This is a genomic window from Desulfonema magnum (genome assembly GCF_017377395.1).
GTDB lineage: Bacteria > Desulfobacterota > Desulfobacteria > Desulfobacterales > 4be13 > Desulfonema_C > Desulfonema_C magnum.
In genome coordinates, this window is the sequence record NZ_CP061800.1 from 7,035,924 (window position 1) to 7,093,594 (window position 57,671).

Annotated in this window: 44 protein-coding genes (2 of these 44 cut by a window edge); 18 read left to right on the top strand and 26 right to left on the bottom strand. The window is 45.1% G+C overall.

The features are described 5' to 3' along the window. From yidC to dnm_RS26990, 8 genes are all read left to right on the top strand, one after another. Window positions 1–490, top strand: partial view of a membrane protein insertase YidC gene (gene yidC, locus dnm_RS26955; RefSeq protein WP_207679977.1) — the final stretch only. It extends 1,181 nt beyond the left edge of the window; only the last 490 of its 1,671 coding nucleotides appear in the window; its start codon lies off the left edge, out of view; the stop codon is at window positions 488–490. A 105-nt stretch (window positions 491–595) separates the two neighbouring features. Continuing rightward, the gene (gene jag, locus dnm_RS26960; protein ID WP_207679978.1) at window positions 596–1,444 is read left to right on the top strand and encodes an RNA-binding cell elongation regulator Jag/EloR; all 849 of its coding nucleotides are present in this window, start codon (window positions 596–598) and stop codon (window positions 1,442–1,444) included. Window positions 1,445–1,610: 166 nt separating this feature from the next. Next, on the top strand, window positions 1,611–3,038 hold the full coding sequence (mnmE, locus tag dnm_RS26965) for a tRNA uridine-5-carboxymethylaminomethyl(34) synthesis GTPase MnmE (RefSeq protein ID WP_207679979.1): 1,428 nt from the start codon (window positions 1,611–1,613) through the stop codon (window positions 3,036–3,038). 74 nt (window positions 3,039–3,112) lie between these two features. After that, window positions 3,113–3,790, top strand: a complete 678-nt coding sequence (locus dnm_RS26970) for a YkgJ family cysteine cluster protein (RefSeq protein WP_207679980.1) — start codon at window positions 3,113–3,115, stop codon at window positions 3,788–3,790. After that, window positions 3,783–4,133 (top strand): hypothetical protein, encoded by a 351-nt coding sequence (locus tag dnm_RS26975; RefSeq protein WP_207679981.1) that lies wholly within the window; start codon window positions 3,783–3,785, stop codon window positions 4,131–4,133. The genes dnm_RS26970 and dnm_RS26975 overlap by 8 nt, the downstream gene beginning before the upstream one ends. Beyond that, complete coding sequence (locus dnm_RS26980; RefSeq protein ID WP_207679982.1) at window positions 4,130–4,615, top strand: hypothetical protein; 486 nt, start codon at window positions 4,130–4,132, stop codon at window positions 4,613–4,615. Before dnm_RS26975 ends, dnm_RS26980 begins: the two co-directional genes overlap by 4 nt. A gap of 134 nt (window positions 4,616–4,749) precedes the next feature. Continuing rightward, complete coding sequence (locus dnm_RS26985) at window positions 4,750–6,057, top strand: efflux transporter outer membrane subunit (protein WP_207679983.1); 1,308 nt, start codon at window positions 4,750–4,752, stop codon at window positions 6,055–6,057. A gap of 164 nt (window positions 6,058–6,221) precedes the next feature. Continuing rightward, entirely contained in the window at window positions 6,222–7,424 is a 1,203-nt protein-coding gene (locus dnm_RS26990) for an efflux RND transporter periplasmic adaptor subunit (RefSeq protein WP_207679984.1), read from the top strand. A 115-nt stretch (window positions 7,425–7,539) separates the two neighbouring features. Here the strand turns inward: dnm_RS26990 and dnm_RS26995 are convergent, their stop codons facing one another. The 9 genes from dnm_RS26995 to dnm_RS27035 all read right to left on the bottom strand — a co-directional run bounded on the left by dnm_RS26995 (window position 7,540) and on the right by dnm_RS27035 (window position 21,476). Continuing rightward, window positions 7,540–9,126 carry a bifunctional aminoglycoside phosphotransferase/ATP-binding protein gene (locus dnm_RS26995; protein ID WP_207679985.1) on the bottom strand — a complete coding sequence of 529 codons (1,587 nt, stop codon included), beginning with the start codon at window positions 9,124–9,126 and terminating at the stop codon, window positions 7,540–7,542. A gap of 209 nt (window positions 9,127–9,335) precedes the next feature. Beyond that, window positions 9,336–10,106: a uridine phosphorylase gene (gene udp / locus dnm_RS27000; RefSeq protein ID WP_207679986.1), complete on the bottom strand. Its 771-nt coding sequence runs from the start codon at window positions 10,104–10,106 to the stop codon at window positions 9,336–9,338. A gap of 29 nt (window positions 10,107–10,135) precedes the next feature. Then, window positions 10,136–10,654: a hypothetical protein gene (locus dnm_RS27005; protein ID WP_207679987.1), complete on the bottom strand. Its 519-nt coding sequence runs from the start codon at window positions 10,652–10,654 to the stop codon at window positions 10,136–10,138. Window positions 10,655–10,687: 33 nt separating this feature from the next. Further along, window positions 10,688–12,421 carry an ATP-binding protein gene (locus dnm_RS27010; protein WP_207679988.1) on the bottom strand — a complete coding sequence of 578 codons (1,734 nt, stop codon included), beginning with the start codon at window positions 12,419–12,421 and terminating at the stop codon, window positions 10,688–10,690. Between the two features lie 54 nt (window positions 12,422–12,475). Beyond that, on the bottom strand, window positions 12,476–14,206 hold the full coding sequence (locus dnm_RS27015) for an ATP-binding protein (RefSeq protein ID WP_207679989.1): 1,731 nt from the start codon (window positions 14,204–14,206) through the stop codon (window positions 12,476–12,478). 187 nt (window positions 14,207–14,393) lie between these two features. Next, window positions 14,394–14,957, bottom strand: coding sequence for an AAA family ATPase (locus dnm_RS27020; protein WP_207679990.1), 564 nt, complete (start codon window positions 14,955–14,957; stop codon window positions 14,394–14,396). 770 nt (window positions 14,958–15,727) lie between these two features. Beyond that, window positions 15,728–19,402 (bottom strand): M4 family metallopeptidase, encoded by a 3,675-nt coding sequence (locus tag dnm_RS27025; RefSeq protein WP_207679991.1) that lies wholly within the window; start codon window positions 19,400–19,402, stop codon window positions 15,728–15,730. A gap of 135 nt (window positions 19,403–19,537) precedes the next feature. Further along, the gene (locus tag dnm_RS27030) at window positions 19,538–20,254 is read right to left on the bottom strand and encodes a PepSY domain-containing protein (protein WP_207679992.1); all 717 of its coding nucleotides are present in this window, start codon (window positions 20,252–20,254) and stop codon (window positions 19,538–19,540) included. Next, window positions 20,241–21,476 carry a vitamin K epoxide reductase family protein gene (locus tag dnm_RS27035; RefSeq protein WP_207679993.1) on the bottom strand — a complete coding sequence of 412 codons (1,236 nt, stop codon included), beginning with the start codon at window positions 21,474–21,476 and terminating at the stop codon, window positions 20,241–20,243. Before dnm_RS27035 ends, dnm_RS27030 begins: the two co-directional genes overlap by 14 nt. Before the next feature lie 337 nt (window positions 21,477–21,813). Here dnm_RS27035 and glnE point away from each other — a divergent pair, with 337 nt between their 5' ends. Beyond that, entirely contained in the window at window positions 21,814–24,663 is a 2,850-nt protein-coding gene (gene glnE, locus dnm_RS27040; protein ID WP_207679994.1) for a bifunctional [glutamate--ammonia ligase]-adenylyl-L-tyrosine phosphorylase/[glutamate--ammonia-ligase] adenylyltransferase, read from the top strand. A 35-nt stretch (window positions 24,664–24,698) separates the two neighbouring features. On the opposite strand, the gene dnm_RS27045 is transcribed toward glnE, so the two are convergent. Continuing rightward, a complete protein-coding gene (locus dnm_RS27045) occupies window positions 24,699–25,691 on the bottom strand; it encodes a DUF3187 family protein (protein ID WP_207679995.1) in 993 nt (330 codons plus the stop codon). Next, window positions 25,688–26,473: an exodeoxyribonuclease III gene (locus tag dnm_RS27050; RefSeq protein WP_207679996.1), complete on the bottom strand. Its 786-nt coding sequence runs from the start codon at window positions 26,471–26,473 to the stop codon at window positions 25,688–25,690. The genes dnm_RS27045 and dnm_RS27050 overlap by 4 nt, the downstream gene beginning before the upstream one ends. 253 nt (window positions 26,474–26,726) lie before the next feature. On the opposite strand from dnm_RS27050, the gene dnm_RS27055 reads away from it, so the two are divergent. Then, window positions 26,727–27,065, top strand: a complete 339-nt coding sequence (locus dnm_RS27055) for a hypothetical protein (protein WP_207679997.1) — start codon at window positions 26,727–26,729, stop codon at window positions 27,063–27,065. Between the two features lie 315 nt (window positions 27,066–27,380). Next, on the top strand, window positions 27,381–28,718 hold the full coding sequence (locus dnm_RS27060) for a DUF1015 domain-containing protein (protein WP_207679998.1): 1,338 nt from the start codon (window positions 27,381–27,383) through the stop codon (window positions 28,716–28,718). A 58-nt stretch (window positions 28,719–28,776) separates the two neighbouring features. Here dnm_RS27060 and dnm_RS27065 read toward each other — a convergent pair whose 3' ends face one another. Continuing rightward, the gene (locus dnm_RS27065) at window positions 28,777–29,508 is read right to left on the bottom strand and encodes a tRNA1(Val) (adenine(37)-N6)-methyltransferase (RefSeq protein ID WP_207679999.1); all 732 of its coding nucleotides are present in this window, start codon (window positions 29,506–29,508) and stop codon (window positions 28,777–28,779) included. A 28-nt stretch (window positions 29,509–29,536) separates the two neighbouring features. Beyond that, the gene (locus tag dnm_RS27070) at window positions 29,537–29,851 is read right to left on the bottom strand and encodes a DciA family protein (protein ID WP_207680000.1); all 315 of its coding nucleotides are present in this window, start codon (window positions 29,849–29,851) and stop codon (window positions 29,537–29,539) included. 373 nt (window positions 29,852–30,224) lie between these two features. On the opposite strand from dnm_RS27070, the gene hflK reads away from it, so the two are divergent. Together hflK and hflC are read left to right on the top strand one after the other, a co-directional pair. Beyond that, window positions 30,225–31,235 carry an FtsH protease activity modulator HflK gene (gene hflK, locus dnm_RS27075; protein WP_207680001.1) on the top strand — a complete coding sequence of 337 codons (1,011 nt, stop codon included), beginning with the start codon at window positions 30,225–30,227 and terminating at the stop codon, window positions 31,233–31,235. Between the two features lie 136 nt (window positions 31,236–31,371). Further along, window positions 31,372–32,343: a protease modulator HflC gene (hflC, locus tag dnm_RS27080; RefSeq protein ID WP_207680002.1), complete on the top strand. Its 972-nt coding sequence runs from the start codon at window positions 31,372–31,374 to the stop codon at window positions 32,341–32,343. 179 nt (window positions 32,344–32,522) lie between these two features. Here the strand turns inward: hflC and dnm_RS27085 are convergent, their stop codons facing one another. Continuing rightward, on the bottom strand, window positions 32,523–32,621 hold the full coding sequence (locus dnm_RS27085; RefSeq protein ID WP_207680003.1) for a 30S ribosomal protein bS22: 99 nt from the start codon (window positions 32,619–32,621) through the stop codon (window positions 32,523–32,525). 133 nt (window positions 32,622–32,754) lie between these two features. Between dnm_RS27085 and dnm_RS27090 the strand changes: the two genes are divergently transcribed. The 5 genes from dnm_RS27090 (at window position 32,755) to dnm_RS27110 (ending at window position 37,551) form a co-directional block, all read left to right on the top strand. Beyond that, window positions 32,755–33,282: a hypothetical protein gene (locus dnm_RS27090; RefSeq protein WP_207680004.1), complete on the top strand. Its 528-nt coding sequence runs from the start codon at window positions 32,755–32,757 to the stop codon at window positions 33,280–33,282. 492 nt (window positions 33,283–33,774) lie between these two features. Beyond that, window positions 33,775–34,053, top strand: coding sequence for an FmdB family zinc ribbon protein (locus dnm_RS27095; RefSeq protein ID WP_207680005.1), 279 nt, complete (start codon window positions 33,775–33,777; stop codon window positions 34,051–34,053). A gap of 98 nt (window positions 34,054–34,151) precedes the next feature. Beyond that, the gene (gene groES / locus dnm_RS27100; protein WP_207680006.1) at window positions 34,152–34,439 is read left to right on the top strand and encodes a co-chaperone GroES; all 288 of its coding nucleotides are present in this window, start codon (window positions 34,152–34,154) and stop codon (window positions 34,437–34,439) included. Between the two features lie 36 nt (window positions 34,440–34,475). Next, window positions 34,476–36,122, top strand: a complete 1,647-nt coding sequence (gene groL / locus dnm_RS27105) for a chaperonin GroEL (RefSeq protein ID WP_207680007.1) — start codon at window positions 34,476–34,478, stop codon at window positions 36,120–36,122. 565 nt (window positions 36,123–36,687) lie between these two features. Next, window positions 36,688–37,551, top strand: coding sequence for a hypothetical protein (locus tag dnm_RS27110; RefSeq protein WP_207680008.1), 864 nt, complete (start codon window positions 36,688–36,690; stop codon window positions 37,549–37,551). Between the two features lie 74 nt (window positions 37,552–37,625). On the opposite strand, the gene dnm_RS27115 is transcribed toward dnm_RS27110, so the two are convergent. From dnm_RS27115 to dnm_RS27170, 12 genes are all read right to left on the bottom strand, one after another. After that, the gene (locus dnm_RS27115) at window positions 37,626–38,186 is read right to left on the bottom strand and encodes a DUF4124 domain-containing protein (protein ID WP_207680009.1); all 561 of its coding nucleotides are present in this window, start codon (window positions 38,184–38,186) and stop codon (window positions 37,626–37,628) included. Further along, complete coding sequence (locus dnm_RS27120; RefSeq protein ID WP_207680010.1) at window positions 38,183–38,596, bottom strand: hypothetical protein; 414 nt, start codon at window positions 38,594–38,596, stop codon at window positions 38,183–38,185. The genes dnm_RS27115 and dnm_RS27120 overlap by 4 nt, the downstream gene beginning before the upstream one ends. Before the next feature lie 125 nt (window positions 38,597–38,721). Further along, window positions 38,722–46,602: a PilC/PilY family type IV pilus protein gene (locus dnm_RS27125; RefSeq protein WP_207680011.1), complete on the bottom strand. Its 7,881-nt coding sequence runs from the start codon at window positions 46,600–46,602 to the stop codon at window positions 38,722–38,724. A gap of 195 nt (window positions 46,603–46,797) precedes the next feature. Then, on the bottom strand, window positions 46,798–47,352 hold the full coding sequence (locus tag dnm_RS27130; RefSeq protein ID WP_207680012.1) for a pilus assembly PilX family protein: 555 nt from the start codon (window positions 47,350–47,352) through the stop codon (window positions 46,798–46,800). Continuing rightward, on the bottom strand, window positions 47,324–47,497 hold the full coding sequence (locus dnm_RS27135; RefSeq protein WP_207680013.1) for a hypothetical protein: 174 nt from the start codon (window positions 47,495–47,497) through the stop codon (window positions 47,324–47,326). The genes dnm_RS27130 and dnm_RS27135 overlap by 29 nt, the downstream gene beginning before the upstream one ends. Beyond that, window positions 47,497–47,916, bottom strand: a complete 420-nt coding sequence (pilV, locus tag dnm_RS27140) for a type IV pilus modification protein PilV (protein WP_207680014.1) — start codon at window positions 47,914–47,916, stop codon at window positions 47,497–47,499. The genes dnm_RS27135 and pilV overlap by 1 nt, the downstream gene beginning before the upstream one ends. Before the next feature lie 11 nt (window positions 47,917–47,927). Beyond that, on the bottom strand, window positions 47,928–48,653 hold the full coding sequence (locus dnm_RS27145) for a prepilin-type N-terminal cleavage/methylation domain-containing protein (protein WP_207680015.1): 726 nt from the start codon (window positions 48,651–48,653) through the stop codon (window positions 47,928–47,930). Between the two features lie 58 nt (window positions 48,654–48,711). Continuing rightward, window positions 48,712–49,227, bottom strand: a complete 516-nt coding sequence (locus dnm_RS27150; RefSeq protein ID WP_207680016.1) for a pilus assembly FimT family protein — start codon at window positions 49,225–49,227, stop codon at window positions 48,712–48,714. A gap of 1,086 nt (window positions 49,228–50,313) precedes the next feature. Beyond that, window positions 50,314–50,721: a helix-turn-helix domain-containing protein gene (locus dnm_RS27155; RefSeq protein WP_207680017.1), complete on the bottom strand. Its 408-nt coding sequence runs from the start codon at window positions 50,719–50,721 to the stop codon at window positions 50,314–50,316. A gap of 722 nt (window positions 50,722–51,443) precedes the next feature. Next, window positions 51,444–52,394 carry an MBL fold metallo-hydrolase gene (locus dnm_RS27160; protein ID WP_207680018.1) on the bottom strand — a complete coding sequence of 317 codons (951 nt, stop codon included), beginning with the start codon at window positions 52,392–52,394 and terminating at the stop codon, window positions 51,444–51,446. Window positions 52,395–52,440: 46 nt separating this feature from the next. Continuing rightward, complete coding sequence (locus dnm_RS27165; RefSeq protein ID WP_207680019.1) at window positions 52,441–53,859, bottom strand: transferase; 1,419 nt, start codon at window positions 53,857–53,859, stop codon at window positions 52,441–52,443. A gap of 41 nt (window positions 53,860–53,900) precedes the next feature. Further along, window positions 53,901–57,671, bottom strand: the 3' portion of a protein-coding gene (locus dnm_RS27170) for an acyl-CoA dehydratase activase (RefSeq protein ID WP_207680020.1). Its footprint extends 738 nt past the window's final position; only the last 3,771 of its 4,509 coding nucleotides appear in the window; its start codon lies off the right edge, out of view; its stop codon occupies window positions 53,901–53,903.

A 57,671-nucleotide genomic window follows, 5' to 3' on the forward strand; every position in this document is an offset into this window, starting at 1 on the left:
GGCTGACATCAGGGAAAAATATAAGGGCGATAAGAAAAGAATGAACCAGGAGCTGATGGGATTGTATCAGACATATAAGATCAATCCTATGAGCGGATGCCTTCCCATGGTTGCCCAGATACCTGTATTTTTTGCGCTTTACAGAATGCTGTATGAGGCCATAGAACTCAGGCATGCTCCGTTTATGGGGTGGATTAATGACCTGTCCGCGCCGGATCGTCTTTTTAATTTCAGTTTTTCCATCCCTTTTATGGATCCGCCATATGGCATTCCTGTACTCACGATTATTATGGGAGCCACCATGCTGCTGCAGCAGAAGATGTCGCCGCCCCCGGGTGACCCTGCACAGGCCAAGATGATGATGTTCATGCCGATTGTATTTACATTTATTTTTATAAATTTTTCATCCGGACTCGTTTTATACTGGCTTGTAAACAACATCCTGTCTATCTCACAACAGTACTATGTTTCGAAAAAAAAAGCGCAATAAGCGAAAAGTGAGAAATGAAAACCAGGAAGAGCCGAAGGGATTTTTCACTTTTCACTTTTCACTTTTCACTTTTCACTTCTCAATTCTCAATTGACGGAGGTTATAATGTCGCCTTATCCAGAATTTGAAGGCAAGACAATTGAAAAGGCACTCATAAACGCCTGTGAAACCCTGAACGTCTCCAGAGACAAACTTAAATATGATGTTCTTTCTTACGGTTCCAGCGGTATTTTCGGGCTGGTGGGTGTCAAAAAGGCACGAATTCGAATTACCTCACCCAAACCAAGAGCGACGGAGATTATTCCTGAAACGACGAATAGCGAAGAAAAATTTTCTCCCGTCGTCAACAAAAAGGGCGATGCCGGCAAATCGCCTGTAACACACCTGAAAAAAGAAGAATCAGAGGAGATGCAAAAAGCACCGGAGGACAGCCAGGAACCTCAGATTTTTCCTGAAAATCCTCTGGAACTTGGCCGGAGTGCATTGCAACGCATTATTGATTTTATCACAACAGACGCGAAAATATCGGTGAAAGAAACGCCGGAGCGAATTTTTTTCAATGTCGAGGGCGGCAACACTGCGGTTCTCATCGGCAAACGCGGACAGACCCTTGAAGCCATCCAATATTTAGTTGAAAAAATTATCAACAAACATAATGCTCACAGAATCCGCATACAGGTTGACATTGAAGGATATCTGGATAATCGGAAAGCCAAGCTGGAGGGGCTTGCCGCGCGTCTTTCGGAAAAAGCCAAGCGTATCGGCAAACCCGTGACAATCGGCCAGTTAAACGCACATGACAGAAGGATTGTCCACATTGCTTTGAAAGATGATAATGAAGTCAGAACCCAGAGCATGGGGGACGGGTTTTACAGAAAGCTTGTGATATTTCCCCAGAGAAGATTTCACCGAAGGAAGGAGAATCTGGGTAACAATACAGGACGTCAGAAGTAGGAACTCAGCATTGGTCATTGGTCATTGGTCATTGGTCACATCCGGCCTTTGCCAACAACCAATGACAAATGACAAATAACAAATAACAAATGACAAATGACAAATGACAAATGACAAATGACAAATAACAAATGACAAATGACAAATGACAAATGACAAATAACCAATGACAAATTCTGCTACTATCGCGGCCATCGCAACGCCGGCAGGTAGCGGAGGTATCGGTATCATTAAAATTTCCGGGAAAGATGCCCTGACCATTGCCGCATCTGTTTTCCGAAAATCATGCGGCCGAACCCCGAACTCCGAACCCCGAACCCCGAATGTTTTTGAATCTCATCGTCTTTATCACGGGTATGTTGTGAATCCTGAAAATGGCCGGGTTTTGGATGAAATCCTTCTTGCTGTTATGGTCGCGCCGTATTCTTATACCCGGGAAGATGTTGTGGAAATTCATGCGCACTCCGGGCCTGCCGTATTAACTGCTATTCTGAATTTGGTGTTAAAACATGGTGCCAGACTTGCTGATCCGGGCGAATTTACAAAACGAGCCTACCTCAGCGGCCGTATTGATCTCACACAGGCTGAGGCTGTTATTGATATCATTAACGCAAAAACAGAAAAATCGCTTGACATCGCTACTGCCCAGATCAGGGGCAATATAAAGGCACACATTGAATCTGTAAGAGATTCACTGTTTCACATTTTGGCTGAAACAGAGGCGGCCATAGATTTTCCAGAAGATGTTGAAGAAACAATTGACACAGATTCGGCAGTTGAAGTCATTCAAAATCAGGTTGTTGACAAATTAAACAAACTGATTAAACAATATGAAAATGCGCATTTTTTAAGAGACGGTTTGAAGGTGCTTATCGCGGGCAGACCCAATGTGGGGAAATCCAGCCTCATGAATTGTCTGCTTCGGAAGGACCGTGCCATTGTCACCCCCATCCCCGGAACCACAAGGGATTTCATTGAGGAAACATTGAATATCCGGGGCATCCCGGTGACAATCACCGACACCGCCGGGCTGCATGAGACAGATGATCCTGTTGAAATTCTGGGGATAAAAAAAGCTTATGAGTATATTGAAGATGCTGATCTGATTCTTTTTATGACTGACCTGAGCCAGCCGCTGACACCTGATGATCATGAGATATATGAAAAAATCAGTCATAAAAATTTTATACTTGTTGCAAATAAGGCCGACCTTGTTGAAGAGAAATTTGAGCCTGACATTCCTGATGCCTGGAAGCTTCCCATATCACCGGAACTTCGCAAGCCTGAGATAATCAAAACTTCGGTACGTTATGACCGAGGTGTTGATGCGCTCAGGGATCTGATTGCAGCAGTTTCCATGGGCGGATATGATGACAAAAATACCATCATCCCCAATCTGAGGCACAAACTCGCTCTTGAACGGGGGCTTCAGGCCGCATCTTCAGCAGCATCAGGAATTCAGAACGGAACACCTTTTGAACTGATCAGCATGGATATTCAGGAATCTCTTGATTCACTCGGTGAAATCCTGGGAATTACCATCAGGGAAGATATTCTGGATCAGATTTTCAGCAGGTTTTGTATTGGAAAATGAAATGGACCCCGGGGTCTGGAAGCAAATTGCAAATTATAAACCACTAATCACTAATTATAATAGGAACCAAGTTTATGAATATAGATTTTACACCTTTTTTCAAGAAATACGAGGAACTTTTAGGAACAGTCGAGGGAGTGTTCGAGCGCGTAAAATCAGAATATCCGGAATGTGTTAAATGCGAAGTCGGGTGTTCTGATTGCTGCCACGCGTTATTTGATCTCACCCTGATAGAGGTGCTGTATATCAATCATCATTTCAATAAAAAATTTGAAGGAAAGGAGAAAGCCGCGCTTATTGAAAAAGCGAACCGTGCAGATCGGAACACATATAAAATTAAAAGAAAAGCCTATAAAGATTTTGAATCCGGAAAATCTGAGGATGAAATATTGGTGGAAATGGCAGAGGAACGCGTAAGGTGTCCTTTGCTGAATGACCGGGATATGTGTGATCTTTACGAGTGGCGCCCGATCACATGCAGGTTTTACGGAATCCCCACATCCATAGGCGGAACCGGTCATACCTGCGGGAAGTCAGGTTTTGTCAAAGGCGAACAATATCCCACGGTTCATCTGGATATCATCCAGAATAAACTTTATGAAATATCTGACGAGCTTGTAAAAGCAATTGAATCCAAGTACACAAAAATGGCGGATATGCTCGTGCCGCTTTCCATGGCCATACTTACGGACTATGATGAGGAATATCTCGGAATAGGTTCTGATGAAGATAAGGAGAAAAAGAATGAGTGAATTCTCACCTGCCGAAGCCGAAGCAAGAAAAAAAGCAGTGTTTGACAGTATGTCTCCGAGGCGTCAGAAACATATCCTGAAAAAAGGGTATGAAGAATGGGATCCTTTTCAGGAGCCGCAGGATCCCATAGATATCAGAAAAGATAAGACAAAGCGGACAACCCAGACGCTCGTAAGAGAATTTTTGCAAACTCGGAAACTCGAAGAATACAGCAATGAATATGGAAGAGGCGCGTTTGAAATCTGTCTCGGGATAATCAACAATGATGAGCGATTCAAAGGTATGTATGAGTTTTCATGCTGGTATTATGATCTTTTAAAAAAGGAAGGACATGAATCATGAAACAAAAATACACCCTTGTGAAAGATGATGAGAAAAAAATACTGATTATCAAAGAATTTGCAGAACTGGACAAAGAAATATTATCATTTCTCTGTGAGGAAAAATTTGAAGAGGATACCATCAGAACTGCAATTTCAAAAGGTAAGCCATCTCTTATTGCTACATTAAGGACTCATAACATGTATCCGCCCGCTTTATACTCAAATAAAATAGCGGATTTGGTTATAGCGATGTATAATGGTTTTGATGACCGGTCCGCGGATAATCTGCCCACGGAACTTTTTTTTGATGATCTTGATTTTCTGACAAAAGAGCATGATGAACCGGATATTGCAGAAGAAATTGAAGAAGAACCAGATGATATAGATGAGCTGCTTGAAGATGAGATTGAAGATGATTTTGATGATAAAGATCCCATAAACAACATTAATGCTATTAAGATCGCAGATGATGAAAGTCTTGATGTTGATGAAGATGCTTAAAAAAAGGTATCAGGTGTCAGGTGCTAAATGTTAAGTGTCAGATATCCGAACTATTGAAGATTTTTTCCCAATGTATATGTATGACAGCCGCTGCATTTTTATTGTTTTCCTGTCAGATACATCAGCCGAGGAATGTGTCTCTGTCTGTTGTGCCTGAAAGATTTTCCAGAACAGGTACTGCCCAGAATAAATGCTGGTGGGAAAGTTTTCAGGACACTCAGTTAAACAGATTTGCTGAACGGGTTTTGTCTGATAATCCGAATCTGAAACAGGCGTGGGCCAGGCTGGAGCAGGCCAGGGCGATGGCAGATCAGGCTGGCGCATCCCGGTGGCCTCATCTGACTGTTGACGCCCGTTCAGGGCGGAGCCGGACAAATATTCCGGTAATGCCCCCGGCATCAGGAACCACAGCGTCCTACAATAATCAGTTTTCCGCGAGCGCCGCTGTCTCCTATGAAGTTGACCTGTGGGGCAGTATCGCGTCACTGAACAAGGCCGCGGAACTGGATGTGAAAGCCTCCCAACGTGATTTGGAAACCATGGCCATAAGCCTGACAGCCGAGATTGCGGAGACGTGGTTTTCCATCATCGAGAAAAGAGCGTTGCTTGATCTGGCTCATGAGCAGTTGAAAGTTAATGAGACCTATCTGAAACTGATTCAGTTTCGATTCGGACAGGGGCAGGCATCTGCTCTGGATGTTTACCAGCAGCGTCAGCAGGCGGCCGGAACCCGCGCAAAAATTCCTCCCATTGAATCAGGTCTCCGTGTATTTTTGCATCAACTGAGTGTTCTTTTGGGAGACCCTCCGCAAGCGGAGATCACGGAACCTCACGGAAATCTTCCGGATTTACCTGAGCTTCCGATGACGGGCCTTCCGTCAGCGCTTTTGAAATCACGCCCGGATATACAGGCGGTACATTTCAGAGTTGCCGCGGCCGACCACAGAGTCAGTGCGGCCATTGCTGATCGTTTTCCCTCCCTTGGCCTCACCGCGTCTGGCGGATTCCGTGCCACCGAACTTGCCGAACTTTTTGAAAACTTAATATGGGATATCCTCGGCAATCTGTCAGGGACGCTCTGGGACGGCGGACGCAAATCTGCCGAAGTGCGAAGAAAGCGGGCTATGCTGGAGGAACTCTCCGCCAAATATGTTCAGACAGTCCTCGGCGCGTTCCAAGAAGTGGAAGATGCTCTGGTTCGTGAGGAACAGCAGCAAATTTATCTTAGCAAACTGAACGAACAGATCCGTTACGCCAAAATGTCGCTGAAAGAATCCCGCCATCGTTATCTTAACGGACTGGATGATTATTTACGGGTTCTTACCGCACTGGAGTCGCTGCAAAATCTTGAACAAAGGCTGATATCCGCAAAAAAACAGCTCCTCTCCCATCGGATTCAGCTATACAGAGCAATTGGGGGAATTGATGTAATTGAGAATTGATGTAATTGAGAATTCTTTGTCTGATACTCGATGTTCAAGTTTTTTGACCCGGTTCGACTGAAAAGCCTGTCATTCCTGCTTTCGCAGGAATGACAGAAAAAAATTTGATTATCGAGTGATATCAATTTTCAATTCTCAATTTTCAATTCTCAATTTTTAAGGCTATGAGAACATTTTTTAAATTTATACTGATTTTGCTTATTCTGGCTGCCGGAGGCTTTATTGCCAAGACATTGATAGCAACTAAGCCGTCTGCCAAACGAAAACCCGTGTCCATTGGCGCTCCGCTTGCGGATGTTATTACTGTGCAGCCCGGGGCGGAACAGGTAAAAATCATTGCTATGGGTACGGTAGTTCCGGCGAAAGAGGTGGTGATTCAGCCACAGGTTTCGGGTCATATTGTTGAAATAAGCCCTGAACTCATGCCCGGAGGGCTGTTCAAAGCCGGGGATGTCCTGATGCGTATTGATGATCGGGATTATAAGATTGCGGCAGATCAGCGAAACGCGGAAGTTGCCCGGGCAATGATGGAACTTAAATTGGAACAGGGCAAACAGGCGACTGCCAAACGGGAATGGGAGCTTCTGGGCTCGGAAATTGCCACGACGAAATCAGGGCGTGATCTGGTCTTGCGAAAACCGCATCTGAAAAAAGCCGTGGCCTCGCTGGCATCTGCCCGGAGCAGTCTGAAAAAAGCCAAATTGGATGTGGAGCGCACAAAAATCAGAGCGTCTTTCAATGCGTTTGTAAAAGAGAAATTTGTGGATATAGGGCAGCCCGCGGGTCCCGGGACTAAGCTTGTCACCCTCGTGGGAACAGATGAATTTTGGCTTCAGATTTCGGTTCCGGTCCGTCGTCTGTCCTGGATTTCAGTCCCGGGAGTCAATGCCACAGAGGGATCTTTTGTTACTGTTATACAGGAAAATAACGCGGCCGGCTCTCAGATTGTGCGACAGGGGAAGGTGGTGCGTCTGTTAGGAGACCTTGATCCTGTAGGACGTATGGCCCGGATTCTTGTGGCTGTTGAGGATCCGTTTGATCTGAACACAGAAAAAGTAATAAAAAATATACCACTGTTACTCGGGGCCTATGTGAAAGTGGAAATTCAGGGACCGGAATTGGAAAATGTGTTTGTGATTCCCCGGAAAGCACTCAGAGAAGGAGAGCAGGTCTGGCTCATGACCCATGAGAAAAAACTAAGTATCAGAAAAGTGGATGTGGTATGGCGAAGAAAAGACGATCTTCTGGTGCGAGGACTGAATTCCGGCGAACACATCATCACCAGCCGAATCTCCGCACCAGTTGAAGGAATGGAACTGAGAGTTTCAGGGCCGGACTTGCAGGAAGCGGACACGAACGAAATATGACGCCTCTCAGCTATAGCATTCCCTAAACGATTCCGAAAAAAATGAGAAAAAAGTCGGAGGAGTGTTCGGATATATACGAGGGATATCATAGGCATACATAACAATGCGCCGGACCTCAATATTTCCAGTTTCCAGTTTTATAGGACGATAAAATTTGCTTCATACATTCTCCCAAAGGCTTTTCAGTATCAACCTGAATATGTATTTCATCCTGTAGTTCCTTCAGCGGCTCGTATCGCTTCCGGAACTGTTCAAAGTGGTGTATCCGTGCGTCAGAAACGGATGAGGTTGTCTCCCGCTTCCTGAGACGTTCTTTAAGTAAATCATCAGATGCCACACATTCTGCAAAAATAATATTTACATCATGATCTTTTGCCAGGCGCGAAGCTTCGGTGCGCCAACGCTCACTGCTGTATGTCGCGTCCAAAATAACGGAATTGCCCCTGTCAATCTCTTCCTGCGCCAGAAGAAGAAGCTTACCATAAGTGAAAGACGTGGCGAGTACTGAGTAAATACCTTCTCCGAAAGGAACAACGCCCGAATCATCAGGTGTTGCAGAGAATAATTCTTTGCGAACAATATCCGAATGAAACACTTTGATTTCAAATGCTTTTGCCAGTTCCTCAGAAACCGTGCTTTTGCCGGAAGCCGGCATACCGCAGACAATCCAAAGTGTGGGACGGGTGAACTGCAATGCATAGCGGGAGGCAAAATCCAGATATTTCTCAGTTTCCCTGATGAGATCGTTTCTTTCCTGCTCGTCAAGGCCGCCCTGCTCAATACGAAAACAATTCACCTTGCACCGTACAAAAGCCCGATAGCATTTATAAAAATCAAGCAGTACAAAAACATCATGATCATCTGTATGTTCAACATAAGCACTGAGAAGCTGCTGACTGAACTGAGGAAACCCTTCATAATCAAGCCCCATGGTCAGAAAGGCCAGATCACATGTGATATCCTGGTATCTGAAACGCTCATTAAATTCAATACAGTCAATGATCCTGATGCCGTCATCAGTGAAATAGATGTGATCTGTTCTCAGGTCCCCGTGACAGTCCCGAATTTTTCCATGTTCAATACGATGTTGAAAAAGTGCTTTCCGTCTCCGCAAAAAAGATCGGCTGGCAGCCCGTACAATTTGAAATATTCGCTCATCAAACAGCTTGCCTGCGAATCTTTCTGACAGGCTGAAGTTTTCCTCACAATTGGCCTGAATTGTTTCCCATGTTCCCACAGCATTGACGCGTTCACCTGTGGAAGCCTGGCTGTAAAACTCGGCAAGAACGCGGGCCAGTTCCTCAATGACTTTCTTGTCAATTTCTGATTTCCCCAGCAACCCTTTCATGGCCCGGTCATCAGGAAGCTGACGCATTTTGACAGCATATTCAACCGGAGGGCCGTTTCCCCCCAGAGAATAACGCCCCTGACTGAAAGTTATCGGGACAACATCAAGATAGACATCAGGGGCCAGACGGCGATTCAGCACCAGTTCCTGCTGGCAAAAATGCAGCCGTTTTTCCAGAGAGGTGAAATCAAGAAATTCCAGATTGACAGCTTTTTTGATTTTATAAACATAACTTCCTGTCAGAAAAACCTTGGAAATATGGGTTTCACGCTCCTCCAGGGACGTTACGGGGTGAGGGTAAAAATCAGGCGATTTCATGGCCTGAAAAATTTTTGTCTGATGTTGTGCTTTCATATCTGTATCCGTTAATTATTAAGGTGTTGGGTGTTAGGTGTTAGGTGTTAGGTGTTAAAGTGTTAAGTGTTAAGTGTTAAGTGTTAAGTGTTAAGTGTTAAAGTGTTAAAGTGTTAAAGTGTTAAGTGTCAGTCGCTCGGAACTTACAACTTTGTTCTTCTTAACACCTAACACCTAACACCTAACACCTAACACCTAACACCTAACACCTAAAACCTAACAACTTTTATCAGATTTTTAACCGCATTGACAGCAACACTTATCGCTTTCAATTCAACAGACGCTACAATATCGGAATCAATATTTTCCTGAATTGTCCGATTCACCAGAACGCCTGTGACACACCCCGCTTTAAGTCCCATTGAAGCACACATTGTCAGCAATGTGGCGGATTCCATTTCATAATTCAGAACATTTAATCGCTGCCATTCTTTCAGGGAACCTTTCAGCCTTGGGGGAACTGAACCGGAAAAAGAATCGTATCGCTCCTGTCCCTGATAAAACGTATCTGTTGAAGCAGTGATGCCCACATGAAAATTGCAATCTGATGCTTTGGCGCTTTGCACAAGGGCTGATGTTACGTCAAAGTCTGCTGCCGCAGGATATTCTATGGGAGCGAAATCCTTACTTGCGCCGTCTGACCTTACAGAAGCAGAGGTAATAATGACATCTCCCACTTTAATATGGGGCTGAATCGCGCCTGTTGTTCCGACCCGAATAAAAGTTCTGATGCCAATCTGAGCAAGCTCATCCGCACATATGGATGTGGCCGGGCCGCCGACCCCTGTTGACACAATCAATATCGGAATACCCTGTAACTCGCCAATATATGAATTCCATTCCCGATTGGATTCTAATGCGTTGGGATGATCAAGAAACTGAGCAATTTTCGGAACCCGGTCAGGATCACCCGGCAGAAGCACAATACTGGCATCGCGGATTATCTTTTTATTAAGTCTGAGGTGATAAAGTGTTTTCATTGTGTTACAGGATATCCTCTGTTTCAGTTTCACTCATTTTTAAAAAACTCACGGAATTTATGAAGTATTTCCCGGGACTTTTCCTTCTCTTCTTCTGATTTCTTCTTATACGGCGCATCGTTTTTTTCTTTCCTCGGTTTGTATGTTTTGCTTTCTGTTTCAGAAGCATCCCGGATTTGTCTCATCCTCTGAGATTCCAATTTCTGTATCTGAGGATTTAATCTTGACATCTCATTGATCTGCATCTGAGCCTCTCGCTGATATTCCATTTGCGTATGAAGAACAGCCCTTTTCTCGTTAATACGCTCTCTGAGCTTCCTGATTTTCTTTTTAGCTTTTTTTAGCTTTTTTTTATGTTCTTCCTGACGGGCTTCCCATTCCTGAATTTTAACTTTGTCCGCCTGAATATTCTGTTCGGCACTCCGGACGTTTTCTTCAGACTCACTAAATTTTTTTACCATATCATAATACTCTTGCAGTTCATCGGCAGTTGCAAGTCCGGTACAGACAAAACAAATGACAATCGTAATAAAAATAATAGGTTTCATTAAATTATCTCCTTCATGTCCCGATTTTCAATTTCAGAAATGTTCTATTTTCTCGGCCGTCCCGATCCCCTGTTCCCGGCAGAATTCCAGCGCGTCATCTGTGAATCCGCCCAGGGCAAGGAAAGCCGGCAGCACGATTTTGTCGGGATTCTGTTCCGAGAAGCGTTCTGCCTTTTCTGCGAAATCTTCGGCCGCGGTTCTGGTGACAGGTTTTTTCCATTTTTTGACCTCGGCCACGGCCACCCGGCCGCAGTCCGACCCGGCCACCACGTCAAGCTCCATATTTTTTCCGTCATCCCGCTGAAGCAGGACACGGCGTCTCACATCCGTGATGTTCAGCCGGGCCGTGTCCCTGACACCGTCAAAAAAATCGGACAGGGAAAAGCGTTTCCTGCTGCGGAATGCCGCGGCAAGCTGAATCTCGGCGACCTTGCCGGAGAGATTGTTCAGGGTCCCCCGGAGCCGGCGGTTCTCCTTTCTGAGTCCGGCAATCTCACGCTGAAATTCCTGTCTCAGATCCGGAACAAAAGTGGCAATCTCCTCCTCAAAACGGTTTCGCAGAATCAGATTCAGCGTGCCGTCCTGCAATCCCCTGAACTGAATGTCGGAGCTTCCCCATTCGATCACATCGGCCTCCACCAGAAGATTCAGCTTTTTCCGGATATTGTCCGCGCCAATCTCCAGTCCCAGGGCCTCCTTTATCTCCTTCGGGGTCCAGTACCTGTCCGAATGTCTGCTCAGATGCAGGAGGATGGCCTTGGCATGACGGTCGTTCACCTTGTCCAGCGTGAGCTGAATGTATTCCCCCCATGTCTTGGACATCTCCGAATGGCGGTCCGTGATCTCATAATTCACCGTGTCCGCCGCCCCCTCCGCGGTTGTCAGGTCCCTGTTTTCATAATTGCTCTGCATCACGCAGGAGATGAAGAACGGATCAGACATGCACAGCCTGCTGATCAGAACAGCCGTCTCATTGGTCACAGGTTCCTCATACGCCTCCGCGTATCTGTACACCGCCTCCAGTCCGTCCTCCTCGGTCAGATAAGGGGTCATGTAAATCTCGGACAGACGCCCCGCCTCCAGATATTTCGTGGCGATCTCAATGAGCCAGCCCACATAGGAGCCGGTCACCAGCATGGGGGCTATTTTGGACTCGGAAAGCGAATGAAAACTGCCCGGAATCGTATCAATGGGACGGGTTTCAAAATGAGGATCAGGATAGATATATTGTGAAAGATTCTGAAACTCATCCAGAATAACCAAAAAACGTTTTTCAAAAAGAGAAGCAAAACGGTGCGGTGCCTCGCAGGCAGCATCCCACATCAGACCATGCATTCCTCCCTCTCTGTTTTCTTTTATCATAAAATCAGCATCTCTCACCAAAGATTTTATAGATTTTGAGAGTCCGTATTCCCTGATATCCTCCAAAGAAAGATGTTCACTCACAAGACGTTTGTCTCTCTCCAGAAAGGAGATATACTGCGAAGCAAAAGCCCGATAGTACTTAATCGCAAAATGCGGATACCAGATTTTATTCTCCGCGATATCAAGATAGAACGGAATTACCTGGCCGTTTTCAGTCCAGAGCTGATTGAAAATACGTTGGACAAACGAAGTCTTCCCGCTTTTCCGGCGGGCAAGGATCACCCTGGATTTGGAAATTCTTTTGGGGATCCCGGCAATCCATTTGCCAAAATTGCGGAACTCTTTCTCCCTGCCCACAAGCAGTTCCGGGTCTCCGATTTTTTCCTCTAACGGATATTCCATACCCTTTCTCCGGTAAAATTTAACTTTTCAATTTCAAGTTTTGAATTTCAAATTTCAGAAATGTTCTATTTTCTCGGCCGTCCCGATTCCCTGTTTCCGGCAGAATTCCAGCGCGTCATCTGTGAATCCGCCCAGGGCAAGGAAAGCCGGCAGCACGATTTTGTCGGGATTCTGTTCCGAGAAGCGTTCTGCCTTTTCTGCGAAATCTTCGGCTGCGGTTCTGGTGACAGGTTTTTTCCATTTTTTGACCTCGGCCACGGCCACCCGGCCGCAGTCCGACCCGGCCACCACGTCAAGCTCCATATTTTTTCCGTCATCCCGCTGAAGCAGGACACGGCGTCTCACATCGGTGATGTTCAGCCGGGCCGTGTCCCTCACGCCGTCAAAAAAATCGGACAGGGAAAAGCGTTTCCTGCTGCGGAATGCCGCGGCAAGCTGGATCTCGGCGACCTTGCCGGAGAGATTGTTCAGGGTCCCCCGGAGCCGGCGGTTCTCCTTTCTGAGTCCGGCAATCTCACGCTGAAACTCCTGTCTCAGATCCGGAACAAAAGTGGCAATCTCCTTCTCAAAACGGTTTCGCAGAATCAGATTCAGCGTGCCGTCCTGCAACCCCCGGAAATCAATATCGGAGCTTCCCCATTCGATCACATCGGCCTCCACCAGAAGATTCAGCTTTTTCCGGATATTGTCAGCGTCAATCTCCAGTCCCAGGGCCTCCTTTATCTCCTTCGGGGTCCAGTACCTGTCCGAATGTCTGCTCAGATGCAGGAGGATGGCCTTGGCATGACGGTCGTTCACCTTGTCCAGCGTGAGCTGAATGTATTCCCCCCATGTCTTGGACATCTCCGAATGGCGGTCCGTGATCTCATAATTCACTGTGTCCGCCGCCCCCTCCGCGGTTGTCAGGTCCCTGTTTTCATAATTGCTCTGCATCACGCAGGAGATGAAGAACGGATCAGACATGCACAGCCTGCTGATCAGAACAGCCGTCTCATTGGTCACGGGTTCCTCATACACTTCAGCGTATCTGTACACCGCCTCCAGTCCGTCCTCCTCGGTCAGATAAGGGGTCATGTAAATCTCGGACAGACGCCCCGCCTCCAGATATTTCGCGGCGATCTCAATGAGCCAGCCCACATAGGAGCCGGTCACCAGCATGGGCGCTGTCTTGGACTCGGAAAGTGAATGAAATGCCCCCGGCACAGTTTCGTCCGGTTTTCCCTCGCACCTTTCATCCCGGTAAATATAACGGGAAAGGTTCTGAAACTCATCCAGAATAACCAGAAATCGCTTATCATACAACCCCGCGAAACGATGCGGGGCTGAACGGGCTGTCAGCCACATCAGATCATGGCGCCGCATTTTTTCATTCTCAACAAGTGAATCAATATCCTCCACCAGAGAAATAATGGATTTTGTTACTCCGTATTCCCTTATTTTTTCAAATGAAAGCGGTTTGTCAAGCAGTGATTTGTCCCTTTCCAGAAAAGAAATATACTGCGATGCAAAAGTCTGATAATACATGATTGCAAAATGCGGATACCAGATTTTATTCTCCGCGATATCAAGATAGAACGGAATTACCTGGCCGTTATCACTCCAGAGCTGATTGAAAATACGTTGGACAAACGAAGTCTTCCCGCTTTTCCGGCGGGCAAGGATCACCCTGGATTTGGAAATTCTTTTGGGGATCCCGGCAATCCATTTGCCAAAATTGCGGAACTCTTTCTCCCTGCCCACAAGCAGTTCCGGGTCTCCGATCTTTTCCTGCAACGGATACTCCATTTCCCATCTCCTGTAAAACTTAATTTTTCAATTTCGAATTTCAAGTTTCAAGTTTCAAGTTTCAAGTTTCAAGTTTCAAGTTTCGAGTTTCAAGTTTCAAGTTTCGAGTTTCAAGTTTCAAGTTTCAAGTTTCAAGTTTCAAGTTTCAAGTTTCAAGTTTCAAGTTTCAAGTTTCAAATTTCGAGTTTCAAGTTTCAAGCATTTCCAAAATTCGCTGGCGATACGTGACATCACGATTGGGCAATTCCGGCACAACCTTTGCCCCTTCCTTATAAAAGTGTTCCAGTCCTCTCCCTTTGGCCCGACCCTCTGCCGTGTGCATATCCAGGGCATAATCTGGTATATTCACCTCTGCTTCTCCTCTCGACACAGCGTGCTTTATCCAAGCGACCATTTCATCACTGGAGCGGTCCTTCCGGCATCCGCACAGATACCGAACCGCATGAACAGTAAAAAGTGCGCGCTCGTCATCCGCCCAGTCAAAAGTTTTAACCATCTGATACAAGGTACTGAGCATAACAGGCGCATTGGGTTCTCCAAAGCCGATATCCTCAACAGAAATGATCATCAGCCTTCGCCAGAGGTGTGCTTCCATGGCAGGGCTGGTAATCATCATTTCATAAGCCAGCAGAACAGCATTTTCTGTGTTGTTCCGGCGAATCTCCTTTTGCAGTGCTGAGAGAACCTGATCCGTTGGTAATCCGTGACAGGTTTTCTCACCTCCCCACAAGTTACGTTTCTCGGCTGACATATTTTTCTCCTGTCCATTAAATTCCGACATATCGCTACAGGGATTTTGTATAACTCGATAATCAAGTTTTTTTCCCTGTCATTCCTGCGGAAGCAGGAATCCATTTTTAGCCGATAAGTACCTCAGCAAAAGTTTTGGGTAGTCCTGCACAAGTAGTGATGAATGAGATTCAGTGGCCTGATAATCGGGGGACTGAACGGGATTCATCACTACCTTTGCAGGACTACCAAGTTTTGTACCTAATTTATAATCAGTAGATCGAAAAGTTTCCGGACTGTGTGCGGTGCGGCAGAGAAACCCGGCTTTTTTTTCCCGGACAGAAGGCTCCCCCCGCCGGAAAAAGCCGGGTTTCTCCCCATATGCATCAGGCTAAGAATGCGGGACGGCTGCCGGACGGGGTTTGCAACCCCGTCCGAAACGTTTGCGGGCGGCGATCCGGAAAATATTCCGGACGGGGTTGCAAACCCCGTCCGGCAAAATCAGAGTTAATAAAAACAGTAGGTTGTAATCTTAGCCTGATGCATATGGGGTTTCTCCCCCGTTCGCCGTGTCTGTCCCGCGACAGCCCGAAAACTTTTCGATCTACTGATATGTGAAATGTTGAATTAACAAATATCAGCTTCAATAAAAATGGCACAAAATATTTGATGAGGTACTTATTACGGTTCCCGGAACCGTGGCGAATGCTTTCGCAGGAATGACAGAAAAAACCGATACAGCGATTCCGGGAACGGTGGATTCCTGCTTTCGCAGGAATGACAAAAAACTTGTTACCAAACTGCGGTTCCGATAAAACAGCCTCCGCTGCCCCCGTTGCTGTCCGCACTTGTTCCGGTGAGCGAGATATTGGTCTGTGAAACACCCGCATCACTGGTGATAATCAGTGTGGCGGAAGAGGTTTTTCCTGCCTGTTCCGGAGAAAAGGTGACACGGATATTCATGCTTGCGTCCCGGGGCAGCAATATGTTCGTACCGTTATGGCTGAACTCGGAAGCCCCGGAAATGACAATATCCGATATGTCTATATCCCGGTCTCCGATATTGGTCAGCGTAACCTCCCGGGCTGAGACATTACCCGGTTCCACTGTGCCGAAATCCAGAGACGAGGCACTGGTCTGAATTGCGGCTGTGTATGCGCTTGTTCCGGTGAGCGAGATGTTGGTTTGCGGAACATCCGCATCACTGGTGATAATCAGCGTGGCGGAAGTGGTTCCTCCTGCCCGGGCCGGAGAAAAGGTGACACGGATATTCATGCTTGCGTCCCGGGGCAGCAATGTGTTCGTACCGTTATGGCTGAACTCGGACGCTCCGGAAATGACAATATCCGATATGTCTATATCCTGGTTCCCGGTATTGGTCAGCGTAACCTCCCGGGTTGAGACGTAGCCCGGTTCCACAGTTCCGAAATCCAGAGAAGAGGCACTGACCTGAATCTCAGCATTGAGATTTCTTACACCGGTTCGGTGCATGACAGGAAGTATCACCTCATAATCATTCAACAATTCAGCTGATGCCGGATCACCTTTCCAGGAAGCATCAATGGGAACCCGGTATGCCAGGGTCTCGTTGCCCAGAAGTGCCTGTACGGTGATGTAATCATCATCCCCCCAGAAGGTTGGCGCACCGGAGAACATCTCCCCATAAACATTAAAATTCGGATCAACCACAAATTGTTCGGTCTGATTTTGCCAGTTCAGGGTCCAGGTTCCGGTGGAGACAGATCCGGGGACGCTGCGGTCAATCACATCCAATGCAATGACAAAGTTGTTATTGTAAGCAAAACACGGATACTCAATATCAACGTCAGGACGCTGATTCGGAAAGGGGTAGTCAAAAGAACCGTCCGAGAGATTCAGGAACCCGACGGACCAATATCGGTGTCCGCTGTCCTCATCTTCCGTGCAGGGATTATCAGGTGTGGACAAACAATTGAGCGCGTCAAATACAATTGTTTTACCGGTATAGTCAAACATCAGAGAATCCACATACAATATGGTATTGATAACATCATCGTATCCTGGGGGGAGATCGCTGAACGGCACAGCCGGATATTCGGTCATTTCTTCGGTATCAAGGTCTCCCACATAGATGTTGTTATCATTCGGAGCCGTGGAGGTGTAAGCAAAATAGCGGCCGTCCGGCGACATGGCAAAACTCCAAATGTCTCCGCTGTCGGTGATCTTCTGTTTATAGTCCCTGTTGTCCGGGTCATCCAGCAACACTCCGTAAAGATTATAATCTATTCCCACATAAAAAAGACCAGTACTGCCGTCGGAGAATGTTACAGCCGAGGGACGAGTTTTTCTCACGAATTCATAATTCAAATCCCTTGAGTCCAGCCTCGGATCATATCCCGTAAAAGGAGAAGGGATGGTTTGCACATAGAGATCATACATACCTTCATAGGGGGCGGGAGAAAGATAAACCATCATGTCCTGACCGCCGACGATATCCGTTGAAGTCGGATTCTGATCAATGGGTGTGCCGATATTGCCGTCATAGACCTCCACCGCGTCCCAGGCCGCCTGAACCGCACCGACCTCGGGCGAACCTGCTCCGTGAAGGTCTTCTGCCGCCTGAATCGTGGCATATCTGGCATCCAGAAATTGTGAAGATGCCTGCAAATAGGTCGTCAACGCCCTGTAAAAAATCTGCTCTGTTTTGTCACGGCCAATACTGCTTCCCAGCCCTTCCGCGGAAAGTCCTTCTGCAACCAGATATGCGGCTCTTGCCGGAATCCCCATGTTGATGTGGACACCGCCATTATCTCCGTCTTCCGTATTTGGAAGATTTCGGTACTCACTCATTTTTGTGGGAAGAGAACTCACTCCGAGGGCCGGGTTGACAAGGCTGCGAAGATAATAGGGAGACTGTAAGGTCACATCTTCTCCCACTGTCCAGTCATCCCGGTCTATCATACATGCAAAAATATCAGAATAGGCTTCGTTCAGCGCGCCGCTCTGATTCTCATAAATAAGATTTGCAGTGAACTGAGTGACACCGTGCTGGATCTCATGGGCGATCACATCCAGACCCGTTGCAAGAGATGAAAATTTTCTCCGGTCTCCGTCGCCTAAACATACGAATTTACCGTTCCAGAAGGCTCCGGGATAGTCCCGCAGAAGATGGAGTACCACCATATAGTTCATATTTTCATCATCAATGCCGTTTCTGCCAAAGGTATTTCTGTAATAATCATGGACACGCCTCGTGTGATAAGCTGCGCTGATACCTGCCGGGTCCCATCCGCTGTCAGGAGAACTGCTGGTAATGGGATATAATTCGCTGTCACCCTGAGCAGCGTCCAGAATATAGGTATTCCCAAAGTTTTCCATAGGCACAGGCGAATAAGGCGGGCCTTCATCCAATGGCAGACTCGGATCGAGCAGATAATAGGTTCCGTTTTCATACCAGGTGTTAAATGTTCTGGGAGCATCATGCAGATCAAAACCGCTGCCCGTCACCAGTTCGTTTTGAATATTATTGATGCGGTGCAAAAGTGAACCGTTTTTTGCGTCAATAAAATAAAGCCATCGCTGGTTAAAACGGGGGGAAATATCTAATTGATAAGCCAGGGTCTTTTTACCGTCGGATGCGGTATAAATGACAAGGGCTGTTTCTGTGGCAGTCACGTCGGGGTGTGTCAGTCGGAGATGTTTTTTGGCGGCATCCAAAGCCTCATCCGCTGTAATCTCCGGTGTGATCTCTGTCCTCTCTTCCGGGGTTGGCTCATACCGGCCCTGAAAAAGAAAAACTGAATCATTTGCGTCCAGATGAACCATGACTTCCCTGCCCCACAGGGGAATTCCCTTATGGGTCTGCTGATAACGAAAATGTTTGCTTCCCAGATCGTCCTTCCATTCCTTTTTCATCACCATTTCGGCTGTCGGGTCGGACAGCCTGAGGAGATCACGGTTATCTGTCAGAAATTTTTCAGCCTGGGTTTTGGCTGAAGAAAGGCTTGTGCCGGTGTTTCGGGCAGATTTTCGGGAGTTATTTTTCCCTGTCTTAATGAAAATGGGAGTGCCATTGTTTCTGTTAAAATGAGTACGAACATCCGTGCCTCCTGAATTCGAGTCAATAAGAGAACGAAGATTTTTATACTGAGCGTGTGTGATTCCTCCTTTTTTTCCGGCTGCGCCGCTGCGGGATGCTTTTTCGGCAATGGTTTTCTGGAAATTTCTGATGATATCCGGTGATACGGTATGAGATGTTTTCTTATCAAATTTTTCTTTTAAGGGACGGGAACTCTCCTGAACAGCAGGCTTCTGAGCATCCAGGGCTTTTCTTCCGTCAGCGCCGCCAGTTAATGTAACCATGGCTCCCAGAGAATTTTTGTCTGATGGCCCGGGATCCGCATAAACAGCCAGGGATAATGCCAAGATGACCAGAAAAAGGACAACAGGCAAACAATAATATTTAATCTTTTTTGAACAAACACACATCACGTTTCTCCTTTCAGATATTCATGCTGGGCAGGTGAAGCAGAGCGCCTGACCTGCCGGGGGATTTATGAGATGAGTGTGATGGGAAGGACGCTGCGCTTCATCCACTCTGTGACTGACATGATTTTTACTGCTTTAATCCGGGGTCCCGGACACCTTATGCAAAATCTTCCCGCTCAGGGCGTCAACAAAATAGTGGTCTTTGTGCGCCAATCCTTTTACCAGTGTGACAATATAGACCAGACAGGGCGTTTTCAGATCCTTCATCCATATGGATAAAGTCTTTTCCTCTGCCTGCCATTTTTCCTTGTCATCTGATATTTCTGAAAGCGCAGCCTCTGTTGCAGCTTGCTCAGAGAGTTTCGGAGTGGTTACGATATGTTTCAACTCAGGTTCGATATTTCCCATAAAAAGGTAAACCTCATTGTCCGGATTCAGATGAACGCCTGCGGTCCTTCCCCACACAGGCACGCCGTCTGCCTTCTGTTGAAATTTTATATGCTTGTGCCGCATATCATCAATTTTCATGTCAGTGACTTCAAGCGTTTTCCGAGGATGATCAAGCTTAAACATCTCGCGCCAGTGATCAAAGAACTGATAAGCAATTTCTTCATAAAGCTCTCTTTTCTTCAGGGCTTGAAATTCAGCATCATGATCAGGCCCGGAGCAAAGGTTTTCCCCTTTGATATAAGTGGGCGTGCCGTTTTCACCGTAGCGAACAACAATATTTTCCGGTGTCGTCTGAATATCATGAGATGAACACGAAGTGATGAAAAACAAAAATACGCCAGGAATAAACAGGCAACTGATCTGAAAGTATCGAATAACATTTGCATGGCTAAAATTCATCATTTTTTTTATCCTTTTTAAGTTCTTTTTCTATGATTGCGTCAAATAACTCATAAGGAGGAACCCCTAACAGCGCTCTGCCGTTGATAAAAACCGTGGGGGTCACTTTCATATTCAGCTGATGCACAAGTTTCAAATCCCGTTCTAATAATTCAGCGGTCTCAGGTGAATTCATATTTTCCAAGAACACCTGATCGTCCATAATCTCCGAAATAATTCCAATGGCTTTTGATTCGTCATAGTCCTTATATAAATACTGATAACTGTGATAGTGGGCGGTCAGATACGGCGCAAATATATTATAATACCCTGCGGATAAAAATGCTTTTGCCGCAATACATGATCGGCGGAGTATCTTTTTACCGTCTTCCCCACTGCATGAACCGCCCCGGGGGTAATTATAATACACAACTTTGATTTTATTCTTATATTTTGAAAGAAGATACTTCTCCGCAAGATAAAACTGATAACAGGCATTACAAAAAAAGTCCGTAAACACAATGAGTTTCACCGGAGCATTCGGATTTCCTGTCATCATTGAACTTTCCGGAAATTCTATATCAACCGGCTCTGACGCATAAAAATCATTTAAAGACGCTTTGATTTTTCCTTCATGGGTCTCTTTTTTTAAATTAAGCTCCGGTGTAACCACATTCAACAACAACATTACTGAAAAAAGAAGAAACAAGCCAATGACCGCTCTTTTATCATGGTTTTGCGACTCTGTTTTGAATGTTAATAAAAAAACGCCCTTAAAACTTACGGAAAATGCCTTTTTAATATCTTGCAGATAAAATAAAAGACATATAAATATAAGAATATTGATGATATAGCTGGAGATACATAACAGGCAGAGCGTTCCCAGCTTAACGAGGATTCCGGCCAGGATTCCGTCAATTACCAGTGATGCCGCGGACAAAGGAAAAATAACCGCCCAGCCATAAACATAATATTGACCATCCGCGTAAGCCGCTATAAGAAGGATAAAAAAAAGAAAGATATAAAAAAGGAGACTGAATGATGAAAGTGGTATTCCCAAAACTGACGAGTATTCTGACTGGCTGACAAGGGAACAATTGTCTGTGACACCATCTCCGCAGGCTATGAATTTTCCAGTTATCTCAGGGTGATAGAAACTGATCGTCAGATAAACTGAAAGGGCCATGCCGATAATCGCCAACATAATAATTAAAAATAAAAAAACCTTATATTTACAGTATGCCATATTTAAATTATCTCCGATTTATTGGAATTTATATCACAAAAGCGCTGCTGAAACAACATGTTTTCAGCAGCCGATCAGACAATTTAATATTTTTAATATGCGCGCATTTCCAAATTGATAAAAATTGTTGAATTTTCTGCCAGTAACCTATAAACTAAAAAATAGGGTAAAAAATATCGCACGACCCGCCGGAGAGGCTGGGTTGCCAGTGTTGTGTGATCACAAATAACAAATAACAAATGACAAATAACAAATGACAAATGGCAAATGGCAAATGGCAAATGGCAAATGGCAAATGGCAAATGACAAATGACAAATGGCAAATGGCAAATGACAAATGACAAATGACAAATGGGATGAATTTTGTGTCGTAATCGGAGAAGCAGGCATTTCTTCGCCAGATGATCCTGAAATGACTGCCGAATTAGAACGGGTTTTCGCATTCAGTGATTTTGTCACAAGGAGCTGTATCCGAAACCCCGAACTACTGGAAGACCTTATCAAAAGCGGTGATCTTAAAAAGACATACACAGCAGAGGAATATGATAATAAGCTGAAGGCAATGCTTTCCGGGACAGAGGATGAGGCGAACCTGGGGCGTGTGCTTCGCTGTGTCCGACGCCGTGAAATGGTTCGGATTGCCTGCCGTGATCTTTCAGGCCGGGCAGACCTCTCGGAGACCATGGCCGATCTTTCCGCGTTTGCCGAGGCGTGTATCGAACACGCGCTTTCATTTCTTTATGAATGGGAATGCTCAAAATTTGGTGTTCCCACAGGAACAGACGGATCACAGCAATATCTTGTTGTTCTGGGGATGGGTAAGTTAGGCGCGTATGAATTAAATTTTTCCTCGGATATTGACCTGATCTTTGCCTATTCTGAGCCAGGAGAAACAATCGGAGGTCCCGCGTGTGTGACAAATGAGGAATTCTTTGTCCGACTTTGCCGTCGCCTGTTAAATGTCCTTGGCGCTACCAGCGCGGACGGCATTGTGTTCAGGACAGATATGGGGCTTCGTCCTTATGGCGAAAGCGGACCTCTTGTTATGAATTTTGATGCCATGGAGACCTACTATCAGATGCAGGGCCGGGAATGGGAGCGTTATGCCTGGATCAAAGCCAGAGTTGTGGCAGGTGACAAAATTGCCGGGGCCGGACTCCTGAAATCTCTGAACCCCTTTATTTATCGCAGATACCTGGATTTCGGGGTGTTTGAATCTTTAAGAGAAATGAAACAGAAGATATCTCTTGAAGTGAGACGCAAGGGAATGAAAGATAACATCAAACTCGGTCCCGGAGGCATACGCGAAATAGAATTTTTCGGACAGATATTTCAACTCATACGCGGGGGAGTGGTGCATTCTCTTCAGGAACGAGGCATTCAAAACATATTAAGAATACTTGTCCGGGAAAACCATATTGAACAGAATGTATGTGATGAGCTTGAAGCTGCTTATATTTTTCTGCGAAACACAGAACATCGCTTACAGGAATTTTCAGATCAGCAAACCCATCAGCTTCCTTCAGATGCTCCGGGACAGGAACGCCTTTCCGGTGCCATGGGATTTTCCGACCGGGAGGCTTTCGCATCACATCTTGAAACACATATGGAGAATGTTCACCGGCATTTTAACACGTTGCTGGAAACAAAAGCGTCCGAAAAAGGAGATGAAAAAACCGAGAATGACTTGGAAGCAGTATGGCTAAATCTCACAGAACAGGAGCATTCCAGGGAAGTGATAAAAGCCGCGGGATTTGAAAACCCTGACGAGGTGTTACAACTTCTGAATCATCTGCATGATGATCTGGACACGGTGACCATTACCCGGGAAGGCCGGGAACGCATTGACAAGCTTGTCCCGCTGATACTGAGACAGATCAGCATGTCCGAACCATCCGCGCCCGGATTAAATCGCATCATCGAACTCATTAAGACCGTAAAAAAACGTACCAGCTATATCTCACTTTTGTTAGAAAATCCCGCGGCTCTGAATCATCTGATCAGGCTTGCCAACAGCAGTTCCTGGATCATGTCTCTTTTGGCCCGCCATCCGGTTCTCTTAGATGAGCTTCTCGACTCCCGCACGCTTTATGTTCCGCCCGGAAGACCGGAGCTTGAAAATGAAATTCGTCATCGGCTTGAGCAGATTTCTCCTGATGATCTTGAGTGGCACATGGAAGAATTACGCATTTTCAAACAGACCAACACATTGCGTGTGGCAGCCGCGGACATCACCGAGGCCCTTCCTCTTATGAGAGTCAGTGACCATCTTTCTTCTATAGCGGAGACCGTTCTGAATAAAGTGGTTGAACTGGCGTGGAATCACCTTGTTGAGATTCACGGAGAACCAACCTGCTACCTGGGTCAGGACACATTTGAGAGAGGATTTGCTGTCATCGCATATGGAAAACTCGGGGGCCTTGAACTCGGATATGATTCTGATCTTGATCTGGTGTTTTTACATGCGGGAACCGATGACCAGACCATCGGCGGAAAACGTCCCACAGAAAACAGCCATTTCTTTGGCCGCCTGGGACAGAGGGTCATCCATATTCTCACGGCACCGACTTCGGCCGGTCTCCTTTATGAAGCAGATATGCGATTGCGGCCCAGCGGAAAATCCGGAGTGCTGGTCTGTCATATTGAAGGGTTCAGAGATTATCAGTTTAACGAAGCCTGGACATGGGAAAAACAGGCGATTATAAAGGCAAGAGCCATCATCGGATCGCCCCGTATGATCCGCCGTTTTGAAGAGATACGAACAGAAGTCCTGGCCCGACCCCGTGACAAAGCCAAACTCCGGGAAGAAGTTATGAGCATGCGGGACACTATGCGTAAGGAACTTTTAAAATATGATCCGGAAACCTTTGATCTTAAACAGGGACCCGGGGGGATGGTTGATATTGAGTTCCTGGTCCAATACCTCGTACTGTTGAAATCCCATGAACATCCGGAGCTTCTTGAGTGGACCGACAATGTGCGCCTTATCGGAACCTTGGCCAAAACAGGAATTATTGACGACATCACCGCCTATTTTCTCAGAAAAGCGTATCTGACTTACAGAACAGTGGGACACAGGCTGAGTCTCCGAAAAAGACCTGCCAAAGTTCCTGAAAGCCAGTTTCGCGAGTTGAGAGAAAAAGTGAAGGAGATATATGGGAAAATTTTACAACAGCAGAGTCTCTGAGCATATATCCTTTTTCCGGTGCGTTGCGCTTCCTCCTAGTTTCCTAACCTGTAAATGAGTCTGGTATGGACATTAAAATCGGGTTCCGAGCGGCTCAGGTCCTCACAAAAAGCAAATTCCAGGGTCATGGCCGATGTGAGTTCACGGGTGAAGCCCACTGCAAGTTCAAGACTGTCATCATCCAGTGAGCGGATTCCCGTATTCTCAAAAGGCGATGTGTAATAATTGAACTGGGCTGACAATGTCCATTGATCGTTGAAAATATACTCCCCCGCGATAAGCAATGCAAAGATGTTGTTCACTGAAATCTCCGGCCCGGATGTCTCAGGATCAGTTAAAAAGATAAAACCGGGATTGAGATAAAGCACAAACGGAGACAGATTAAACTGTGAAAACAGGAAAACCCCATGATCAAAACCGCCGCTGCCAAACCCGTGATCTTCATCTCCGGTAGGTATTTTAAGCGTATAAGACAGACTGAGAGACCAGGGGAGAAACGGCTCTTTTTCATCTGCCAGAGGAATTTTCAGGGAAACAGAGCTGTCTCCCGGATGACAGCCGCCGGATTCTGATTTGAACCAGTCCTGCCCCTCCTTTTGCAACACATATGCAAATTCATTTTTCGGACGATTTTCTCTTCCATAATTGGGAACCCCGAGCATATTATGATAATCTTCCAAAAATCCGTCCAAAAATCCGTCATTCATGCTGATAAGCGGCACTTCAAGCGACAGGGTCAGATATTCTGTAACTCCGTATTCAAATGACACATCCAAAACCGTCATCTCCGTATCCATGAGGGCTGTCCAGTCCTCTGATTCAGCGTTTACAAAAACACTGGCGTAATCAGCAGACAGCGAAACGCTTAACTGGTTCCGCTGCATCAGTCGCGGGGAATCCGGCAGGGGGGTCAGAAACATGAGATGAGGCGGAAACTGATTTCTGACACGCAGGGGCCCTTTTTCAGTGGCCCATGCGCTCATTGTCAGACATACAAAAAGTATCACTGTTATGTAAATCCGTATCATGTTGTTATCACCAGTCCCACGGGACAATGATCTGATCCGTAAATCTCATTGTCAATAAATGCATCCTGAATCTGTCCGTTGTCAGCCATGTTTTCTGATACAAAGAAATAATCAATCCGCCATCCCGCATTCCTCTCTCTTGCCTTGAATCTGTAAGACCACCATGAATATTTCACAGTATCGGGATGAAAATGCCTGAATGTGTCTGTATAACCGTTCTCAATAATTTTGTCCAGCCAGTCCCGCTCGATTCTTAAAAAACCGGAATATTTTTCATTGGGTTTGGGATTCTTCAGGTCAATTTCATTGTGGGCGGTGTTGTAATCCCCGGTAATGATGAGGCATTGACCTGCTTTTTTATATGTGTCCGCATATTCAAAAAAATCTCTGTAAAAATCAAGCTTATATTGAAGACGCTCCTCGCTCATCTGTCCGTTGGGAAAATAGATATTAAAAAATACGAAATCCTTAAAACCCAGTTCCAATATCCGCCCCTCATTGTCATATTCGGGGATGCCGATGCCGTGCCGGACATACTGCGGTTTTATCTTGGTATAAACCCCCACGCCGCTGTATCCTTTTTTCACAGATGAATGACTCCAGAAGGATTCATATCCGTCAATATGTTTCATCTCATGGGTCAGCTGGTGTTCCTGGAGCTTTGTCTCCTGTATGGCAAAAATATCCGCGTCCAGTGTTTTGAAAGAGTTGAAAAAATCTTTGTTCACAGCGGCTCTCAGGCCGTTTACGTTCCAGGAGATCAGTTTTAATTTTTCAGACATTTGTAACTCCTCATTATAAATCCGGACATCAATATCAGGGATGACGGACAAAATTCATGATCATAAGGGATTTCTCCAAAAATAAAATACCCGGAATACAGGAACGTAGGGTGGGTGGAGCGAAGCGCAACCCACCTTGTGCGGTGGGTTGCGCTTCGCTCCACCCACCCTACATTTTTGTAATTAGGTACTTATAACCCGATGATCAAGTTTTTTTCTGTCATTCTGTTAGGCGTGAACTCAGTTGAACGGAATGACAGATTTTTTGTCCGAACCGGATGAAAAAAACCTGATCATCGAGTATAACCATTTGAATCAGTTTTCTCGTTCCCATGCTTCGCTTGAGAATGCGGTCAGGATGCTTTACATTCAGTATAAACAGCCCGAACAGAATTTGCAAGAGAAAGACCGACGGGATTTTCCAATCACGGTTATCCCCGAATCCTGTTTTCATTCTGCCCGTGAAACTACAAGGATTGAGTTTTGTAAGAATATAGAATCCTTACCAAACTCAATTTTTGCAGTTCTCATCGGCTTGAAAAAAATCCGAATACCCGGAAGTTTTCGATCTGCTGACACTGATTTTACTTGAATAATATTATTTCTTTAGTATAATAATTAGCTTTTAATTTTTTCAGACATGATTTCGCGTTCGGGATTCGGATGTTATAAACCTGACGATTCCGAATAGGAACTAAGTATCTATCCATAAATTTTCGATATTTGCCCGGGGAGGAAATCCGGCTTTTTTTCCGGAATGACTCTCCGCCCGTGACGGAAAAAGCCGGGTTTCTCTGCCGCTCACAGAAAAAAAGATGTATAAAAAACTTTTGCTCAGGTACTTAAGATAAGGCTTAAATTCTCAAATCTGCAACCCATTACCATCATAAGAATAAGGAGTTAAAAAATGGCAAATGTTATTCCATTCAAGGGAATTCTCTATAATACGGATAAAATTCATAATCTGTCAGATGTGACAACACCGCCTTTTGATGTTATTTCAGAAGAGGAACAGAATGAATTCTATGAATGTCATCCCCAAAACATTGTAAGACTGATATTAAACAAGACAACTGAAAATGACACTTGTGATTACAATTGCCATACCAGAGCGGGAGAGTGCTTTAATCAGTGGCTTTCAGAGGGTCTGCTGGTTCAGGACGATTCAGCTGTATTTTATCTGACTTCTATGGAATTTCCCTTGGAAGACAAGATGGTGACACGTTTCGGACTGATTGCGCGGGTCGGTCTTGAGCCTTTTGAAAAGGGTGTTGTTCTTCCTCATGAAAGAACCTTTTCCAATGTAAAGTCGGAACGACTTGAGCTTATGAAAGCCTGTCATGCCAATCTCAGCCAGATTTTTTCACTCTATCCTGACAGAAATGCCACTGTTTTCAAGTTATTAAAAAATGCTGTTTCTGATAAGACCCCGGATACGGATTTTACAGACAGCAAAGGTCACAGACATAAAATGTGGCGCATAAGTGATACAGATGTGCAGGCGAATATTTCCGATGCGATGAAAGAAAAAACTCTTTTTATCGCTGACGGGCACCATCGCTATGAGACCGCACTGAATTACAGAGAATGGGTAGCGGCCAATGATCCTGATTTTTCTGAAACTCATCCTGCCAATTATATTATGATGTATCTTAGCAGCATGGAAGATCCCGGGATGGTCATCCTGCCGGCGCATCGTATGCTGACAGGGGTTCAGGATTCAGTTCTTGAGACATTTATCCAAAAAGCTGAAGATTATTTTGATATCATCGCAATACCCTTCGGAGAGGAGGGACCTGAAAAAGCAAAGGCGGAGTTTGTCTCGATGCTGAAATCATATGCATCAAAAAACACTATCGGGGTTTTTATGAAAAACATCCGGGAACTGTACCTGCTGACATTGAAACCGAATGTCATGGAGCAATTGTTCGGCGATGAACTTCCGGATGTGTTAAGAAATATTGATGTGACAATACTGACCCATCTTATTTTTATGGAAATACTGGGGTTTGATCAGACCAACCTTGATGATGAAAAACTGATTGCCTATTCGAGCATCGCGGAAGAAGCCATGGACAGGGTTTCTTCTGGTAAATGTGACATTGTTTTTGTTCTGAATCCCACTAAGATCGAACAGGTTCAGGACATTGCCGAAAGCGGTCTGACCATGCCCAGGAAATCAACATATTTTTACCCCAAGGTTATTACAGGCCAGGTGATAAATAAATTGAGAATTGAGAATTGAGAATTGGGAATTGAAACTGGAAGTTGAGAATTGAGATTGGAATTTTAATTTTCAATTTTCAATTCTCAATTTTATACATTGCGTTGACCTCATCTGTGTAAGTACCGTCTTCATTATATATCACCAGGGGAGGGCCGACTTTTATGCCTGGCCGTCCTCTCCTGATTCCTTGCGCCAATATCAGTTTGGCTTCTGTGTCCCTTTCGGAATGAATCATACGAAGATATTTGGGTTCAATACCGATAACCCGCATTTGTGTAAGAAGGTCTGTCATACGTTCGGCCGGATAAATCGTGACAAATCTCCCTGACGTACATAACATGCGGTGGGCGGTTTCAATAACATCAGAAAGCGTGGCTTTTATTTCATGTCTTGCTATTGCCCGTTCCTGATTCGGGTTTATCCGCCCTGAGTTTGCTTTCCTGTATGGCGGATTGCTGACAACCAGCTCAACCGGTCCGGAAACCATATCATACTTCAGGGTTTTCATATCCCTGCAAAGAATGCGAATCTGATCTGTCATGCCATTTTCTTCTACATTCAGTGCGGCAATATGAGCAAGTTCCTCCTGTATCTCAATTCCGCAGATTCTGACTTTCGGATGATGATATGCCAGCATCAGGGGGATGATGCCGCATCCTGTTCCCAAATCAAGAACAGTATTGGCAGCCGCATATGGCATACTGTGATATGCCAATAAAACAGCATCAATTGAAAAGCGGTATCCGGATCGCTTTTGTCTTACCTGAAGCTGCCCATTATAAAAGGTATCAGTTGTAATTGTATCCATTCTCAGGCACTCACTTTGTTTCCAAAAATTACAGAGGTCCGACTTTGAATTTTATATCCTCAATAAGATGTTTTCCCAAGGCATTGTTCAGTTTTATTATCATGTCCTTTTTTAAAAATTGAAGCTGCTGTATCCATGCTGAACTGGAAACATGGACCAGAAGAAGTTTTCCTTTAAATGCCGCAGGCTGGGCATCTTTTGCAATGACATCTCCCACAGCATTATTCCACAGCTTCCAAACCTGACCGAGTTCTTCATCGGATTTAGACCTGTAGCTCTTTAAAGTATTATTTATGATACTGCCTATATGGGTAAATTCTTTAGTATTTTCTCTTGGTTTCATGATAAAAAATAATATATTGAAGCCTTGTATAATGTCAAGCAAAGGTATTCTGAAATTAAAAAAAATAATTAATCAGGGCGCATCCCGAAAAATCAGGAAACTGCCTGAATATAAATATAACTGATCTAATATTATTGAATTTTGATTTTTTAAAATAAACGCTCATAAAAAACCCGGGTTTTTCGCCCCCGGTCATGAAAATATTTTCAGATAAAAAGCCCGGCTTTTCAAAATGTATTTTCACGGTAAAAAATAGCAATGCCATGTCTGTTGGTTTTCCCTTGACTTACAAGTTTACATAACTTATAGTTATTTAAGATAAAGGTATTAGATTGAAAAACCGAGTTTGTAAAATAAATTCAGAGGACAAACAATGAGTTGGGATTGGGAAAAGCTTAAGGAACAGCAACACAAGAGAGGTGATGTGCCTCCCCAGTTGGACGATTTTATGAAAAAAGTAAATAAGTTTAAATTGCCAGGGGGGCCTTTTCTGATTTTTTTTATCATCATCGTAATGTTGGGTTCTTCAATGGTTTACACTGTTGAAATTGATGAAGTCGGCGTTATTCAGCGGTTCGGAAAATATGTCCGCACCCGGGGACCGGGTCTTAACGTGAAACTGCCTTTGGGAATTGAATCTGTAACAAAGGTTAAAATCAAACGTGTTTACAAAGAGGAATTCGGTTTAAGATCCTCAGGCATGGGCGAGTCCTCACGCTTTTCAACTGAAAGTGAAAGCAACGTGGCCCTTATGCTTACCGGGGATCTGAATGTGGGACTGGTTCCGTGGATCGTTCAATACAGAATAAGTGATCCCTACAATTATCTCTTTAAAGTTGAAAATATTAACCGGCTGCTTAAAGATATGTCCGAATCAGCCATGCGCCTCGTAATCGGTGACAGAAGCATTAATGAGGTGATAAGCAAACGGGAAGAGATTGCAGACGAGGCAGAACTTGTTCTGCAGGCGGAACTTGACCGGGCTGAAACCGGTATAAATGTCATCACCATAGAAATGAAACGGACCAATGTGCCGGGACCTGTCCAGTCGTCATTCAATGAGGTAAACCAGGCGGTCCAGGAAAAGGAAAAGATGATTTACCAGGCAAAAGAGGCGTATAACAAGGCCATTCCCGCTGCCAGGGGAGAAGCTGAAAGGACAATAAAGGCTGCCGAAGGATACGCACTCGACAGAGTCAACCGTGCCCAGGGGGATGTCTCCAGATTCAATGCGGTCTATGCAGAGTATGTCAAAGCAAAGGATATCACCAAGAGGCGACTCTATCTTGAGGCGTTGAAAGACCTTTTTCCCAAGTTGGGACAGAAATATATTATTGATGCAGACCAGAAAAATTTTCTCCCTCTGCTCAATCTTAAAAAATAACTGAAAAATCAATATTCGTTTTTTAAAACGGTCATGACCTTAGGGTCACAACAAAACATGAAAGTTTGAGTGTTTTCTCCTAACACTTAACACTTAACACCTAACACTTTCATACAAACAGGTGGTGTAAAGAAAAATGAAATTCAAAGGAATTATCTCTGTTTTTGCTATTGTTGCCTTTTTTCTTGCATATGCGTCGGCATATGTTGTGGATGAAAGAGAACAGGTGGTTCTCACCCGATTTGGGAAGGTGGTGAGAACAAGGATAGAACCAGGGCTTGATTTCAAGATTCCCATTCTTGAAAAAGCCAATTATTTCCCCAAAAATCTTCAGGAGTGGGACGGAGACCCGGGACAGATCCCCACTTTGGACAAAACCTATATATGGGTTGATGCTTTTGCCCGGTGGAAAATCGTTGATCCTGTAAAGTTTTTTCAGACTGTAAGCAACATGTACAGCGCAATCGGACGGCTTGATGATATCATTGATCCCGCGGTAAGAAATTTTATCACATCTTACAGTCTCATTGAAACAGTCCGCAAGACCAACCGGAAGCTGGATACCCTTGAAATCGGATTGGAAGATGTTCAGAAAGATCACAAAGCCACACAATACACAATAACAACTGGCAGGGAAAAGATAACAGAGGGAATCCTGAAACAGGCTCAGCCCAAGCTTGACAAATTCGGTATTGAGCTTGTTGATGTGAAGATCAAACGCCTGAATTATGTGGACAGAGTGAGAAAATCCGTGTATGACCGGATGATTGCGGAACGTAAACAGATTGCTGAAAAATTTCGGTCCGAAGGAAAAGGTGAGGCCAGTAAGATTATCGGGGAAAAAGATCGGGATTTGAAACAGATCACATCGGAAGCTTACAAAGCTGCCCAGGAAATCAAAGGAAAAGCAGATGCAGAGGCGCTGAAAATATATGCCAAAGCATATGGTGCGGATCCGGACTTTTATTCGTTTTCCAGAACCCTTGAAATTTACAGTGAAACACTTGATGACAAAAGTTCTCTTATTCTTTCCACAGATTCGGAGTTTCTGAAATACTTTAAAGGCTTTGGGAAAAAGACCTATGGTCTGCCCACGGGACAGCCGTAATATCCCCTCCCGGGCGCGGAGACACTTACAAAAAGGTCTCCCGCGACCGGGTGACAAAGCGTGGCTTCCGGCCATTACGGACCTTATGGGGAATAAATAGATAAAAGACAGAAAAAGCACCGATTTCATTGGCAACGGGTGCTTTTCCTGTTTTAAAAAAAAGAAGCAACAGGTATCATTTATTTACCCTTTCTTCTCTGGTGCCGCGTACGGGCCAAAAGCTTTCTGTGTTTATGCTTTCTCATTTTTTTTCTTCGCTTTTTAACAACAGTACCCAATAAATCACCTCCGATCTTTTTTATTTTCTTGCATCAAACAAGCTTAATACTTATTTTGGTATATACTGACCTGTTTGCAATTTTTTTGCAAGCTTTTAAATGACAAAAAATAAGAAAATTTAAACCAAAGCTTATGAAAAATCTGGAAACGTTCAGCCCTGAACAGATCAGCATTGTAAATGATTCTGCCTCAGTCGCGGAAGAGGTGGTAAACAATTTCTATAAAATGTCTGCCAGTCAGTGGCGTCAGCGAAAGTATGATGTGAAAACACTGGCTGATCTTTGCCATAACGAGATTGTTCACGGCCCTTTTGCGCAGGTCATCCGTTATGAAGGCAAACGAAAAGACAGAAGTCTTAGTTCTTCAATATATGATTTTTATAAAATATGTCTTCAGGACCACGCCATTCTTTCTGCCTTAAAACAATCTCCTGACATAAAACTTTTTCCTTTTGCATTATACATTATCACCCATGAGCTTGTTCATATTGTCAGATTTTGTAAATTCTTACAAAATTTTGATGCTCCCCCCCGAAAAAAAATGGCTGAAGAAACACGAGTTCACAAAGATGCCCATAAAATTCTCACCACTCTCCGGGTTCCAGGACTGGAAAAAGTCCTTACCCGATGTTCAAATTTTTTCGACATGACGTTGGTATAACGCTTTCACTAAAGTTCATAACTCCGCGTTCAGACGGGGTTCATCTGTACCGGACGGGGTTTGTAACCCCGTCCGTAATTTTTTCAGGAACACTGACAACGAATGTTTCGGACGGTCTGTTCTGTCAAAAAACGTTACGGACGGGGTTGCAAAGCCTGCACCGTAAAAAAAATCGTCTTGTAAAAGACAATGAATATTTCAGACGGCCTGTCCTGCAAAGAACCTTTACGGACGGGGTTGCAAACCTCGTCCGGCAAATAAATTTGCTGAAATTTTATAATATATGGCGGAGGGTTCTGATAAATTCCCACTCACGGAGACAATAATCCGTGACACGCATTTTTTTGGGCGATGCGCATTAAAAAACTACCTGTCATTTTCTTGACAACGTTAAAACACGCGCTATATTAGATCAAACGTTTGGAGCATCCGAAGAGGCTCAGTCAGTGCCTTTTCATATTTTTTAAATATTTAAACAGGAGATTTTCAAATATGCCTATTTATGAATATGAATGTACAGAATGCGGAAGGATTGAAGAAGTCATTCAAAAATTTTCTGACATGCCTCTTACGACATGCAAACATTGTTCAGGACGTCTTCATAAGCTTATTTCTCAAAGCAGTTTTCATCTGAAAGGAACCGGATGGTATGTGACAGACTATGCAGGTAAAAAACAGGATAGTTATTCCGGAACCCCGAAGAAAAAAGAGGAGACATCATCTGCCAACAGCGGGAGTGAATCCTCCAAAAGCACTGATAAAACAGACTGATATCTCATCCTGCCTGAATTTAAGGATGCAGTTATAATATAAAAATGAATTTTAAATAAATTAAAAACCATTCATCAGAATAAAGGAGAATCTGAAAAATGAATCTGAAACCGTTACAGGATCGAATTTTGGTACAGCGCGTTGAAGAAGAGACAAAAACCAAGGGCGGAATCATTATCCCCGACACCGCCAAGGAAAAACCGGCAGAGGGAAAGATTGTCGCAGTCGGCATTGGAAAGCTGGACAAGGACGGCAATCGTATTGCTCTTGAAGTCAAAGTCGGTGATCGGGTTCTGTTCGGGAAGTATTCCGGTACAGAGGTTAAAATTGAAGGCGAAGAATATCTGATCATGCGTGAAGATGACGTTCTTGGAATAATCGAATAAAAAATAATTTGGACATAACGGAGGACAGATAGAAAAATGGCAAAACAGATAAAATATGATATGAAAGCCCGTGAAGCCATGCTGAACGGGGTAAAAACACTTGCAGAGGCAGTTGTTGTAACCCTTGGCCCCAAGGGGAGAAACGTGGTTATTGACAAATCATGGGGATCTCCGACAGTTACCAAAGACGGGGTGACAGTGGCCAAAGAGATCGAACTGGAAGACAAGTTTGAAAATATGGGCGCACAGATGGTAAAAGAAGTCGCCAGCAAAACCAGTGACATGGCCGGTGACGGCACAACAACAGCGACCGTACTCGCAAGAGCGATTTATGAAGAAGGGCAGAAACTCGTTGTGGCCGGTAACAATCCCATGGCTATCAAACGGGGAATTGACAAGGCTGTGGAAGCTGCTGTCAAAGAACTTCATGCAATGAGCAAACCCACCAAAGACCAGCGTGAAATCGCCCAGGTCGGCACCATCTCCGCAAATAATGACGAAACCATTGGCAACATTATCGCAGAAGCCATGGGCAAGGTTGGTAAAGAAGGCGTCATCACAGTTGAAGAAGCCAAGAGCATGGACACCACCCTTGATGTTGTCGAAGGTATGCAGTTCGACCGCGGATATCTCTCTCCTTATTTTGTGACTGATGCGGAAAAAATGACCGCCTCATTGGAAGACCCCTATATCCTCATCAACGAGAAAAAAGTCAGCAACATGAAAGACCTTCTTCCTGTACTTGAGCAGGTTGCAAAAATGGGCAAACCCCTTGTCATCATTGCTGAAGATGTTGACGGAGAAGCCCTTGCCACATTGGTCGTGAACAAACTCAGAGGCACATTGCAGGTTGCTGCTGTCAAGGCCCCGGGTTTTGGCGACAGAAGAAAAGCCATGCTGGAAGATATTGCCATTCTGACTGGCGGACAGGTTGTGTCCGAGGACCTGGGAATCAAACTGGAAAGTTTGTCGCTTTCTGATCTGGGCCAGGCCAAACGTATCAGCATTGATAAAGACAACACGACCATTGTTGACGGAGCAGGTGAGCGTTCCGCTTTGGAAGGCCGCGTAAAACAGATCCGTGCCCAGGTTGATGAAACCACATCTGACTATGACCGTGAAAAACTTCAGGAACGGCTGGCCAAACTGATCGGCGGTGTGGCAGTGATTAATGTCGGCGCTGCGACCGAAACCGAAATGAAAGAGAAAAAAGCCCGTGTTGAAGATGCTCTCAACGCGACCCGTGCAGCAGTTGAAGAAGGTATCGTCCCCGGAGGCGGTGTCGCGCTGGTACGCAGTCTGGATGCTCTGAGCAAAGTAGAACTCGATGCTGAACAGAATCTGGGTGTGAAGGTTGTCATGCGAGCCATCGAAGAACCGCTTCGCCAGATTGCCAACAATGCTGGTTTTGAAGGCTCTGTTGTGATTGACAAAGTAAAGAACAGCGAAGGCTCTTTCGGATACAATGCTGACACCAATACCTATGAAGACCTGATTGAAGCGGGTGTTATTGATCCCACAAAAGTGGTACGTTTTGCGCTTCAGAATGCAGGAAGTGTCGCTTCCCTGATGCTGACCACGGAAGCCATGATCGCTGACAAGCCCGAAGAAAAACAAGATATGCCAGCCATGCCCGCCGGCGGCGGAATGGGCGGAATGGGCGGAATGGGCGGAATGATGTAAAAAAGAATTAGGGATTAAAAATTTTTTAACTCCTGATCTTTAATTTTATAAGTTCTATATAAAATAAAAAAGGCCCGCTTGCTTATCAGCAAAAGGGCTTTTTTTATTTTTATATGAAAGTGTTAGGTGTTAAGTGTTAAGTGTTAGGAAAAATTACAATTTTTCATGCTTCGTTGAGAGAGGCAGATGATGGCTGTTGATATAATTATAAAAACTGCCTTCGCTACATGGATTTCATATAAGAAACGGGATTCATAAGAAAGGGATTAAATCCTCTTTTTATATCTCGATAATCAAATTTTTTTTGTCATTCCTGCGAAAGCAGGAATCCACTGCTCCCGGAAGCGCCGCATCGGTCAAAAATGGATTCCTGCTTTCGCAGGAATGACAAATTTTTGTTCGAACCGGGTCAAAAAACTTGATTATCGAGTATATCAAATCCCTGTAGCAAAAATCGAAGTACGAAAATCCTTTTTCAGAGTCTCTGCGAAAAAAATTTCGCACTGCGGCATATGCTTCTTTTTCCATAAAAAAATTACGAATTAAATAACAGGGTGGGATTATAATGTGTTATATAAAAAAATTCCGGATAACATCATGTGTCTGTATTGTCGTCATGTCAATGATATTTGTTCTTTGTGTGAGGCTTTATGCTGAAGAAGCTGAAAATATTACATACCCGGGAACTGAATTTAACAAATACGCCCAATCTGAAAACACATCCTCATGGGTCGGAGAACCGCCATATTTTTTCTATTCACTGATTAACCGTGTTGGTTTCATTAGGCAGAAACCCGTGGTTCCCAGCGGTTCCATCTTCAATGTAAAAGGGAATAAGCAGATGATCAGCAAGGGGGATGATATCTATATCAGAGAGACAAGAAACACGTCCCTCACCCTCGGGAGATATTATACAACTTATCGGACGCTGAAACCAATAGGAGATAAGAAAACAAATGCTCATATCGGCGTGCAGCACTATTTTACAGGTGTTGTTGAAATTACCCAAAAAGAACCTCGTTTTGTGATTGCCAAGGTTATCCAGTCGTTCCGAACAATTAAAATTGATGATTTTCTGATGCCATACAACAATCGGACACCTAAAATCATCCTGACTGAAAGCGTAAAAGGGCTTGAGGGAAAGATTTTCGGAGCTGAGGAGCATTCAACAATACTGGGGCAACATAGCGTGGCATTTATTGACAAAGGAAAAAAAGATGGTGTTGTTCCGGGTCAGCAGTACAGCATATATTATCAGGAAAACGCTCAGTTCAGTCCGAGAACCAAAGAGAAAATTCGCCTTCCCCCTGTGGACTTTGGTAAGGTGCTTGTACTCCACACCGAAGATACCACCTCCACAGTTCTGATTACTCAGTCTGATAAAACCGTCTATCTGGGAGCAAAAATTCACAGTCCGAACGCTGAATGACCCCCGGTTCGTAGTTCCGCCTTTAGGCGGTGTGAGACCGCCTAAAGGCGGAACTACGAACTTCGGAAATTTTCTTATTCCTTTGCCTGTGCATTAAAGGCTTCCACTTCCGCATTAAAGACTTCCACCTCTTTCTGAAAAGCATTCAGTTTTTGTTCGTAGGCTGAAATCCGGTCGTTAAGGCGTTTTATTTTCTCACTATAACTTTTAAGCGCATCAGGGGTTGCGGCTGCCGCCTTTTCAGTGGCAAGCGCCTGTTTTTCTTTCCTCAGTTCATCACGCTCTTTATCCAGGATATTTTTCCGTTTTTTCAGACTTGCTTTGGTCTTTGATATTTCAGATATCCGGGCATCACTTTCTTTTTTCTTAGTTTCAGCCTCTGTTTTTGCTTTGGCTTCCTGCTCTTTCTGAAGCGCTGCCGCCTCCTTCTGCGCTTTTTCTTGCAGTTGTTCCGGAGTGAGAAAATCATTCGGCTCTTTATAAGTCTGCACAGATAGCTGATCTTCAGGAACTTCGGCAATATTATCTGTAAAACGGAGTACGCCGTTTTCATCTCTGTACCGATAAAATTCAGCCGATACAGAACATGGAAACCACACACAGATCAATATCAGCAAAATAAATCGTGAAATCATTTTTCAACTTCCCAGACAGATATAACTTCATAAATATTTTCAGGATTTAAAATATAACCCACCCTGGTTCCCACATGAAACTTTGACCGTGATACAAGTTTGCCTGTCTTGGAATAGAATTTCACATCAGGCGAAAATCTGTACAGGCTGTCATTCAGTACAATTTCATCGTTTTCCATTCTTTCAATCAGGCTGATGGCCTCAAAATTTATTTCTTTCTCAGTTTCTTCGATTTCCGGCACGGCTTTTAAGTCTTTGATTTCCGGTGCGGCTTTTATATCTTTGATTTCCGGCACGGCTTCTATGTCTTTGATTTCCGGCAGAGATTTCAGAACATCATTTTCAGCATAACCTGTAACCGTTATAAAGGCAAAAAGAACAAACCATCCTGCAACCATCCGTTTTTTCATTTTTTATTCTCCCTTTTAAAAATGAGAAATGAGAAGTGAAAACTGAGAAATGAAAGAGTACAGATATGCCGTCCCTACGGGACTCAATTTTCAATTTTCAATTCCCAATTTTCAATTTTCAATTCTCAAAACTCTCTCCAATAAAGCATCTTTGCCGTTATTTCCGTAATCGTGACAGGGGGTTCGTCAGGGTCTATGTACAACAGACCGGGTTCTATGATAAGAGGTACTTCGCCGCCGCCTCCTCCGTCACCATCTGTCGGCGCTATGCTGCTTGGAACAAAACCTCCTTCTGTCACATCTTTGGCATTAATCTCTCCGTCCTTATTTATGTCAAAAAAAGGTTCGATAAGTCTTTTTCCGGTACACGCGTTTATTGCATGTAAAATCGAACTTGATGCGCCTCCGCTGCTGCATGGAGAAACATTTGCTTCTTCATCTTCCGAAGAGGGGATGGTGGATGTGACAATGGCCACGCCCTCTCTGATAAGGATATTGTTGAGAACTCTTTCTCCTTCTTTGGGGAGGTCAAAATACCAGCCCACATGTCCTTCTCCTTCTTCCTCTTCACTCACCGGCCCGTACCAGTCAATTTCATGATCCGTCAGCACCCGATATGCCCCAGTGTCGGGAAGGAGTGTCTGTTCCACCAGAAAAGATTCGCTGACCCGCGACAGCTCCAGGACAGGGGGCCCGTCCTCAGTGATGACAACAGAATTTCCTTCGGGTCTGGGTCCCAGGTATTTGTCATCGCCCGGGGGAGACTTGACATCCCATTCATCTTCCCAGTCCCATACGCCATAAATGGTCTGAGTACTGATGTCATTGGCATCCTCAGACGATATGAATTTGCCGGTTCCAAAAACAACGATAAAACCTCTTTTATCGGTCTCACAATGTCTTATGGCATCCGGGGCAGCGGTTATAGGCTGAGGATTGCCGTTTTTATCCCTGGCTTGAAAAACAGGCTCAGGCGCGTTGTTTGTTCCATATGCCACATGCCACTCACTCGCGCTCTCACTGGTCAGATCAAATTTCCACAAATTGCCCAGGAGGTCTCCTGCATACACATAGTCCAGGCGGCTGTCCAGATTAGGATCAATGAGCAGCGGTGTGGAAAGACCGTTACATCTCGCATCAGTTGTATTCCTTTCTGCAGGATCTCCGGGAACGCCCTTACCCAGGCCCCCCACCTTAATTTGCTTCAGAAGTTCTCCGCTTTCCACATCAAGGATATACAGACATGCCTCACCGTTTGAGCTGTCATAGCCATTGCCGAAGATGGCGATCCATTTGTCCTCCCCTCCGGATTTGCCAATATTGGATTTCACGATATATACCCTGCTGAAACTGAAGCCTAAGTCAGGGTCTGAGGAATAGGGATAGCCTGTCTCATCATATGGTGTTTTCGGATATTCCCACATGACATGATTTTCAGTAAAGGACTGTGGCTCCTCCTCCATATCAGATATATCAAGGCAATAATACCCTTTTCCGCCTTTTCCCAGTCCCCCGACCAGAAGTGTTTTGCCTTCAAGGGGACCTGAATCAATTTGTTTTGCATAAGGGGTACGATCTACAAAATAATCATGGGCATATCCGGTTCTTGTAAGACGGATAAGCTTGCTGAATACCAGGTTGGGAATATAGGCAAATAATTCCTCTCCGGTTGCGTCATCAAACGCGTGAAGCATACCGTCGTTGGCCCCGACATATACCACAGGCTTTTTATAAAACGGTGCCGAATGAATAATATCTCCCAGTCTGCGGCCTGCGATCTCTTCACTTTCGCTTTGCCGGGTTCTGAAAAGAATCCCTTCGTTTCTATGATCCCCCCTCAGGTAGTCCGCTACAGCGCTGTTGTTATCCAACATTTCCTTCTGCCCGGAGGTCAGGCTGTCAAAGGTGAAAGGGATCCCCTCTGTTCCGTTATAGGTAAATATTTTTCTTTTTAACAGGGTTTCGTCATCTGTCATGGCATCCAGCTTTGCAAGGGCAGACCACTTGGGGCTGTCAGGATAACCTATTATTTTCCCTTTATCCTCCCCAGTTGCGGCTATCTCATAAGCTTTCAGGTCCCCTACCCAGCTGTCCGGGTCATAGCCGGTCACAAACATATTCATACCCAGCATCAGTTTCTGACCACTTGCGGCAATGGACGGCCCCACCTTTCCGGCTCTTTGTGAAATGTCCTGTGCAAAACCGGTTAATACGTCCACGAGTTCCTGGGTACTTCCCGCACTTTTGAATATGCCTCTTCCGTTTACAGCAGCGTGCCACAGGTCATCAATTTTTCTTTTTTCTTGTGTGGCGTAGTTCCCCAGGGTGTCCGGCCAGTCAGGACAGGTTCCTGTGGGACAGGCCGGATAATCATCTGAATTCAGCTCGCCTTCGACACCGAACGCAATGGTATAGGTTACCATATGCTGATGGGGAGCGCCATCCACCACATCATCAGGAAGGTCCGGATGCAGGTCATTTTCATAATATTCCATGGCGATGTCCGCGAGTGAGTCTGAAAGTCCGCTGGCAAATTTACCCCCATCATACTCGGTGTTGTTATCTCCGTCCGTATCTGTAATCTTGGTAACCGAACTTTCGGATAAACTGAAAGATCCGTTGTATGCCCCGTCTGTTACCACAATGACAAAGTTCATCTGACAGTTGCCGCCTTGTTCAAAAGTGCCGTAGGGAGGTTCCCCTGAAAAACCGCCGTTTCCGGCCCCCGGTCTGGCGTCAAAATACTGTCCCACATTGTTCAGCCCTCTTCTTAACGGGGTTAATGAATTCATTCCGAGGCTATACAGGACACTCATCACCTGGGTTTTGTCACTGGTAACGCCTTGGTGAACCTTGTTATGAATATCGGCAATTCCGACATTGAGGTCCTCCATTTCCGAAAGAGACCTTGCAATGGCCGCTTTTGCAGTGAGCATACGCTTTCTATAATAGGTGTACCAGTTTACAAAATTCTGGCGTTCAGCCGTGTAATCTCCTTTCAGGTCTATGCCCGGATTCGTGGTTGTTGGTTCTGACAGTTCGCCATAATCCACAATATTATTGGCATTACTGTCCTCAAATTTGGAGAATCTGATTTCCCCGTCAAGTTCCACAAGCCAGACTTCACCATCGTTCTCCACATAATAATGTGCCCGGTGAATTGGTCTGCCGCCCACATCCTCGGGATTGACTGGACTGTTAATATCACAGACACCGCCAACTTCCTGATAATGCAAACCAACCATAGCCCGTTTTTCATCCGCTGTATTAGGCTCGGGGCAGCAAGACCCCGGGATAATATAACAATAGGCTTTTCCTTCCAAATCAAATGTGGCGCTTTTCAGGGGATCTGATTTGGGGTTATTCATATCAGCATCTTCATACCCGGGCCAGGGAGTATAATCATCTTCCGGATTATAATAGATAAAGTTATAGTCTGAACACTGGGTCTTCCATCGGTTCCTTTCGCATCTGGGCATGATGGCCTGAGGCACATATGTTGCGCTGTAGTAGTTCACTTTCGGATCTGTATCATCAAAAACATATCTTCTGGTTTTCCCGCCTTCGACTCTGTATTCCCCGCCATTGTTCTGATCGCTGGGATCACACTGGAATGACGAGTCCATACTTGAAGATGTGTCCAGCAAAAACATGACATTGGAGGACGCTGCTTTTCCTTTGGCTCCGAACGGTGCATTGGAAATTTGCATACATACATAAGGTTCGGTTGTTGTGGTCACACCGTCGCCACTGGTAGTTGTCGTTATACTACTGCTCGGTATGGTCGTGTCAGAGGGAGCAGCCGTTGTGGTAGTCGTGCTTGTTGTTGTCGTGGTCGTCGTTGTTGTCGCAAGAGTTGTCGTCGTTGTTGTCGTTGTTGTCGTCGTTGTTATGATCGGAATGAGTTCAAAAACAGCCTTAACTTTATGATTCTGAGAATTAACAGGCAGATTATAGGTATATGTTCCCCCGGCTCCCGAGGTAACGCTTACCTCATTGTCATCTACCGTAAACTTTTCCAATTTATAACCCTCAGCAGGTGTAATGGTCAGTTTTGCAGTTGTGTTAAACTTCAGACCCGTAAACCCTACATTCGAGGCTACGCTTCCATGTCCTGATGTTTCGTCTGTTATGGTATAGAATACTTCATCAAAAACGGCTTTTACTGTATGATTGCTATTATCAACATCCAGATTATAAGTAAATGTTCCCTCCTCGGATCCCGGGGTAACGCTTACCGGATTGCCATCTACCAAGAACTCCTTAAATTTATAACCAGGATTCGGCGTGATCGTCAGTTTGACAGTCTGATTGGCTGACAACTTCATAAAGCCACTATCTGAGGTCACGCTCCCGCCTTCTGATGTTTCATCTGTTATGGAGAATTCTTGAGGTATCTCGCAATTGTAAACAATGGACAACAGAGGAGCTGCTATATCTTTATACGATGAATCATGACCATCATAGGATACGGCATTTCTTTTTCCGGGATTATCAGGGTCAACATCATAAGCCTTGATTATGAAAACCATTGAATTCTTGGACTGCCATCCGGGTCTGTTAATAAGCTGCTGTACCAGTTCCTTAATATCCAGTCTGGGAATAGTTTTTCCGGCCGATATTGTAAAACTGAGGGGACCGATGGCATCGGTAAGCCTGTTTGAGACATCTTTATTTTCTGACTTAAATGTCAGCGCATTATCAGCGGCTTGTGCATACACTTCGAGAGCGATATCCCCTTCTGTGGTTCTGGGCGGATCAGGAGGAGGCATAAACACCAACGAAGCTCTGACAACGGGGCACCCCTTTTTTACCTCAACTTCCTGGAAGCGAAAGCCGCCCATGTTTTCCGCATCCAGATTTATTTCCGTGCCTGTCAGATACACATTTCCCGAACTAATGGCTTCTTCCGCATCGTCCAATGAATTACGATACCACACATATCCGAAGGTGACCTCAATAGTATGGTTGGCTGTCACATTTGAAAAAGTGTAAGTCGTTTTCTCTACTGCGGGACTTATTACTACTAATTCCTCATTCGGTGTGCCCTTGTCTATCATATACTCGACAACGCTATAATCATCGTCACCAGGCATTTCCTTGCCGGTCATTATGAATGTCTGATCCTGACCTTCCACGACTCCGACAATCCCCTCAGGACTTATGGTTCCGCCAACAAAACCGTTGATCGTGGCTGTTATCGTATAATCAGCCTGTGAAAAAGTTGCCTCGATTCTATGGGGTTCAGTGACATTTGAAAAAGTATAGGTGACAACATCTCCCGGCAATACGTCCTCTATGTTCTTGTCTGCACCGCCTACTTTGACAACACTTAACGGGCTTTCATCCACTACGACAGTAGCGACTCTGTATGTGCTGTCATCGGGGGTTATTGTAAATTTCTGAGTTGCTCCTTTTTCCACAGGAATATCACCTGACGGGCTTATGCTTCCGCCCGTTCCGGCTGTGGCGGTTATAGTGTATTCTATCTTCTTAAACGTGATTGCCAGGCTGTTATCTCCGGTGACAGAATCAAAAGTATAAGTCACGTTGGGAAGCGTTCCCCCCTCAGTCACGCTACCGCTGTCCACATCAACCGACACGATCTCGTAACCTTCGCTCACGGTTACATTAAATTTTTGAGAATTCCCATGCTGGACTTTTACATCACCTGACGGGCTTATGCTTCCGCCTGTTCCGGCCGAGGCTGTCACCGTGTATTCAGCTATTTTAACGGTAATATCAAATGTTACGGAATCCTCTCCTCCGTTACCATCTGAGACCTTTACCACTATTCCTGTGGTCGTTCCCACATCTGCAAACCCTGGTGTGCCGCTCAGTTCTCCTGTTGCGGAATTAATACTCAGCCAAGATGGGTTATCGGAAATGCTGTAACTGAGCGTATCCGCTGGCACATCTATATCTGTGGCCGTAACCGTGAAGGAGTAAGACTCGTTCTGATTCGCTGTACTCGTCGGGGAGTCGCTGGTAATGGTCGGGGAATCATTGACATTGACGACCTCGATGGAAAAACCGGGGAGACTCACGGACTCAGTGCCGTCCGTGACCGTTATGACGATGTTTGTATAACTTCCGACGTCGTCGTTTGCAGGCGTGCCGGTGAGCGCACCCGTAGTTGTACTGAAATTTGCCCACGAGGGATCGCCTGTTATCGAAAACTCCAGCGTATCTCCGTCATCGTCATTTGCCGTCGGGGTGAAGCTGTAAGCGGTGTCCTCATTCACAGTGGTAGCTGGTGTGCCGCTGACGGTGGGAGGATCATTGACATTGACGACCTCGATGGAAAAACCGGGGAGACTCACGGACTCAGTGCCGTCCGTGACCGTTATGACGATGTTTGTATAACTTCCGACGTCGTCGTTTGCAGGCGTGCCGGTGAGCGCACCCGTAGTTGTACTGAAATTTGCCCACGAGGGATCGCCTGTTATCGAAAACTCCAGCGTATCTCCGTCATCGTCATTTGCCGTCGGGGTGAAGCTGTAAGCGGTGTCCTCATTCACAGTGGTAGCTGGTGTGCCGCTGACGGTGGGAGGATCATTGACATTGACGACCTCGATGGAAAAACCGGGGAGACTCACGGACTCAGTGCCGTCCGTGACCGTTATGACGATGTTTGTATAACTTCCGACGTCGTCGTTTGCAGGCGTGCCGGTGAGCGCACCCGTAGTTGTACTGAAATTTGCCCACGAGGGATCGCCTGTTATCGAAAACTCCAGCGTATCTCCGTCATCGTCATTTGCCGTCGGGGTGAAGCTGTAAGCGGTGTCCTCATTCACAGTGGTAGCTGGTGTGCCGCTGACGGTGGGAGGATCATTGACATTGACGACCTCGATGGAAAAACCGGGGAGACTCACGGACTCAGTGCCGTCCGTGACCGTTATGACGATGTTTGTATAACTTCCGACGTCGTCGTTTGCAGGCGTGCCGGTGAGCGCACCCGTAGTTGTACTGAAATTTGCCCACGAGGGATCGCCTGTTATCGAAAACTCCAGCGTATCTCCGTCATCGTCATTTGCCGTCGGGGTGAAGCTGTAAGCGGTGTCCTCATTCACAGTGGTAGCTGGTGTGCCGCTGACGGTGGGAGGATCATTGACATTGACGACCTCGATGGAAAAACCGGGGAGACTCACGGACTCAGTGCCGTCCGTGACCGTTATGACGATGTTTGTATAACTTCCGACGTCGTCGTTTGCAGGCGTGCCGGTGAGCGCACCCGTAGTTGTACTGAAATTTGCCCACGAGGGATCGCCTGTTATCGAAAACTCCAGCGTATCTCCGTCATCGTCATTTGCCGTCGGGGTGAAGCTGTAAGCGGTGTCCTCATTCACAGTGGTAGCTGGTGTGCCGCTGACGGTGGGAGGATCATTGACATTGACGACCTCGATGGAAAAACCGGGGAGACTCACGGACTCAGTGCCGTCCGTGACCGTTATGACGATGTTTGTATAACTTCCGACGTCGTCGTTTGCAGGCGTGCCGGTGAGCGCACCCGTAGTTGTACTGAAATTTGCCCACGAGGGATCGCCTGTTATCGAAAACTCCAGCGTATCTCCGTCATCGTCATTTGCCGTCGGGGTGAAGCTGTAAGCGGTGTCCTCATTCACAGTGGTAGCTGGTGTGCCGCTGACGGTGGGAGGATCATTGACATTGACGACCTCGATGGAAAAACCGGGGAGACTCGCTGAACCAGTATCATCTGTTACAGTAATGATGATATCACTTGTGGTACTACCGGCATGGCTATTATCCGGCGTTCCTGACAATGAGCCGTCAGTCGCGACAAAGGTTGCCCAAGCAGGTGTTTTATTAATTGAAAAAGTCAGGGTGCCGGTACCATTAGCTATTGGTGTAAAACTGTATGAACTGTCCTCATTCACGCTCTCAGGCGGTGAACCGCTGATGGTCGGGTCAGCAAAAGCATCCCCAAATATTCCTCCCACACATATTAAAACAACCACAATTATCACTATGCTTTTTCTTATCATTGTAAAGCCCCTTTTTAAATCATTTTTAATATAAAAATATGATCCGTATATAAGACAAAAAGTTACGATGTGGGGAAGAAACCCGGCTTTTTTCCCCGGACGAGGCGGTTTTCCTTACCGGAAAAAGCCGGGTTTCTTTGCTGCCCATCTTTTTTGTCCTGTACGCAAAAATATGACAATGGCAAAGCTTCTTTTTTATCCTGCGGACCGTATAATCCTGAGACCCGCATCAACAATCACTTCTCCTCTGTCCGGCTCACTGTCTTTATGGTAAAAACCGAATACGAGAAAAGTAATGCTTTGTACTCCCTGAATCAGATTACCTGCCCCGATCCCCATACCCGAAGAACCAATCGGACCGATGGCCGCATATCCTGCAAAATTACTTATGCTTGCTTTTTCATGATTGGCCTCATTCAACAGCCATGCTTTCATAACCTGATCTTTTTTTATATCAATGAGTGTTCCATCTATTAAAAATTCTTCCACCCCGAGGTCTTTCGGAGACACGACAAAATCCACACCGCTTACGGTCCAGTCATTGCTGTTGATTTTCTGCATGGCTTCCCTGAGCGCCGCTTCAGCCTTATAAAAATTTTTTTTATATGTTCGCTCATTTGCAGCGATCTGTATTTCCAATGATGACGTGTTTGTCGCGGCCACTCCCAGCAACGAAAGAAACACCAGCATAATCATAGCGACCACCAAAACAAAACCATCTTCATTTGTTAAAAAATCTAATTTTTTCATTGTGGTTATCTCCGAATTCAAGCCCTGTAAGGGCGGCATATTTGTAGCAGCAGGTTTGCAGGTCCCCGGCCAAGCCCCGTGGGGGCGGCATATTCGCAGCATGATTTGCTACAAATATAGCGATCTCCCCTAAATCCGTTATCATCAGATACTATCCTTTATACAGACAAGTTCAGTTTTTTTAGTTCTCAGAAACTCTCGCCACTCAACCTTCACTTGTATTCTCTTCGTGTTCTCCGTAGTTCCTGACGTCACTCTTGTAAACCGTTTATAACCAGAAGCGGGTTCACTTTCTAACACATAACCATCTGTAAGTTCCAGACTGCTATATGATGTGGCCATCAGCCGTTCCATCATACTCTGGGCATAATTCGTACTTTCCGTTATCCGCTTGGCCTGACCATTCACATCTATCGCCATCACGTGCATCATGGCCATCGCCAGAAGACCGACCACCAAAATGAATACGCTGATCATCACCTCTATCAGGGTAAAGCCTTCCTGCCCTCTTTGATTTACACTCCCTGATCTCATATTTTTTTTATATTTCTGATGTAATCTCATTCTGATTATTCCTATTGTCCCAAACCAAGATTTCGGCATTGAACAATTGAGGTTAATTGCCAGCGCCGAAAATGATCATTCGGTGCAGGTAAGATAATATTATCATCCTCTGGCAGTTTTCCGCTTTCATCTATGTAATCTTTTGTATCTTTATAATAAATATCTTCCTTTTCAGATCTGCCTACAAGTATGACCACGACCGCTCTTATCTGATCTGTCAACCCTTCGCTATCATATGCCAGAAACTCATTGTCGCCATCGAGATAAATAAATCTGACAGCGTCAACATATTCGGCCAGAGGCTGCTGGCTGGCAAACGCAATGGGATCATCGCTCGACATAACGGCTCTTCCCACCTTTTTTATTCCCTCAGAGGTATAAAAAGCGTATTTTATCCCCTCTGTCTCACCAGCTTCGTCTATCTCACCATCCTGATTATTATCTTTCTCATCCTGATCAGCCACAAAAGTAAAAGAAAATTCATTTTCAGAAGCAGTGATGACTCCGGCAGATCCGCCGCCGCTGTGATCAAATCCTGCCATTTTGATTTCTCTTTGCATAATGAACATGGCCCCTCTCAGCTTTTGCCGGATATCAACAATATCTTTCTGCACAAGATAAGCCTTTTGCTGGTTTATATAAGCAGAATAAATACCGGTCATCACTATTGCCGACACAGCCAGCACCACCAAAAGTTCAAGGAGGGTGAATCCTTTTTTATTAAAATTAGTTATCATAATTTAACTCTCTCAGTTCTGGTATTTCTACAGAGGCAGTGATGAATCTCATTCATCACTACTTGAGCAGGACTACCTTGATTCTGACACTTCCTGCTGATGATAAAATTATGTCTGTTATTCTGCCATTTGTATTTTTCAGAGAAACAGTTCCCATACCCAGACCGTTACCCTTATTTCTGGGAAGTCCGTTGGGACGAAAAGCAACCACATTATCTTGAAATGTTATATTCTCCGTGTCAACACTTCCTTTATACTTTTCTTTCAAGTTTACCTTGGCGATAACATCCTCGTCATTATCATATTCCAAATTATTATTCGGGTCTAAAAAAACAACATAATCATAGGTTTTATCATCTATGGGCTGGTTAAAAATAATTGTACAGGTGATATTTCTTTTGGCAGCCATGAGCTTGGCACGTTGGAAATTGGAAAAGGTATCTTGTACAGCGCTTTTCAATCTGTAATTGGGCACCCACTTCATAATATTGGGTACGGCAAAAGCAGCAAGAATGGCCATCAGCGCCATTGTTACAAATAACTCAATAAGTGTGAAACCGGAGTTTTTGCGCATTGTTTTAAGTCCTCTGATACTAAATATACTGTATGGCTATTTTTATATATCTACACGGATTAGTGATAAACAAGGATTAACAGATATCTGGAAAAATTTTTGCTTATCACTCGATGATCAAGTTGACCTGATTCGGACAAAAAGCCTGTCATTCCTAAAAAGCCTGTCATTCCTGCGAAAGCAGGAATCCGTTTTTGGCCGATGTGGCGCTTCCGCGATCTGTGGATTCCTGCTTTCGCAGGAATGACAGAAAAAAACTTGGCTCTTTGGTAATCCGCGTTAAAGATAGTATATCCTTTAATAACAAAATATTATGAATTCGTCCGGCATAGATGCCGATATTTTGCATAATATGTAAATTCAGTATGTTACGTCAAATATGCTTTTTGCATTTTTAATGCGGAAAATTTTTTGCGCATTTTTAAATGCTGTAAAAAATGATATCATTCCGTTTTAATTTAATAAAAGTTTTAACACGAATTACCAGAGAGCCAAAAACTTGATCATCGAATAACAGATATCTGGAAAAATCCTTGCTTATCACTAATCCGTGCAGATATTATATTATACAAATTTTATGCCAGATCACCAATCTTAACGAAAAATAAAAACAGTACTAAGTTTCATTTTAAATTATGGCTTTTAATTAATTAGTAATATTTTTTTTTAAAAAAGTTGGCAGGACAGATGCTTTATTTATTCGGAGAGATTTAGCTATGATAATAGTGTTAAAAAAATGTTATTTTTTTAATAGCGCTATTAAAAAATTTTATACTTGATAATCAAATTTTTTTGTTCTTTGCATAGGAAAATACGAAAGCTGCCTTCACGACAGGGAGTTAGTATCAGTAGATCGAAAAGTTTCCGGACTGTGTGCGGCATGGCAGAGAAACCCGGTTTTTTTCCCGGACAGAAGACTCCCCCCGCCGGAAAAACTGCCCGATATCGACACTCTGACCTGCTCTCCCCCGGTGTCCGCGGCATCCTCGAAGAGGAGGATTCTCCGTAATGCCAGGTCGGCGAACGACGAATCAGATCATAACGCGAACTCTTCCATTATGATGCCAAGTCGTTCCATTGCCTAGCTTATGCTGCGTTGAGAAACTCCGAGGCCGTATGTCTCTGAAAGATATCGGACAAGCATATCCGACATCCGCACGGAGGAACGGTAGCCAAAGTCACGCGGATCTTTATCGAAAACCTTGTGAATAAGCGGGTCGATAATTCCCCGCGCCGTACAGGGACGACCCGCGGAGCATCTCCGAGTTGCGGGACCGGTGAAATATTCTTATCCGAGCGAAATCGGCTTATCCAGTTATAAATTGTCCGGCGGGAAACACGCAAAAGATGGGCGACATCCTGAACGGACATTCCCTCATCAGGCCGGAGCAGAGCCCGGGCGCGACGGAATTCTCCGACCTCGTTCGCCGCGGTGAGAACAGATTCCAAAACCAATTTGTCCTGTGTGCCGAGTTTAAAAAAAGCTGTCATCATTCATCTCCTGTTTTTTTAACCACAAGATATGATATATATTTCCTTTTGTCAAAAAATTTTTGCAACTGCCGGAGAGGAGGAACGGTCGTCCGATCTGCCTCCCGTATTCCGCTTATTTCTTTCAAAGGATTTGCACCGCGGTTAAAGATAACCGGAGTATCACCAGACAGCTTCGGCATAACTATTTGATATAAAATAATTAATATGCTCTCAAAAGACTTTTTGCAACCTACTTAGCTTGGAAAATCCGGAAGAAGAGGTTCTGATTTGCCAATCCCAAGCGAGCAAATTGTGAAGTAAGTCCCTGAGAAAAAGTTTTCAGATAGTGTTCTAAAAATGGAGTTAAATCTTATAACTATCTGAATCAATTCTGTAAATATTGCGACAAGTCCAAATTTGGAACACCACCAAATTTTCAATATTTGTCTAGGAAGAAATCAGGTTTTTTTATAGGGATTTCCCCAAAAATAAAATACCCGGAAAAGTGAAATGTGCGGTGGGTTCCGCTTCGCTCCACCCACCCTGCATTTTTTGTATCGGGTATATTATTTATTTCGAGTTCCCATACATCTTTTTTCTGAGAACAGCGGAGAAACCCGGGTTTTTCCTTCAGAAGCGGCGGATCATTCCGGGGAAAAAACCGGGTTTCTTTCCTGTGCGAATATCGGAAACTTATGGTTAGGTACTTATTTCTTCAATTCTCAATTTTTAATTCTCAATTCTCACACCTCAATCTCCATCCCGTCAAATGCATGGCTGATTCTGAGCCTGTAGGAATCATCATAAATTGACGCGTATCTTTTGGTTTCTCGCAGCATTTTATCAATGGTCGCGTCGCTGTAAGTATGTTCGCTGTGATACATGCAAAGATGTTTCACCCCTGCTCTGACTGCCAGTTCCACAGCAATCATGTTACTTGAGTGACCCCAGTCTTCCTTCACATGGATGGCATCCATGAGGGAATACTGGGTATCGAATATCAGCAAGTCCGCGTCTCTGAAAAAATCTACAAAAGGATAGTCCTCATCATTTGAATTTTCTTTATGTTCCGAGTCAGTGGAATAAACAATCTTTTTACCATCCTTCTCAAAGCTGTAGCCATAAGATGTCTGAGGATGATTTTGCTCTATCCCTCTGACTCGGAATCCTGCGATATCATACTCCTTAGCAAGTTCCAACTGAGTAAATCGCTTTTCTGCCTGCATAAATCGAAGCGGCACAGGAAAACAGGGCGGCTCCTGCTGATTCGTAAAAACCTGCTCCATATTGTCGTGAAATCCGTAAAAGTTCACACGATTTCCTTGAATATAAGCTGGGATAAAAAATGGAAAGCCGCATATATGATCCCAATGAACATGAGACATGATTATATGAAATGTGGCCGGGATGTTTCCCGTCTGCATCACATAATTCCCAAAATCCCGAATTCCCGAGCCTGAATCAAATATGATATATTCTTCTCCATCTCTTATTTCAACGCAGGAGGTATTTGTGCCATATCCTCCTCTCACAGAGAACGGGAGTTGAGTATCAATAAATTGTTCAATATCTTGTTTGGATTTCAGATCATGTCCCCTTGCCGCTTCAATTGCCCTGTAAATTTTGTATCTCACGGTTTCTGATCTCATCGAAGCCGGCAAAGACCCCCGGCTGCCCCAGATAACTACTTTCATAAGCAATATCCTTTCTCACTTCCCGCTTTCCGCCTCTCACGTCCCATCACGGGTTAATATCCATGGCAGGATAAAGTCCCTCTAATTCTCCCCTGGGATAGGGCTGTATAATATTAAAGGAAATATTCTGCCCTTTCTGGGCATGGCCTCTTTTTTCCTCGCCGTCAAAATAAGCGCCGTTATCCGTCAGGATATGTTCAATACGATTCTGAAACGACTCTACAAACTGCCTGCCATTGCCCCGGAAGCGCATATTCCCGAGGACAAATTCACCTTCGATCTCAGAGAGCTTTTCAAAAGAAACAGAGTGTTTTTCAAGATCATCCTGGTTTCTGATATAGCCCCACACAAGATGTGCCGGCGGAATATCAAGGGGTTCATCAAGATCAATGATGGTATGAGGCATGATAATACTTTCCTTGCCAATGCTCAAAGGTGCCTCTAGCTTTCCACGGAGAAATGCATTGAACCCTGCAAAGGTCTTTTTCCCGAGCTTCGCATGAATGACTTTTGCGCCATGGGCCATGACATTATAGCCCTCAAGACGGGAATGAATGATATAACAGTTTTCCTGAGCATTGGCTCCTTTTCCCATCCACGCGTTTTTCAGATATGCTCGTTGTGCGACAAGGACATTTTCGCCAATTTTGCTTTTAGGTTTCAGCACAGCATAGCGGCTCAGTGAGGCCCCCACAGGCACGGGGACAGCTTCAAGATGAACAGTATCAAAAAGCCTTTCAAAATCGGTTTCCCGCTCCTCCACAAAATCCATCAGTATCCCCTGAACGCCTTTGCCGGCTTCAAAGGAGATATATTTATCAAGCACTTCCTTTGAAAAACGAAAACTGAAATCAAATACATTGCCGTTTCGGACCCATATCTGACCGGGTTCAATCTGTTTATGAGACAGTTCACCCGCCTGAACATACGCATAAGTCCCTATGACACAGTCGTGAAGCGTCGTAAGATCAACGGTGCTGAAAGGACCGAGGAAGCATCCGTCCAGCGGTGAGCCGTGAATGTTTGCATAAGGGGTTGACACCGAGCGTTTGATCAGAAACAAATCCAGATTTTCCGGATCATGGGGATAACAGTGAACCAGTGTCTTAATAAGAAAGCTGTCCCGAACTCTGATTTCCTGATCTTTGTTCAGTGGAATCTCCATGCCCTCATAATGAAGCACATCCCCTTGTTCTTTAAGTTCGTCTCCCCTGACATCGCTTTTATAAAGCACAGAGTTATCAACCATACATTTCCCCAGAAAATAGGTTCCCGCCATGTTGGAATGGCGGAAATGGAAATAAATCGGGTGATGGGAGGTAATGCCGTAAAACGCATAGAACTTGATCAATTGATCCGTCGGCACTGTGTCACGGATATAAGGTTTCACATCAAAATTAAATTCTCTCAGATTGATATTGACACGGCTGATTACCCGATCAATAAGCATTTCAAGTTGTTTCATAATTCCTCCGTTTTCAAATTTCAAATCTCAAATCTCAAATCTCAAATCTCAAGCTTCAAATTTTCAAGCATCTGTTTATGTAATCGTTCTGCTCTCAGACAGAAGGTTTCCAGCTTTGCATTAATAAGCTGAGGAAAAGGTGAACCGTCACTCTCGATTGCCAGAAATGGCAGGTCTTCGATGTTCGTAAGCGTGGCCCTGAGCTTCTCATTTTCCGGGTCTGTGGCGAGTTTTCCCTCGCGATTCATGATCTCGTTGAGAATGGCCTCTGACAGACGGTTGGGCATACATCCGAAGGGACCGATGGCAATAACCCCGCAAGTCTGAGATGCCACTTCGGTGAGGGAACTCCCCACTGTCAGGACAGCTTCCCCGGAGAGGTTGGGGGAAATATAAGGCGATGCATTATCAATCACGGCACTGACATCAAGCGGCGATGTATGAACAAGATTTGAACGGGAGAAGACAGATTTGAGACGCCTTTCGGATTTCGCCATAATTTGTTTTTTAAGAACATGTCTGATCTTTTCCATTTTCGACATCGTGTAATCAACAAGGCCCTTGTCCACCAGATAATCAGAATAATGCACCCATTCACTGATGGGTGAGCATAAGGTGGCAAACCCTTTTTTCGCAAGGGTTTCTGTCAGATACTGGCGGGACAGAGAATCCCGCCGGACAAAAATTTCTCCCACAAGAGAAATTGTAGGCACTTCTTCAGGCGGACGTTTCATGGCAATCCGGCTGAACCGTTCCACAGTCCGGCCAAGCTGATCTTCCAGACCCGAGAAGCTTCCATATTCGAGTTCAAACAGAATTGCTTTCCATTCTTCATCAAATATTTTGATGGCGGTCCCGGGGTCAGTCGCGTTGGCAAGCAGCATGGAGCGGATATCTTCCATAACATCGGAGACCACGAAGGCCCACCATGCTTTCTGATGAAAACCGTTGCCCATGCCCGCGTAAGCATTTTCCGATGTCAGAGAAAACATTGCCACATCCGGTATTTCAAGCCTTTTGATGAGATCTTCCATAAAAATATAATACTGACCGAACCGGCAGGGCCCGGAAGCCGTGGCCATAAAATAAACCAGAATCTCATTATTCCGTTTTCCGTTGTTAATATATTTGAGCATGTTGCCGGTGGTGAGTATCAGGGGGAGACATTCTTTACAGGAAGTGTTTGCACGTCCCAGCTTGAGTACGGCCTCATCGGCCGGAGAACTGGCTTTTGCCCTGAAACCTTCGGAGCGAAATACCGCGCTCAGGGCTTCTGTGGCGATTTTTCCCATGGACGGGAGCAGAAATGTCACACGCGGATCCGTAAAAGGCAGTATTTCTTTGTCAGAGGTGATCACCTTTGGAATACCATTGTCCAGTACGGTCCGGGCAGGAAAAAATTTCCGAGTTTCCAGGTTCCGGGTTCCGGGTTCCTGTTTTGAGGACAACTGCCTGTAGGCCGTAACAATATCAAGAAACGCCTCAATCCGTGTTTCCAGTCCGGCATCTGCTGTGTGGCTGTCAAGTTCAAGCGTCAGGGACGGTTTTCGTCCCATGATATCCCTGAAATAGCCGAGAAGAAACGAATCCGGTCCGCAGGAAAAATTGGTGATGTAAATGCCGAACAACTGAGGATGCCTTTTGACAATCCTGGCAGCTTTGAGTATCAGTTGCCCTATTCCCCAGTACATGTGACGTTTTGCCTTTTCATTATCCAACGTAAGGAAATCAAGAGGAATCACCAGAATACCTCTTGAGGCGAGTTTGTGGGGGATTCCCATATTCGCCTCATCCACCAGGCTGTTGTATGGTCGGCCGAATATCACCACCGCAGTCTTATCCGGTTCGGTTTCGAGGGCTTCAAGCAACTGTTTTCCAGCCTGCTGCATTTCAGCGATACATGCTTGTTGCTCAAGAATGGCGATATTAAAAGCCTCCTCAGCTTTTTTTTTGGATATCCCCATCTGAACGGCGGTCTCCGTCAGCGGTTTTTTCGCGGTTTCCAGCCCTCCGGTCATATCAAGCAGCGGCGTCAGAACCTTAGTTCCTTTTTCTTCAAGTTTGTTCAGTTCCTCACGAAAAGTTGTTCTGAGATAGAACGTCTCTCCCTGGACAAAAGGACAGACCTGCGTACTTGAATAACCGTTTGTCACGGGAACCGCCTTGAAATGAGGCAGAAATATGAATTCAGGAGGATTTTCCTCACGAAGAAGCGAGTAGAAAAAACCATGAGACAGTTCCGCGGGATAACAGAATGCAGAGTCTCTCCGGTCAATTCCCTCCTGGGAAGGAGCGTCAGGAATCACAACTTCAAAACCCAGTTCGGTGAAAAATGCCGAATAAAGCGGATAGTAAGTATTGACCAGAAAGCTCCTGTTAATTGAAACTTGAGACTTGAAACTTGAAACTTGGGTTTCGAGTTCAGAGTTTCGAGTTTCCAGTTTCGAGTTCCGAGTTTCCAGTTTCGAGTTTCCAGTTTCGAATTTCGAGTTTTCAGTTTCAAATACAATCTGCTGTCGAAGCCTGACCATGTCCAGTTTTTTTGTGTCATAGCTGATATTGTATCGCAAATTGTAGTATCTGTTGCAGGCTCCGCCAAAGGGATATTTTTTGCCCTCAATCTCAATCATCGCAATTTCGCAGCCCCGGTCACACTTTTCCTTGCCGCCTCCGCATATAAATGACTTTCCATATTTCACCTCCCGATTGGCCAGCACTTCGAGATCAAAAGACTGCTTTTCCATCAGGCCCGCTTCAATTCGCTTTTTGACTTCGAGTGCGACGCCGTAAGCTCCCATCAGTCCGGGTTCCGGAGGCACAATGATGGGCTTGCCCACCAGTGAGGCCATGGCAAGGGGAACCGCTTTGTTGTAGCAGACTCCTCCCTGCATGAACACTTTTTCGCCAACCGGTCTGTTTCCTTTGACGCGGTTTGAGTAATTCATGCAGATGGAATATACCAGACCGGCCACAATATCTTCATGCTCAACACCTTCATGGATCGCATTTTTTATATCCGAAGAAATAAACGCGGCGCACTGGTCATTGAAATTGGGAGGATGCTCTCCCCTGAGCGCGACATCTGCGATATCTTCCATTTTTATCCCCAGTGTCTCATAAGCAGACTCCTCAAGAAACGATCCTGTTCCCGCGGAACAGGCTTCGTTCATGGCATAATCAGAAGGCACTCTGTTGGTAATATAAGTATATTTGGCATCCTGCCCTCCGATTTCAAAAATAGTGTCCACCCGGGGGTCAAAATGAATGGCGGCCGTGGCATGTGCGATGATTTCATTAATAACCCCCTGTGTGAGCGCATGAAGACCGGCAATCTGGCGCCCGGACCCGCAGACTCCCAGCCCTTCGATATCCAGTTTCCAGTTTCCAGTTTCCAGTTTCAAATTTGCAGTTTCCAGGAGGGAGCGATAGCATTCCCGGGAAGCGCCCACGGGGTCTCCGTTGGTGCGGAGATACACAGAGGCAAGCAAGGCATTGTCCGCTTTCCGCACCAGAACGGCCTTGGTTGTTGTTGATCCCACGTCAAGCCCCAGGATGCACACATCACCTGAGCGGATTTCTCCGGTCTCAATGCTTTTGAATTCTACCATGGCTTCGGAATTCCGGAGAGAAGGAAGTGTGTCAAATGATGTGATTTCAGTCTTGAGCAGCTTGGATATTCCGGGAAACGGAAGGGTTTCGTGTTCCATTGCCCAGAGTGCGGTTCCCAGCGCCTCGAAATAAGGCGCTTCCCGGGGAATGATCAGCCCGGGAATCTCCTGACGCAAATACTCCGTCATCATTCGGTTGAGAGA

Excerpts from the sequence above, each read along its gene's own strand:
- jag (WP_207679978.1), top strand. The coding sequence starts at position 596 with ATGTCGCCTTATCCAGAATTTGAAGGCAAGACAATTGAAAAGGCACTC.
- mnmE (WP_207679979.1), top strand. The coding sequence starts at position 1,611 with ATGACAAATTCTGCTACTATCGCGGCCATCGCAACGCCGGCAGGTAGC.
- dnm_RS26970 (WP_207679980.1), top strand. The coding sequence starts at position 3,113 with ATGAATATAGATTTTACACCTTTTTTCAAGAAATACGAGGAACTTTTA.
- dnm_RS26975 (WP_207679981.1), top strand. The coding sequence starts at position 3,783 with ATGAGTGAATTCTCACCTGCCGAAGCCGAAGCAAGAAAAAAAGCAGTG.
- dnm_RS26980 (WP_207679982.1), top strand. The coding sequence starts at position 4,130 with ATGAAACAAAAATACACCCTTGTGAAAGATGATGAGAAAAAAATACTG.
- dnm_RS26990 (WP_207679984.1), top strand. The coding sequence starts at position 6,222 with ATGAGAACATTTTTTAAATTTATACTGATTTTGCTTATTCTGGCTGCC.
- dnm_RS26995 (WP_207679985.1), bottom strand. The coding sequence starts at position 9,126 with ATGAAAGCACAACATCAGACAAAAATTTTTCAGGCCATGAAATCGCCT.
- udp (WP_207679986.1), bottom strand. The coding sequence starts at position 10,106 with ATGAAAACACTTTATCACCTCAGACTTAATAAAAAGATAATCCGCGAT.
- dnm_RS27005 (WP_207679987.1), bottom strand. The coding sequence starts at position 10,654 with ATGAAACCTATTATTTTTATTACGATTGTCATTTGTTTTGTCTGTACC.
- dnm_RS27010 (WP_207679988.1), bottom strand. The coding sequence starts at position 12,421 with ATGGAATATCCGTTAGAGGAAAAAATCGGAGACCCGGAACTGCTTGTG.
- dnm_RS27015 (WP_207679989.1), bottom strand. The coding sequence starts at position 14,206 with ATGGAGTATCCGTTGCAGGAAAAGATCGGAGACCCGGAACTGCTTGTG.
- dnm_RS27020 (WP_207679990.1), bottom strand. The coding sequence starts at position 14,957 with ATGTCAGCCGAGAAACGTAACTTGTGGGGAGGTGAGAAAACCTGTCAC.
- dnm_RS27025 (WP_207679991.1), bottom strand. The coding sequence starts at position 19,402 with ATGTGTGTTTGTTCAAAAAAGATTAAATATTATTGTTTGCCTGTTGTC.
- dnm_RS27030 (WP_207679992.1), bottom strand. The coding sequence starts at position 20,254 with ATGATGAATTTTAGCCATGCAAATGTTATTCGATACTTTCAGATCAGT.
- dnm_RS27035 (WP_207679993.1), bottom strand. The coding sequence starts at position 21,476 with ATGGCATACTGTAAATATAAGGTTTTTTTATTTTTAATTATTATGTTG.
- glnE (WP_207679994.1), top strand. The coding sequence starts at position 21,814 with ATGACAAATGACAAATGGGATGAATTTTGTGTCGTAATCGGAGAAGCA.
- dnm_RS27045 (WP_207679995.1), bottom strand. The coding sequence starts at position 25,691 with ATGATACGGATTTACATAACAGTGATACTTTTTGTATGTCTGACAATG.
- dnm_RS27050 (WP_207679996.1), bottom strand. The coding sequence starts at position 26,473 with ATGTCTGAAAAATTAAAACTGATCTCCTGGAACGTAAACGGCCTGAGA.
- dnm_RS27055 (WP_207679997.1), top strand. The coding sequence starts at position 26,727 with ATGACAGATTTTTTGTCCGAACCGGATGAAAAAAACCTGATCATCGAG.
- dnm_RS27060 (WP_207679998.1), top strand. The coding sequence starts at position 27,381 with ATGGCAAATGTTATTCCATTCAAGGGAATTCTCTATAATACGGATAAA.
- dnm_RS27065 (WP_207679999.1), bottom strand. The coding sequence starts at position 29,508 with ATGGATACAATTACAACTGATACCTTTTATAATGGGCAGCTTCAGGTA.
- dnm_RS27070 (WP_207680000.1), bottom strand. The coding sequence starts at position 29,851 with ATGAAACCAAGAGAAAATACTAAAGAATTTACCCATATAGGCAGTATC.
- hflK (WP_207680001.1), top strand. The coding sequence starts at position 30,225 with ATGAGTTGGGATTGGGAAAAGCTTAAGGAACAGCAACACAAGAGAGGT.
- hflC (WP_207680002.1), top strand. The coding sequence starts at position 31,372 with ATGAAATTCAAAGGAATTATCTCTGTTTTTGCTATTGTTGCCTTTTTT.
- dnm_RS27090 (WP_207680004.1), top strand. The coding sequence starts at position 32,755 with ATGAAAAATCTGGAAACGTTCAGCCCTGAACAGATCAGCATTGTAAAT.
- dnm_RS27095 (WP_207680005.1), top strand. The coding sequence starts at position 33,775 with ATGCCTATTTATGAATATGAATGTACAGAATGCGGAAGGATTGAAGAA.
- groES (WP_207680006.1), top strand. The coding sequence starts at position 34,152 with ATGAATCTGAAACCGTTACAGGATCGAATTTTGGTACAGCGCGTTGAA.
- groL (WP_207680007.1), top strand. The coding sequence starts at position 34,476 with ATGGCAAAACAGATAAAATATGATATGAAAGCCCGTGAAGCCATGCTG.
- dnm_RS27110 (WP_207680008.1), top strand. The coding sequence starts at position 36,688 with ATGTGTTATATAAAAAAATTCCGGATAACATCATGTGTCTGTATTGTC.
- dnm_RS27115 (WP_207680009.1), bottom strand. The coding sequence starts at position 38,186 with ATGATTTCACGATTTATTTTGCTGATATTGATCTGTGTGTGGTTTCCA.
- dnm_RS27120 (WP_207680010.1), bottom strand. The coding sequence starts at position 38,596 with ATGAAAAAACGGATGGTTGCAGGATGGTTTGTTCTTTTTGCCTTTATA.
- dnm_RS27125 (WP_207680011.1), bottom strand. The coding sequence starts at position 46,602 with ATGATAAGAAAAAGCATAGTGATAATTGTGGTTGTTTTAATATGTGTG.
- dnm_RS27130 (WP_207680012.1), bottom strand. The coding sequence starts at position 47,352 with ATGAAAAAATTAGATTTTTTAACAAATGAAGATGGTTTTGTTTTGGTG.
- dnm_RS27135 (WP_207680013.1), bottom strand. The coding sequence starts at position 47,497 with ATGATAACGGATTTAGGGGAGATCGCTATATTTGTAGCAAATCATGCT.
- pilV (WP_207680014.1), bottom strand. The coding sequence starts at position 47,916 with ATGAGATTACATCAGAAATATAAAAAAAATATGAGATCAGGGAGTGTA.
- dnm_RS27145 (WP_207680015.1), bottom strand. The coding sequence starts at position 48,653 with ATGATAACTAATTTTAATAAAAAAGGATTCACCCTCCTTGAACTTTTG.
- dnm_RS27150 (WP_207680016.1), bottom strand. The coding sequence starts at position 49,227 with ATGCGCAAAAACTCCGGTTTCACACTTATTGAGTTATTTGTAACAATG.
- dnm_RS27155 (WP_207680017.1), bottom strand. The coding sequence starts at position 50,721 with ATGATGACAGCTTTTTTTAAACTCGGCACACAGGACAAATTGGTTTTG.
- dnm_RS27160 (WP_207680018.1), bottom strand. The coding sequence starts at position 52,394 with ATGAAAGTAGTTATCTGGGGCAGCCGGGGGTCTTTGCCGGCTTCGATG.
- dnm_RS27165 (WP_207680019.1), bottom strand. The coding sequence starts at position 53,859 with ATGAAACAACTTGAAATGCTTATTGATCGGGTAATCAGCCGTGTCAAT.